The organism is Phenylobacterium ferrooxidans, assembly GCF_042714595.1.
Classification (GTDB): domain Bacteria; phylum Pseudomonadota; class Alphaproteobacteria; order Caulobacterales; family Caulobacteraceae; genus Phenylobacterium; species Phenylobacterium ferrooxidans.
This window is the reverse complement of the sequence record NZ_JAOTJD010000023.1, coordinates 1-52525: the sequence shown is the minus strand read 5'-3', so window position 1 is coordinate 52525 and position 52525 is coordinate 1. Positions and strand designations below refer to the sequence as shown.

Genomic DNA, 52525 nt, shown 5'->3' with positions numbered 1-52525 from the left:
CGCTTCCTCGGCGGGGCCAAGGGCGCCTATGAGATGATCGTCACCGCCTTCGCCGCTGGCGACCGCGACACCCTGCGCAACCTGCTGGCGCCCGGCATCCTGGCCAGCTTCGACGCCGAAATCGCCCGGCGCGAGGCCGAGGGCCGCACCGAGCTGGTGGAGTTTTCCCATCCGCCCCGCGCCGACCTGGAAAAGGCCGACGTGAACGGGGACACCGCCCAGGTCACTGTCCGCTTCCTGGCCGAGTTCCGCAGCCGCACCAAGGGCCCCGAGGGCGAGGGCGTCGATGATCGCCGCACGGCCGAACTCTGGACCTTCGAACGCAATCTTAAGAGCCGCGACCCCAACTGGACCCTCGTCCGCGTCGACGCCGCCGAGGCGTAGGACCTTATCCCGGCCCCCGGCCGTTCCAGCCCGGAGTCCGTCGTGGCCCCACTAAAAATTCTCCTGGCCAGCCTCTGCGCCCTGACCCTGGCCGCCTGCGCCACCGCCAAGCCGGGTCCCGCGCCGCGTCCGGGACCCCGCCCGACCCCAGCGCCGGCTCCCGCCCCCGTCCTGGAGCAGTTCAGCGACCTGCCGGGCTGGGCGGCCGACGATCACGCCGCCGCCTTCGAGGCCTACCGATCCACCTGCGGCGCGGCGCGGGACGCGGCCATGGGGGAGATCTGTCGCCGGGCGCGGGCGCGGCCCCTGCTCTCCGGGCCTGAGGCGCGGGCCTTCTTCGAAGACAATTTCCGCCCCGAGGCCGTGCCGGGCGAAGGCGTCCTGACCGCCTATTACGCGCCGGAATATGAGGCGCGCGCGCGCGCCGACGCCGAATTCTCCGCGCCCGTACGGCCCAAGCCCGTCGACCTGGTGTCCAGCGGCCAGGGCGGCCGCGACGCCCAGCAGCGGGGGCCGGACGGCAAGCTCGGCCCCTATCCCGACCGCACGGCCATCGAAACCTCGCCCCCGACCCAGGTGCTGGCCTGGATGCGGCCCGAGGAGCTGTTCTTCCTGCAGGTCCAGGGCTCGGGCGTGGTCACCTATCCGGACGGCCGGCGGGTCAAGGTGCTGTTTGCGGCCACCAATGGCCGGACCTTCACCGGCATCGCCAATCCCATGCGCGACCGCGGGCTGCTGGCCGCCAACAACACCTCAGGCGAGGCGATCCGCCAGTGGCTGGCCGATCATCGTGGGCCCGAGGCCGACGCGATCATGCGGCTGAACCCGCGCTACGTCTTCTTCACCACCGCCCCGGACGACGGACGCCCGCCCGTGGGCTCGGCGGGGATCCCCCTGCCCACCGGCCGCGCCATCGCGGTGGACCCGAGCCGGCACGCCAGCGGCGAACTGTTCTGGATCGACGGAGTCGCCCCGATCCTCAACGGCGCCTTCCCTACCTACCGGCGGCTGGTGACGGCGCTTGACGTCGGAGGGGCGATCAAGGGTCTCGTGCGCGCCGACCTCTATCTGGGCCAGGGCCAGCGCGCCGGGACCGAGGCCGGCCGCGTGCGCCATACCCTGCGGATGCACCGCCTGGTCCCCAGGGTCGGTCCGGGCCGGTGAAACGGCCGATCCGGCCCGACGAGCAAAGGCTGTGGTCCATGGTGGCGGCCACGGTCCACCCCATGCCGGGCCGTACGGTCTCCAAGGCCGAGCGCGACGCCCTGGCCGCGCAGATCGACCGCAATGCGCCGGCCGCACGCATCCCCATCCCCGAAAAGCCCGCGCCCAAGCGGCCGCCACATCCGTGGCTGGGACCTGAAGACATCGAGCCGCGCCGCAGGCATCGCATCGCCCGGGAGCGCGAGGAGATCGGCGGCCGCATCGACCTGCACGGCATGGACCAGATGCAGGCGAAATCGGCGCTCGAGGGCTTCGTGCTCGGCGCCTGGAACCGCGGCGACCGCGCCGTCCTGGTGATCACCGGCAAGGGCGCGCGGGGGGACGGGGTGTTGCGCCGCATGACCCCGGAATGGCTGTCGAGCCCGGCCCTGCGCGAGGTTGTCGCCGGCATCTCCGAGGCCCACCGCAATCACGGCGGCGAGGGCGCGCTCTATGTGGCCCTGAAGCGCAAGAGCCGAGGCTAGACCCCCGCCGACAGCGGCAGCTCCTCCTCGGCGTCCTCCTCCAGACTCCATTCCGCCGCCACGGTGGTGACGGCCACGTCGGCGGTGACGTTGCCGATGGTGCGGGAGATGTCGGGCAGGGTCTCGACCGCCAGCAGCAGGGGCAGGAGCTCCATCGGCACCCCCATGGCCATGGAGATGGGGCCAAGCGTGGTGAAGAAGGTCACGGCGCTGGCGATGCCGACGGCGGCCAGGCTGACCGTGGCGGCCACCAGCACGCCCACCAGCATCACCAGGGGGCTCAGGGGCACGCCGTAGATGTGGGCCACATAGATCACCACGGCCATGTTGCCCGCCGGGCTGGTCATGCGGAAAAGGGCCACGGCCATGGGCAGGACCACGCCGCGCACCTTGTCGGGGACCCCCAGCTTCTGGGCGGTCTCCAGCATGGCCGGCAGGGAGGCCAGGGACGACTGGGTGGAAATGGCGACGGCCTCCACCGGGATCATGGCGCGGACAAAGGCCATCAGGGGGACCTTGCCGAACACCACCGCCAGGATGACGGCGATGACCGCCATGCTGAGGCACATGATCGAGACGATGACGACGTAGTGGCCGAGCACACCGACGGCTCCCAGGCCCGTGCGGGCGCCGGTGACCAGGGCCAGGGCGAAGACTCCGAAGGGCGCGGCCCACAGCACCCAGTGCACCAGGGTCATCATGGTGTCCCGCACCGCGTCGAAGAACCCGAACAGCGAGGCGCGCTTGGCCGCCGCGATCCGGGTGGCGGCCATGCCGAACACCAGGGCGAAGACCACCAAGGGGGCCATGGCCCCGTCGGCGGCCACCTTCACCGGATTGGTGGGGATGAAGCTCTTGACCATTTCCTGGATGGTGGGGGTCGGGGGGATCTCGCCGTTGGCGGCGTCGGCCGAGGCGCGCAGGGCCTGGGCGGCCTCCACCGGCGCGGGCCAGAGCGCCAGCAGGGCCGGGGTGGCGATGGCTGCGAAGCTGGCCGACAGCACCAGCAGCACCGCGAAAAGTCCCAGGGTCTTGGCGGCGTCGCCGCCGGCCCGGGCGGTGTCGGCGGCCTGGGCCACCCCCGTCACCAGCAGGGCGAAGACCAGGGGGATGATGGTCATCCGCAGGGCGTCGAGCCAGACCCCGCCGGCCGGCTCGGCCACCGCGATGATCTGCGGCGCGGAGTCGGGGAGGTAGGCCGCCACGGCGGCGCCGGCGCCGAGGCCGGCCACGAGGCCGAGGAGTACGCGGGTCGTCAGGGTCATGGGGCAGGTTCACCGGGCCAGCGCGTCCGCGCCAGCAAAAAAACCGCCGTGGGCCCGCCGGTTCCCTAGTCGGGCAGGGCGAAGGCGACGATCTGGTCGCCGCGCCTGGTGTCGGACTTCGAATGGCCGCCGGCGGCGATCACCACATACTGGCGGCCCTTCCAGACATAGGTCATGGGGGTGGCCTGGCCCCCGGCCGGCAGGCGGCCCTTCCACAGCTCCTTGCCTGTGCCGGCGTCGAAGGCGCGCAGGTAATTGTCCATGGCCGCGCCGATGAAGACCAGGCCGCCGCCGGTGACGATGGGGCCGCCGAAATTGGGGGTGCCGGTCCCCCGCATCAGGACCTGAGAGCCGGGCGCCAGGTCCCGCGTGGTCCCCAGGGGCACGCGCCAGAGCACCCGGCCGTCGTGCATGTCGATGGCCGAGAGCTCGCCCCAGGGCGGGGGGTTGCAGGGCAGGCCGAGCGGCGAGCGCAGCAGCTCGCGCTTCATGCCGTAGCGGGCCCCGGCGTTGGGGCTGATCTCCACATCGGGCTGGGCCTTGCGGGCGGCCTTCACCGTCTGCGCCGGGATCAGGGTCACCTTGTGCAGGGCGCTGGAAGTGTTGGCGTAGACGATCTGGCGAGCGGGATCGAAGGCGACGCCGCCCCAGTTCGAACCGCCGCCGGTGAAGGGATAGATGATGGTCCCCCGGGTGGTGGGCGGCGTGTAGAGCCCCTCGTTGCGGGCGCCCTCGAGCAAGCGACGACAGGCGGCGCGGTCCCAGGGGGTGAGGCCGAAGGCGTCCTGCGGGCCGATCTTGTCGGGCGCCAGGGACTTGGGCGCGATCGGAAAGGGCTGGGTCGGGGACAGGGTTTCCCCCAGCGCGCCGCCCTGGGGCACGGGGCGCTCCACCACCGGGATGACGGGGGCGCCGGTGTCGCGGTTCAGCGTGAAGAGCAGGCCCTGTTTGGTGGTCTGGATCACGGCGGGCGAGGTGACGCCGCGATAGGTGAGGGTGGCCAGGGTCGGCTGGGCCGGGACGTCATAGTCCCAGACGTCGTGATGGGTGGTCTGGAAGCCCCAGGCCAGCTCGCCGGTGGCGGCCTTCAGCGCCACCACGGAATTGGCGTGCCCGCCATTCCCCGGCCGGGCGGCGCCGTAGAAGTCCGGGCTGGCGCTGGAGGTGGGCAGAAAGACCAGGCCCCGGGCCTCGTCCACCGACATCGGCGCCCAGACATTGGCGGCGCCGGCGCGGACCTGCGGCCGGACGCTGTCGAGCGGATCAAACCGCCACGTCAGCTGGCCGGTCACCGCGTCGAAGGCGTGGACCGCGCCGGAGGTCTCGTCGACCTTCTGGTTGTCGTCGATGGAGGAGCCGGTGATCACCAGCCCCCGCGTCACCACCGGCGGCGAGGTGATCTGGGCGCCGCCGGGGCGGGTCAGCGTCACGCCGGGGATGGCGGGGACCCAGCCCCCCGTTCCGAACCCGGCGCAGGCCCGGCCGGTGGCGGCGTCCAGGGCGAACAGCCGCCGGTCGTTGGTGTTCATGAAGATGCGCTCGGCGCAGGGCGCGCCCTGGGGCGCGGCGGGGTTCCTCCAATAGGCCAGGCCCCGGCAGGTATAGTCGTTGGGGTAGTCGACACCGGTGGCGATCTTCGGGTCGAAGCGCCATAGCGGCGCGCCGGTGGCCGGATCGATGGCGCTGGCCGCGTTGAAGGGCGAGCAGAGATAAAGCCGGCCGGCCGCCAGGATCGGGGTGACCTGGAAGGAGGCGCGCTCCATGGCGCCACCCTTGGTCTCCATGTCACCGGTGGAGAAGCTCCAGGCCGGTTTCAGCCGCTTGACGTTCTGCGGCGTGATCTGGGCGGCGGTGGAATAGCGTTGGCCCCCGGCGTCGCCGCCATAGTGGGCCCACCCGGCGTCGGGCGCCGGGGCGACCTGGGGTGCGGAACAGGCGGCGAGGCTGGCGGCGGCGAGCAGGGGCAGGGTGTATCCGGTCATGCGCCCAGAGGAGCGTCAGAAACCGCTGCGGTAAAGGTGGGTTGGGACGAGTGGCGGACCTGCCGGGACGAACGGCTCTACCTCTTTGGATTGGAGCCGAAAAGGCTCACCGCCAGGCTTGGCCGGCGACGTAGGCGGCGGGCTCGCGGGTCAGGGCCCGGACCGACTGGTCGTCCAGGCGGCAGGCGGCGACGGGCAGGCCGCCGGCCACATCGACGATCCTGCAGGTGATGTTCTGGGCGAAGACCACGGCCATCAGCGAGCCGCGGCTGGCCGGATGGGCGGCGGTCTTCTGCAGGGGCTCCGGCGCGAGCGCGACCTCGACCCACTGGTCAGGGGTGGCGCCGAGCGCCACACACAGGCGTTCGGAGTCCAGCACCTGCAGGACAGGGCCGTGGATTTCCGCGCCGACGTCGGGGGCGGAACCCTGGCAGACCGTCTCGGCGTGGGCGGCGCCTGCGAAGCTGAGCAGGGCTATCGCCCCGATGAGTCCGCTGAGTTTCTGAGGTGTAGACGCCACGACGGCCCCGCCCGGATTAGGATTCTGTTAAAACAATCCACAGGGAGTCGCTTTGTTCCGGGCTGGACCCCAAATGCGTTGCAGGCGTTACTGGGGCGACAAGAGGACCACATGAGCAAGCCGATCACCATCACCATCCCCCACGACCTGGGCGCCGCCGTCGCGCGGCAGCGGATCGAGGAGGGCTTCGGCAAGATCAGCCAGCAGTTCGGCGAGGCCGCCTCCAAGGCCCTGACCAAGACCTGGACCGGCGACCGCATGGACTTCTCGGTGGCCGCCATGGGCCAGCACATCACCGGCCACCTGGACGTTCAGGAGGCCGCGGTGCTGATGACCATCAACCTGCCCAACGTGCTCGCCCTGCTGGCCGGCAAGATCAAGGGCCGGGTCCAGAAGGAAGGCCAGCTGCTTCTGAAGTAGGGCGGCTTAGGCCTCGGCCAGGGCCGCCAGGGTCCGCCGCCGGTAGAGCCACTCGACGCAGGCCAGGATCACCACGGCCAGGACCAGTTCGAAGCCCAGTTCGCTGAGCTTGATGGCGGTCGGCGCGGAGGTGGGCAACAGCACCTCTCCAAACATCGCCACCCCCAGGTTCTGGGTGGCGTGGGCCCCGATCCCGAACTCCAGGCCGCCGAGGCGCAGGGTCGCCCAGGCGAACACCATGCCCAGCAGCGCCCGCGCCGCCAGGGCGCCGGGATCGAACTCCAGGTGGAAGAGGGCGAAGATCACGCCGTTGATCAGTAGCACCAGCCAGACCCGGCGGGTGAAGACGCCCACCTGCTGCAGCAGATAGCCCCGGAACACCACCTCCTCGGCCCACGAGGCGATCAGGAAACCCAGGCTGACGGCGGCCATGTAGATCAGGCGCTGTTTCAGGGGCTCGCCCGCGTCGAGGATCGGCGCCTCGCCGCTCTGCGGCATGAGCACCGAGATCAGGCTCAACGCCAGGATGGCCACTACGCCCGCCGCCGCGCCCCAGGCCAGGACCTGCCAGCGGAAGCGGGGCGCCACGGTGATCCAGCTGTGGAAGGGCCGGCGGAAGATCAGCCGCGCCGCCAGCAGCAGGCCCGCCGCCGCGGCGGCCAGGCCGATCCCCACCTCGACGATATAGACGCTGGACTTCAGCAGGCGTGGCAGGTCGCCCAGCTCGCCGCCGACGACATTGTGCGGCACGCCCAGGGCCCGACCCGCGCCGAACACCGCCAGGATCACCGCGAAGCTCGCAGCGATGGCGGCCACGGGGCCGGCCAGCGCCATCAGGGCCACCCGGCGCCCGTCTCGGTCGCGGGGCGTCGTCTGCGCGAGGAAGGGCGGCGTCGCGCGGCCGGCGAGCACGTCGAGGGCGGGGATCATCAAGGGCCAGGTTAGCGCGGCCCGCGCACCTCGACTATGGTGGCGCCATGCGCGCCGCTGCTTTCGCCGTCACCGTCACTCTTTTGTTCGCCTCCCTGTCTCTGGGCGCCGCCCAGGCCGCCGACCGCGGCGTCATGCAGGACAAGGACACCTTCCGCGACGCGGCCATGGCCCCGCTGGAGGACCTGAATCTCAAGCAGAAGGGCATTCCCGATGTCCTGCTGCGGGCCCGCGCCGATCCCTATGACCTGGAGGGCCTCTCCCGCTGCGAGCCCATCGCCGGCGAGATCGGCCGGCTGGATGCGGCCCTGGGCCCCGATCTCGACGAGGCGCCGCCCCCCGACACCCGGACCCGCGCCGAGAAGGTGGGCGGGGCGATCAAGGACGCCGGCATCTCCGAACTGCGCAGCGAGAGCCGCAGCCTGCTGCCGTTCCGGGGTTGGGTGCGCAAGCTCACCGGCGCCGCCCGCCACGACAAGAAGGTCCAGGCCGCGATCCGCGCCGGCGAGGTGCGCCGGGGCTATCTGAAGGGCGTGGGCATGCGCATGAACTGCGCCCCGCCCGCCGCCCCCAGCTGGTTCGTCCCGACCCCGCCGCAGAGCGTGGTGGAGAAGGTGATGGGCCAGTCTTTCGACGGCCTCTGGGCCCGGATCACCGCCTGGTTCTGGAGCTGGTGGCCGTTCTGACCGCTCTTCCTCTTCCGCAAGCGGGAGAGGAGAAGAGGTCAGGTCTCCGACTTCCGTCGCCAGGCCTTTTCTTCCAGACCCGAGCGGCCTTCGCGGCTTTCCAGCCAGGCGGCGACGTCGTCCAGGCTGACGCCGGCGGCGGCCAGGACCACCAGGAAGTGGTACATCAGGTCGGCGCTCTCGGCGGCCAGGCCGTCCCTGTCCTTCTGGACCGCGGCGATCACCACCTCGACGGCCTCCTCGCCCAGCTTCTTGGCGGCGCGCTCCACGCCTTCCGACAGCAGCTTGGCGGTATAGGAGCTCTCGGGGCTGGAGCCCTTGCGCTGTTCGATGGTGGCGGCGAGGCGGTCGAGGGTCTCGGAAAAGCGGCTCATGCGAAGGCCTCCGTCAGGCGGACTGGAATGTGGGCGGCGGCCATGGCGCGCTTGACCTCGCCGATGGACACTTCCCCGAAATGGAAGATCGAGGCGGCCAGGACGGCGTCGGCGCCGCCCTTGGTGACGGCCTCGACCATGTGGGCCGCGCTGCCGGCGCCGCCCGAGGCGATCACCGGCACGTTCACCGCCGCGGTCATGGCGGCCAGAAGCTCGATGTCATAGCCGGTCTTGGCGCCGTCGCGGTCCATGGAGGTCAGCAGGATCTCGCCCGCGCCGCGCTTCACCGCGTCGATGGCGTAGTCCACCACGTCCAACCCCGTCGCGGTGCGGCCGCCATAGGTATAGACCTCCCAGCCGTCGTTGCGTCCGCCGGAGCCGTTGCGCGCCGTGCCGTGCTTGGCGTCGATGGCCACCACCACGGCCTGGGAGCCGAAGGCGTCAGCGCAGGCGCTGATCAGGTCGCGGTTCTCCACGGCGGCGGTGTTGACGCTGATCTTGTCGGCCCCGGCCAGCAGCAGACGCCGGGCGTCCTCCACCTGGCGGATGCCGCCCCCCACCGACAGCGGCATGAAGCAGACATCGGCGGTGCGGGCGATGACGTCGAGGATGGCGCCGCGCCGCTCGTGACTGGCGGTGATGTCCAGGAACATCAGCTCGTCGGCGCCGGCGGCGTCATAGGCCCGCGCCTGTTCGACGGGATCGCCGGCGTCGCGCAGGGCCACGAAGTTCACGCCCTTCACCACGCGGCCGTCCTTGACGTCCAGGCAGGGGATGACGCGAACCTTCAGCATCAGGCGGCGACCTGGAGGGCCTCAGCCGGGTTGATGGCGCCGTTGTAGAGCGCCCGGCCCAGCACGGCGCCCGCGATCGGCACGCCCTTGCGCGCCCGCAGACGCACGATGTCGTCGACGCTGGCCAGGCCGCCGGCGGCGATCACCGGGATGTTCACCGCGTCGGCGATGGCCCCGAAAGCTTCGACATTGAAGCCCATCACCGTGCCGTCGCGGTCGATGTCGGTGATGATCAGGGCGCCCACGCCGGCGTCCTCGAAGCGCTTGGAGACGGTGACGGCGTCGAGGTCGGAGCTTTCGGTCCAGCCCTGCGTCGCCACCTTGCCGGCCCGCACGTCGACGCTGACGGCGATCTGCTCGGGCCATTCGCGGGCGCAGGCCTTGACGATCTCCGGCTCGGTGACGGCGATGGTGCCCAGGATCACCCGGGAGACGCCGGCCTCGATCCAGCGCTCGACGTCCTTCATGGAGCGGATGCCGCCCCCCAGCTGGACGGGGATCGAGACGCTTTCGAGGATCGCCTCGACGGCCTTCTCATTGATCGCCCGGCCCTGGACGGCGCCGTTCAGGTCGACGACGTGGACCCAGTGGAACCCACTCTCCACGAACTGCCGGGCCTGATCGGCGGGGGAGGAGTTGAAGACGGTGGCGGTGGTCAGGTCGCCGTGCAGCACGCGCACGCACTGGCCGTCCTTCAGATCGATCGCGGGATAGAGGATCACGGACGCCACTCCAGGAATCGCGCCAGGAAGGCAAGCCCGGCGCTCTGCGACTTTTCAGGGTGAAACTGTACGCCCGCGACATTGCCCTTGGCGACAGCCGCTGGGAAACGGCCGCCGTGGTCGACCCAGGCGGCGACGTCTCTCTCGTCGTCCGGGTAGAAGGCGAAGGAGTGGGTGAAATACATCGGCGCGTCACCGATCCCGGCGATCAGGTCGGGGCCGTGGGGCGAAACCAGGGTGTTCCAGCCCATGTGCGGGATCTTGGCGGCGGCGTCGGTGGGCTCGACCCGCCGCACATCGCCGCCGATCCAGTCCAGCCCGCGGGTCTCGCCGAACTCCAGGCCGCGTGAGGCCAGCAGCTGCATGCCGACGCAGATGCCCAGGAAGGGTTGTCCCTTGGTGCGGACGGCCTGGGTCATCGCCTCGATCAGGCCAGGACGCTCGGAAAGCGCGGTCATGCAGGCCGAGAAGGCCCCCACGCCGGGCAGGACGATGCGGTCGGCGTTGGCTACCGTCTCGGGGTCACAGGTGACCACGACCTCGCTTTGGCCATCGGCGGCCTTCACCAAGGCCTTTTCGGCCGAGCGAAGGTTGCCCGACCCGTAGTCGATCAGGGCGACATTCTGCATGGATCAGATCCTACAGGACGCCCTTGGTCGACGGAGCGTGACCATGGGTCTTGGGGTCGAGTTCGACCGCGGTGCGCAGGGCGCGGGCCAGGGCCTTGAAGCCGCTCTCGGCGATGTGGTGGCTGTTGTCGCCGTATAGGGTTTCCAGGTGCACGCAGGCGCCCAGGTTCATGGCGAAGGCGTGGTGGAATTCCTTGAACAGCTCGGTGTCGAACTCGCCGATCTTCGGGGTCTTGAACGCGACCTTCCAGATCAGGTACGGGCGATTGCAGAGGTCGAGGGCGCAGCGAGTCAGGGTTTCGTCCATTGGCACATAGGCGTGGCCGAAGCGGTAGATGCCCTTGAAGCCGTCCAGCGCCTGCCTGATCGCCTGACCGATGACGATCCCGGTGTCTTCCACCGTGTGGTGAAAGTCGATGTGCAGGTCGCCCTTGGTGCGGACGTAGAGGTCGATCCCGCTGAATCGCGCCAGACCGTCCAGCATGTGGTCAAAGAAGCCGATGCCGGTCTCGACATCGGACACGCCGGAGCCGTCCAGATCCACGCGGACCGTGATCTGGGTTTCCTTGGTGTTGCGGACGACTTCGGCCGTGCGGGCCATGGGCTTAGAGTCCTTTCGACGCCGCCAGGTCTTTCAGATTGACCAGGGGGCGCGGGCCGTAGTGCGAGATCACTTCCGACGCCGCCAGCGATCCGAGCTGGCCGCAGACGTTCAGCGGCCGGCCCTTGGCGAGACCGAACATGAAACCGGCTGCGTATTGGTCGCCCGCGCCGGTCGTGTCCACGACTTTTTCCACAGGGTAGGCCGAAACGTCCAAGGTCTGCCCGGCCGCGCAGATGGTGGAGCCGGCCGCGCCGCGGGTGACGGCGGCGATCTTCACCTTGCCGCGCATCTGGGCCATGGCGTCATTGAAGTCGGTGGTCTGGAACATCGCCATCAGTTCGGTGTCGTTGGCGAAGACTAGGTCGACCTGGCTCTCGATGAAGCCCAGCAGGGCCTCGCGGTGGCGTTCCACCACAAAGCCGTCCGACAGGGTGATGGCCATCATCCGGCCGGCGCCCCGGGCCAGGCCCGCGGCCTTTGCGAAGGCGCGGCGCGCGGCCTCGGCGTCGAACAGGTAGCCCTCGAGATAGACGATCTTGGCGCCCTCGATGATCGCGGCGTCCACATCATCGGCCGCGAACTCGGTCGAGGCGCCCAGATAGGTGCACATGGTGCGCTCGCCATCCGGGGTGACGTTGATCAGCGACCGCGCCGTGGCGGGGCCGTCGGTCAGCGGCGGGGTGTCGAAATGGGCGCCGATGGCCCGCATGTCGTGTGCGAAGACGTCCCCCAGCTGGTCCTTGGCCACCTTGCCCATATAGGCCGCGCGACCGCCGAAGCTGGCGACCCCGGCGATGGTGTTGCCGGCCGAGCCGCCCGAGGCCTCGATGCCTGAGGCCATCTTGCCGTAGAGCTCCACGCCGCGCGCTTCGTCGATCAGCATCATGGCGCCCTTGTCCAGCCCATTGGCCGAAAGGAAGTCATCAGTGGCCGGGGCGATCACATCGACGATGGCGTTGCCGATGGCGGCGACGTCGTACAGTTCGGTCATAAGGGCTTTCCGGGGAAACGTAGGCGGGCTGACTACAGGGAAAGACCAGCTTGATCAACGTGAGCGGGGCTTTGCACAGGATAGGGCATGCGGCTTTTTCATTTCAGCGACGATCCGGGCATCGAATGCTTTGTCCCCAGGCCGGTTCGGGTCCCCTCGATGCGGCCGCCGGGGCGCGACTGGCTGAACGGCCCGCTGGTGTGGGCCATCGATGAGGTGACGCAGCCGCTATACTTCTTCCCCCGCGACTGCCCCCGCATTGTGCTGTGGGAAGCGCCGACCACCACGGAAGAGGACCGGGCGCGGTGGTTCGGGTCCAGCGACGCGCGGATGATCGCCCATGTGGAGTGGGCCTGGTTCGAGCGCCTGCGTTCCGAACCCCTCTACCGCTACGAACTTCCCGTCGAGGGCTTCGAGGATCTGGCCGACGCCGGCATGTGGGTGGCGCGCCACGCCGTCAGGCCCCTGTGCGTCGAGACCCTCGATGACCTGCCGGCCATGATGGCGGCGCACGGTGTGGAGTTGCGGCTCATGGCCAGCCTGGTTCCGCTTCGGGACGTCTGGTCCACCAGCCTGCACGCCAGCGGGGTGCGGCTGCGACATGCTCAAGGTTGGGCGGCAACTCCTGACGCCTCCACACGTTAGGTGGCCAAGGCGGACCATCCGCCAAAGCGTTTGGAGGACCTGCACATGGGCATTCTCAATCAAGACAAGTCCAAGGACGACAAGCTCTCGGTCCAGGAAAAACGGGCTATCAGGGACGCGGAGGTGCCGCACGCCCGCAAGGTCGAGCCGCTGGAGGCGGGCGAATTGCCCGACCAGTTGGCGGACAAGGAGCAGGATGCCGAAGATCGGCAGGAAGCCCTGCTGGACGAGGGTCTGGAAGAAAGCTTCCCGGGCAGCGACCCGGTGAGCGTCAAGCGCATCACCTGATCGCGTTTCCGAGTTAAGGCCGATCTTCCCGAAAGATCAGCTTGGCGAGGGGCGGTGGAGAAGCTTCACTGGATCGCATGATCCGCAAGCTCTCCGCCGCCCTTTTCGCGTTTGGCCTGCTGGGCGCCGCCCCAGCCCCCGATTGGCGTCCCCTTAACCCCGAATCCCTGCTGGTGATCGACACCACCAGGGGGCGGATCATTGTGGAGATGGCGCCCGACATGGCCCCGCAGAGCGTGGCCCGGGTAAAGCTGCTGGCCCGGGAAGGCGTCTATGACGGCCTGAAGTTCCACCGGGTGATCGAGGGCTTCGTCAACCAGACCGGCAACCCCGACAACAAGGACGGCGGGGTTTCCCGCCACCCCGACCTGCCGCTGGAGGCGACCTTCAAGCTGAAAATCGCCGGCTATCGGGCCGTAGCCGCGCCGAGCGACGGGACGGTGGGCTTCCTGGGGTCGGTTCCCATCGCCACGGTGTCGGGCCAGGAGGCGCTGCGGTCCACCGACGGCGCGATCCGCGCCTGGGGCGCCTATTGCCAGGGCGTCGCCGGCATGGGGCGGCAGGAGGCGCGCGACACCGGCAACAGTGAGATCTTCTTCATGCGCGGCGCCAGCCGCCGCCTGGACCGCGACTACACGGTCTGGGGACGCATCGTGGTGGGGCGCGACATCAACAGCCTGCTATCGGTGGGCGAACCCCCGGCCGCCCCTGACCGGATGCTGAAGGTGCGGGTGGCGGCCGACATGCCGGCCGCCGATCGGCCACGGCTCTCGATCCTGCGGGACGACAGTCCCGCGTTCCGCGCCCTGGTCCGCCGGACGCGGATCGCCAAGGGGGCGGACTTCTCCATCTGCGACCTGGAGGTTCCGGTCCGCGTCGACCCCTAGGCGCGGCTCACGCCCCCACGAACAGGATCTTCGACGGGCACAGATCGGCGATGGGGCATTCCTCGCAGCGGGGCCGCCGCGCCACGCAGGTGTAGCGCCCGTGCAGGATCAGCCAGTGATGGGCGCGGGTGAGGTAGGGCTCGGGCACCAGCGCCATCAGGTCGGCCTCCACCTGGTCCGGCGTCTTGCCTGCCGACAGCTTCAGGCGGTGGGAGACCCGGAAGACGTGGGTGTCCACGGCGATGGCCGGCTCGATGCGCAGCTCGTTCAGCACCACGCTGGCGGTCTTCCGCCCCACGCCGGGCAGGGCCATCAGGGCCTCGCGCTCCAGGGGCACCTCGCCGCCATGCTGCTCCATCAGGATGCGGGCGGTGGCGATGACGTTCCTGGCCTTGGTGCGGAAGAGGCCGATGGAGGCGATCAACGGGATGAGGCCCTCTTCGCCGAGGTGCAGCATCTTGGCCGGGGTGTCGGCCACGGCGAACAGGGCGGTGGTGGCCTTGTTCACCGAGACGTCGGTGGCCTGGGCCGACAGGGCCACGGCGGTCACCAGCTCATAGGGGCTGGCATAGTTCAGCTCGGTGCGCGGATCGTCGCTGAGCGACAGGAAACGGTGAAAGATTTCCTCCACCCGCGCCTGTTCGGCGGGACTGACGCGCGTCTTCTTCCTCGCCGGGGGTCGGGGGGCTTTGGCCATGGCCGACCATTGTACGCCGCGGGCTGCTTCGCCAAGGCCCCACGCACATGGCGCCTGTTTGGACGTCCGCAAATCGCCTAACCTGGCGGGGTCATGGATGATCTGGTCTTCATGGACGCCGAGATCCGGCCCAACCGCAGCCTGTCGCGGCGTGGGTTCGTGGTGCTGATCACGGTGCTGACGGTGCTCAACTGCGCCTCGGCCGCGGTCTTCCTCTCCATGGGCGCGGTCTTCGTGCCGATGTTCCTGGGGCTGGATCTGGTGGCGGTGGTGGTGGCCTTCCTGGTCAGCTTCGCCGCGGCCAAGCAGATCGAGCGCGTCCGGGTCACCGACCGCCAGGTGCAGGTGTTTCAGGAGACCCCGACCTGGAAGAAGCTGATGTGGGAAAGCCCCACGGCCTTCACCCGCGTCACCCTGCTGACCGAGGACGACCACGCGATCGACCTGCGCCTGGCCCTGTCGGGCAAGGAGGCCCCGGTGGCCCGGGCGCTCAGCCCCGCCGAGCGGGCCGAATTCGCCAAGGCCCTCGAGGGCGCGATCTACTCGGCCCGGCGGGCGCGGTTCTAGCGCCCTACAGGATGAACCGCGAGAGGTCGGCGTCCTTGGCCAGGTCGCCGACATGGGCCTGCACATAGTCAGCGTCGATGCTGATGGTCTCGCCCGAACGGTCCGAGGCGGTGAAGCTGATCTCCTCCAGCACCTTTTCCAGGATGGTCTGCAGCCGGCGCGCGCCGATGTTCTCCACCGAACTGTTCACCGCCACGGCCGCGTCGGCCAAGGCGTCGACGGCTTCGCCGGTGAAGGTCAGGGTCACGCCCTCGGTGGCCAGCAGGGCCTGGTGCTGGCGGATGAGGTTGGCCTCGGGCTCGGTGAGAATGCGGCGCATGTCGTCGCGGCTGAGCGGCTTCAGCTCCACCCGGATCGGCAGGCGGCCTTGCAGTTCCGGCAACAGGTCCGAGGGCTTGGCCACGTGGAAGGCGCCCGAGGCGATGAACAGCACGTGGTCGGTCTTCACCGGCCCGTGCTTGGTGGAGACGGTGGTGCCCTCGATCAGGGGCAGCAGGTCGCGCTGGACCCCCTCGCGGGAGACATCGGCGCCGCCTGAGCGTTCGCGGCTGGTGGCCACCTTGTCGATCTCGTCGAGGAAGACGATGCCCTGGTTCTCGGCCAGCTCTATGGCCTCCTGGGTCAGGGCCTCCTGGTCCAACAGCTTGTCGCTTTCCTCGGCGATGAGCGGGGCGTGAGCCGCGGCGACCGTGGTCTTGTGCGTCTTGGTGCGGCCGCCGAAGGCCTTGCCCATCATCTCGCCGAGATTGAGCATGCCCATCTGGGAGCCCGGCTGGCCCGGAATGTCGAACATCGGCAGGCCGCCGCCAGTGTCGGCCAGGGTCAGCTCCACCTCCTTGTCGTCCAGCTCGCCGGTCCGCAGCTTCTTGCGGAAGCTCTCGCGGGCGGCGGTGGAGCCGGGGCCGGTCAGGGCGTCGAGGATGCGCTCCTCGGCGGCGGCCTCGGCCTTGGCGCGGACGGCGGCCCGGCGCTTTTCGCGCACCATGGACAGCGAGATCTCCACCAGGTCGCGCACGATCTGGTCCACGTCGCGGCCGACATAGCCGACCTCGGTGAACTTGGTGGCCTCCACCTTCAGGAACGGGGCCTGGGCCAGGCGCGCCAGGCGCCGTGCGATCTCGGTCTTGCCGACCCCGGTGGGGCCGATCAGCAGGATGTTCTTGGGCGTCACCTCGTCGCGCATGGCCTCAGGCACCCGGCGGCGGCGCCAGCGGTTGCGCAGGGCGACGGCGACAGCCTTCTTGGCCTCGGCATGGCCGACGATGAAGCGGTCGAGTTCGGAGACGATTTCGCGCGGTGAGAATTCGGTCATAGCGCCGTTAAATAGGTACGATCTGGGCGGTTCAAGCCGAAGCGGCGGGCCTGAGTCGGAATCCGCCGGCCCGATGCGTCCTTGGGCCAGGATCCAGAGCTGGAGAGAGCCCATGCCGGCGCCCGCCGACACCGACGCCTATCTCGCCACCCTGCCGGCGGCGCAGCGCGAGGCCCTGGAGACGCTGCGCCGCCAGATCCTGGTCGCCGCGCCGGGGGCTGTCGAATGCATCAGCTACGGCATGCCGGCCGTACGCCTTCAGGGGGTGCTGGTCTGGTTCGCCGCCGGCAAGGCCCACTGCGCCCTCTATCCCGGTGGCCAGGTGGAGGCTTTCGCTGATCGGCTGACCGGCTACCAGACCAGCAAGGGCGCTATCCGCTTCCAGCCGGAGAAACCTCTGCCGCCCCAGCTGATCGCCGACATCGTGGCGCGCCGGATTGAACAGGACCAGGCCGCCGCCGCGGCGCGGGCGGCGAAGAAGAAGCGCTAGGCCTTCAGCGGCGAGGCCAGGATCATGTCGTAGGCCAGGCCCCAGCCCTTGGGGCCAAGCTGCCAGACTCGGACATAGTGACCCTGCCGGGCCTGGCCGTCCCGCACCCAGGCGGCGTCGCCATAGGTCCACGCCAAGTCGCCAGCCAGGGAGACCTCCCCGCCCAGGGCGGCGAAGTCGATGGTTCTGGTCCGAGTGGCCAATTCCGTGGCTTGGGCGTCGGGCGTGTCGCCAGGCGCTGCGCGGGAGCCGGCGACCCGGGCGCCGGAAATCAAGACGGCTTTGTAGGCGGCGGCGACCTCGACCCTGGCGGCGGCGGCCAGGGCGGCCTCAGCCTTGCGGACGTCGGCGAGGGCCGATTCCGGGTGCTTGCCCTTGGTGGTCGAGACCGGAAGATAGGCTGGCTGCGAGCCCTGGGGCGCGGCGCTCGAGGCGTCGGAGGGCGGCCCGCCGTCATAGACCCATTTCCACCTGCCATCGGCCTGCTTCTTCCAGACGGTGAAATAATAGCCGCGCAGTTGGCCGTCATAGCTGTAGGGGCCGGTGGTGAAGCCCAGGTCGCCGGACCGCGCGATCCCGGCCCACAGCGGCCACCAGACCAGGGGCGGGCCACCCTTGTCGGGATCCTGCTTCGGGAAGGTCTCGTGCACCTTCTGCACATCGGGCTGGAAGACGATGGCGTCCGGCGCCGAGTGCTTGAGGAAGGCGTCGCGGACGCCCAACGCCAGGCCATCGGCCGCGAAGGCCCGCTCGGCGGCCACCACAGGGGCGGGGTCGACAGGCGCCGCGAAGGCCGGGGCGGCCGCGAAGGCCAGGAGGGCGAAGAGGGCGGCTTTAGGCATGGACGACAGCTCCCCAGCTTATCGCCGCCTAGCTAGGCCCACCGCGAGCCCGCCTCAAGTGAAGGATTGGACAGGTCGCTAGAGGACTTCCACCGTCAAATTGCCGTTGGTGTAGACGCAGATCTTGGCGGCGATGGCCATGGCGTCCCGGGCGACCGCCTCGGCGTCCTTGTCGGTCTCCATGAAGGCCAGGGCGGCGGCGAGCGCATAGTTGCCCCCCGAGCCGATGGCCGCGACGCCGGTTTCCGGCTCCAGCACGTCGCCCACCCCGGTGACGGTGAAGATTTTCTCCCTGTCGGCCACCAGCAGCATGGCCTCCAGCTTGCGCAGGTAGCGGTCGGTGCGCCAGTCCTTGGCCAGGTCCACGCAGGCCCGGGCCAGCTGGTCGGGATACTGCTCCAGCTTGGCTTCAAGGCGCTCGATCAGGGTCAGGGCGTCGGCGGTGGCGCCCGCGAACCCGGCGATCACCTTGCCGCCGGCCAGGGTGCGGACCTTGCGGGCGTTGCCCTTGACGATGGTCTGGCCCATCGACACCTGGCCGTCGCCGGCGATGACGGTATGGCCGTCCTTGCGCACGGCCAGGATGGTGGTGCCGTGCCAGTCGGGAAAGTTGCTAGGATTGCTCATGTGAGCCGATGTGAGCAGGCGAGGGGTCTAGGTCAAGGACGATGAGTTTTTCCGACGATGAGGTCGAACGCTATGCCCGCCACCTGGTGCTGCGCGAGGTCGGCGGCCCGGGGCAGCAGCGGCTGAAGGCCGCCCGGGTGCTGATCGTGGGGGCCGGAGGCCTGGGCGCGCCCGCCGCCCTCTATCTCGCCGCCGCCGGGGTCGGGACCCTGGTGCTGGTCGATGCCGACACGGTCGACGTCTCCAACCTGCAGCGCCAGGTGATCTACACCGAGGGCGACGTGGGCCGCTGCAAGGTGGAGGCCGCCGCCGACCGGCTGAAGGCGCTCAACCCCCACGTCAACATCGAGCGCGTTCCGGTCCATCTGGAAGAGGCTAATGCGCGGGGCCTGGTGCGGGGCTGCGACCTGGTGCTGGACGGCACCGACGACTTCACCACCCGCTTCACCGTCAACGCCGCCTGCGTGGCCGAGCACGTGACCCTGGTGTCGGGCGCCATCGGCCGCTGGACCGGCCAGGTGGGCGTCTTCCGCCGCGCCCCCTGCTACCGCTGCCTGGTGCCCGAGGTTCCGCCGGACGCCGAGACCTGCTCGGCCGTCGGCGTGGTGGGGGCGCTGGCCGGGGTGGTCGGGTCGATGATGGCGCTGGAGGCCGTCAAGGTCCTGACCGGCGCGGGCGATCCGCTGACCGGCCGCCTGCTGATCTATGACGGCCTGTCCGGCGAGACCCGCACGGTAAGGATCGGCTCCGACCCCGAATGCGAGGTCTGCGGCGGGCGCCCTTGACCGCCCCTGGGGGCAGGCGCCGTTCCCTCCAGAAGACAGGGAGGCTGATGATGGAGGCGTTGCAGCACCGCGGGGCCATCGGCCCCTGCTCGACGCCTGCGCCGCTGGCGCCCTGAAGATGGTGCTGACGCCCTAGGGCCGTTGCGCCCGTCACACCTCGAGCCTAGCTGTGAGCCTGCTGAAGGAGCGCGCCCATGAAGTACAACCAGCTTGGCCGGACCGGCCTGTTCGTCTCGGAAATCTGCCTGGGGACCATGACCTTCGGCGGCGACAACGACGCCGGCATCTGGAAAATGATCGGCGCCCTGGACCAGGGCGAGGTGGACGGGATCGTCGGCAAGGCGCTCGCCGCCGGGGTCAACTTCATCGACACCGCCGACGTCTATGCCTACGGCCAGTCGGAGACGCTGCTGGGCCAGTCGCTGAAGAACCTCGGCGTGGCCCGCAAGGATGTGGTCCTGGCCACCAAGGTGTTTGGCGAGATGGGGGCCGGCCCCAACGACAAGGGCGCCAGCCGCGGCCACATCATGGATTCGGTGCAGGGCAGCCTGGAGCGCCTGCAGACCGACCACATCGATCTCTACCAGATCCACGGCAATGACACGGTCACCCCCATCGAGGAGACCCTGCGCGCCCTGGACGACCTGACCCGCCAGGGCCTGGTGCGCTATGTCGGCGTCTCCAACTGGACGGCGTGGAAGATCGCCAAGGCCCTGGGGATCAGCGCGGCGAAGGATTATGCGCGGTTCGAGACCCTGCAGGCCTACTACTCCATCGCCGGCCGCGACCTGGAGCGCGAGCTGGTCCCCATGCTGACCGAGGAGAAGCTCGGACTGATGGTCTGGTCGCCCCTGGCCGGCGGACTCCTCTCGGGCAAGTTCGGCCCCGGCGCCCCGCCGGTGAATGGCGCGCGGCGCACCAATTTCGACTTCCCGCCGGTCAATACCGACCGCGCCTGGCCGGTGGTGGCCGCCATGCGCGAGATCGGCGAGGCCCAAGGCGTGTCCGTCGCCCGCGTGGCCCTGGCCTGGCTGCTCTCCAAGCCGCACGTCATGAGCGTGATCATCGGCGCCAAGACTATCGAGCAGCTGGACGATAACCTGGCCGCCGTGGACTTGGCCCTGACGGCCGACGAGATCGCCAGGCTCGACGAGATCAGCGCCCTGCCGTCCGAATATCCCGGCTGGATGCTGGAACGCCAGGGCGGCGCGCGCCGGCCGAAACCTTTTGCGGCCAAGTAGGCGACGCGCTCAGATATACTTGCTGATGAACTTGGCCGACTGGGTCACCACGGTGGTCCAGGTCGAGTCCTGCCAGCCGGTATGCCCTTCGCCCTTCAGCAGGACGTGCTCGCACCCCTTGCCGGCCGCGAACATGGCGTCCGCCATGGTCTTGGACTGGCTGGGCCGCACGGTGCTGTCCTCCGTGCCATGCATCAGCAGAACGGGCGTCGTGATCTCGCCGGCCCGCCGGGCCGGGGAGCCGCGAATGAGTAGGGCCTCGTCGGCCCTGGGGTCGCCGATGGTCTTCAGCCAATAGGCGTAGGATAGCGAGTCCGCCCCCTCCTCCCGGCGAACGGTGGCCATCAGGGTCAGAAGGTCCGAGGGCCCTGCGATGGAGACCGCGGCCTTGTAGAGGTCTGGCTTGCGCACCGCTCCCATCAGCGCGGCGTAGCCGCCATAGCTGGAGCCGAGAATGGCCAGCCGCTTGGGATCGGCGCGGCCGAGGGCGACGACATGGGCCACCGCGTCCTCGACGTCCTCCTGCATCAGATCGGCCCACCGCTTGCGCCCGGCGTCGGCGAAGGCGCGGCCCAGGCCGCCGGAGCCGCGGAAGTTGGGCTGCAGCACCAACCAGCCCTGGGCCGCGAAGGCCTGGACCATGAAGTCGTAGTCGTACTTGTCGCGTAACTCCGGCCCGCCGTGCGGCATGACCAGCATCGGCAGGGGGCCCTTTGCGGCCTTGATCGGGGTCGAGAGGTAGGCGCTGAGAGCCGTGCCATCGCGGGCCTTGAGCTTCAGCGCCTCCATGCCGGCCAAGCGCTCGGGCGGCAGCCAGGGGAAGCGATCGCCGATGGCCTCCACCGCGCGCTTGCCGGTGTCATACATGTAGAAGGCGCCGGCGTCCTTCGGCCCCGTGACGTTGAAGATGAACCGGGTGTGGGCCAGGTTCATGTCGTACAGCCGGACATTGCAGGTGTTGCCGAAATAGCTGTTCACCCCCCGGAAGTGGGCCGCCAGCTTGGGGTCGACAAACTGATATTCCAGGCGGTCCTCCCGGTAGGCGGTGGCCAGCAGCTTCAGGTCCTCGTCGATGATCGCCTCTTCGATGTCCCGCGACGGACGCTGGGCCACCACCTCGCCGAATTGCAGGGTCGCGATGTCGAAGGTGCGCAGAACCCGCGCGTCCTCGCCCTCGCGGGCCTGGGCGACCAGGAAGACGCCCGGCGCCGGGGTCGGGCCCGCGACATCGAAGTCCGGAAGCTTGTCGAGTTCGTCGCGACGGGCCTTGCGGATCAGCTTCCATGCGGTCTCGCCGGGCGCACGGCCCTGGATGCTCACCGTGCCGCGGGTGGTGGAGTCGAACCTCATCATGGGGACCCCACGCTGGGTCATCCAGAAGTCGGTGGAGGTCGTCCCGAGTTCCATCTGCTCGGACTTGCCGGTGTGCACATCGACCTTCTGCAGAGACCAGGCCTCATGCCGCCCACTCCAGATCTGCATCAGGATGTGCTGGGGATCGTCCCACATGTAGTCGACGACACGGGACAGATCGAACTGTGACTTCAGAACCTTGGCCTGGTCGGCGAACAACATCAGGGGATTGGAGCCGTCCACGCCAATGGCGATGATCCGGCGCAACGGATAGGGCAGGAAGAAGCCGTAGAAGCTGAAGCCGTAGGGCTCCCCCGACGCCGACTTCCACATGCTGATGGTCACCAGCAGGCGCTCGTTGCTGGCCCATTCCACGGTCTTCACATCGTGATCGCCTATGACCACCCGCACCGGCGCCGCCGAGCCGTCGGCCTTGGTCAGGACCACGATGGCCTTACGTTTTCCGCCCTCGGTCTGTTCCCGCAGGATGGCGACCCGTTCCCCGTCGGGGGACAGGGCGGCGTCCGACACGCTGGCGCTCCGCAGAAGTTCCTCGACGGTGGGGGGTGTCGGTTCGGCCGCCTGGGCCAGGGTCACGCTAAGCCAGGGCAAGCCGGCGCCCGCCGCTAGCGCACTGCGTCTTGTGATCACGGAAATCCCCCGAACAACCCTGGATAGGGTTCAGGTCCGGGGCGGGTCCGTCAAGCCCTACAGCATCGACGTCAGGACCCGGTCCGGGGGCTTATGCCCGTCCATCCAGGTCTTGATGTTGATGATCACCTTCTCGCCCATCTCGGTGCGGGCCTCCACCGTGGCTGAGCCCAGGTGGGGCAGGAGGACGGCGTTGGGGAGTTTCAGCAGGCGGGGATTGATGGCCGGCTCGAACTCGAAGACGTCGAGGCCCGCGCCGCCGATCTCGCCCTTGGTCAGCTGGTCGGCCAGGGCGCCCTCGTCGATGATCTCGCCGCGGGCGGTGTTCACCAGGATGGCGTGGGACTGCATCAGCTTCAGCCGCCTGGCCGAGAGCAGGTGGTAGGTGGCGGGCGTGTGGGGGCAGTTGACCGAGATGATGTCCATCCGGGCCAGCATCTGGTCGAGGCTCTCCCAATAGGTGGCCTCCAGGTCCTCGGCGATGCGGGGGCTGACCGGCTTGCGGTTGTGATAGTGGATCTGCATGCCGAAGGCCTTGGCCCGGCGCGCCACGGCCTGGCCGATACGGCCCATGCCGATGATCCCCAGCCGCTTGCCCGAAATCCGCCGCCCCATCATCCAGGTGGGCGCCCAGCCGGTGAAGCCGCCAGCCTGGGCCACATTGGCGCCCTCCACGATCCGGCGCGACACCGCCATCATCAGGGCCAGCGTCAGGTCGGCGGTGTCCTCGGTCAATACGCCCGGCGTGTTGGTGACGCTGATGCCGCGCGCATTGGCGGCGGCCACGTCGATATGGTCCACGCCCGCCCCGAAATTGGCGATCAGCTTCAGCTGGTCCCCAGCGTGGCTGAGCAGGTCGGCGTCGATCTTGTCGGTGATGGTGGGGACCAGGACGTCGGCGATCTGCACGGCGGCGACCAGGGCTGCGCGGTCCAGGGGCTCGTCATTGAGATTGAGCTGAGTGTCGAACAGTTCGCGCATCCGGGTTTCCACGGGATCGGGGAGCCTGCGCGTGACGATGACTTTGGGCTTTCGGGCGGGCATGGGCGGTTTGCGGAACTCGAAAAAGGGCGTGCGGTGCGCGGGACTATGGCGCGTCGTGAGATGAACCTCTAGCAAAGGGCATATGTGCGGCCAAGGCGAGGCGGAAACGGCGATGAGCGCGCGGGCGTGGGCGCCGATCTTTATGGCGGCCCTGTTCTGGGGCCTCGGCGCGGCGCAGGGCGCGGCCGCGGCCGAGCGCCCGACCCCATCGGGCCTGCCGGTTCCCCGCTATGTCGCCCTGAAATTCGACGAGGTGAACGCCCGCGCCGGCCCCGGCGACGATCACCGGCTGCTGTGGGTCTATCGGGTCAAGGGCCTGCCGGTGCAGGTGGTGGCGGAAAACACCGAGTGGCGGCGCATCTGCGACCCTGAGCGTGGCCTGGCCTGGGTGCACCGGCGCACCACCGACGGTCGCCGCATGGTGATGCGCACCCAAGCAGCCCCCCTGCCTCTGCGCAGCGCAGCCAAGCCCGACGCCCCCGTGCACGCCATTTTGAACGCTCGCTCCCTGGCCGCGTTGGTTCGCTGTGACAGCAAGGCTTGGTGCAAGCTCCGGGTGGACGGCGTCTCGGGTTGGGCCCAGGCGTCAGACCTCTGGGGAACCGACGACAAGCCCCAATGCCGTTGAGCGACGCGGCCGGCTCTGATAGGCCCTGACCCTCTTTGAAAGCCGGAAGGCCACCTGAATGACCATGGGCGTGAAAGCCAAGGACAATTACAGCTACGAAGATCTCATGGCGTGCGCGCGCGGTGAGATGTTCGGGCCGGGCAACGCCCAGTTGCCGGCGCCGCCGATGCTGCTGTTCGACCGCATGACCAAGATCACCGACGAGGGCGGCGAGCACGGCAAGGGCTATATCGAGGCTGAGTTCGACATCAATCCCAGCCTCTGGTTCTTCGACTGCCACTTCATCAACGACCCCGTCATGCCCGGCAGCCTGGGCCTCGACGCTCTCTGGCAGCTGGTGGGCTTCTACCTGGGTTGGATCGGCGGCAAGGGCCGCGGTCGCGCGCTCGGCTGCGGCGAGGTCAAGTTCGGCGGTGAAGTGACCCCGAACATCAAGAAGGTCACGTATAAGGTCCAGATGAAGCGGGTCATCAACCGCCGCCTGGTCATGGGCATCGGCGACGGGATCCTCGAAGCCGATGGCGAGCCCATCTACTGGGCTCAAGACCTCCGCGTCGGTCTCTATCAACGATAAACGGCCGTTCGGATCTGGGAGCAAACATGCGCCGCGTCGTCGTCTCGGGTATTGGTATCGTCTCCTCCATTGGCGTGAACGCCGATGAGGTCCTCGCCTCGCTGCAAGAGGCCAAGTCGGGTATCCGGGCCGCCCCGGAATATACCGAGCTGGGCTTCCGCAGCCAGGTGGAGGCCCGCCCCCAGCTGGACTGGGAATCGCTTGTGGACCGCCGGGCGGCCCGCTTCCTGGCCCAGGGCACGGGCTTCGCCCATATCGCCATGGAGCAGGCGATCGCCGACTCCGGGCTGGAAGAGGCCGAGGTCTCCAATGTCCGCACCGGCCTGATCGTCGGTTCGGGCGGCCCCTCCACCAGGGCCATCATCGAGGCGGCCGAGACGGCCAGGACCCGCGGCCCCAAGCGCGTGGGCCCCTTCGCGGTGCCCAAGGCCATGAGCTCGGGACCCTCGGCGACCCTAGCCACCTGGTTCAGGATCAAGGGCCTGAACTTCTCCATCTCCTCGGCCTGCGCCACCTCCACCCACTGCATCGGGGTCGGCTACGAGCAGATCCTGATGGGCAAGCAGGACGTGGTGTTCGCCGGCGGCACCGAGGAGCTCGACTGGACCCTCAGCGTGCTGTTCGACGCCATGGGCGCCATGAGCTCCAACTTCAACGACACCCCGGCCGTGGCCAGCCGCGCCTATGACGCCGCCCGCGACGGCTTCGTCATCGCCGGCGGCGCCGGCCTGGTGGTGCTGGAGGAGTACGAGCACGCCAAGGCGCGCGGGGCCAAGATCTACGGCGAGATCGTCGGCTACGCCGCCAATTCCGACGGCTTCGACATGGTCGCCCCCTCGGGCGAGGGCGCGGCCCGCTGCATGAACCTGGCCATGGCCGACCTGGGCGGGCGCAAGATCGACTACCTGAACCCACACGGCACCTCGACCCCGGTGGGAGACATCAAGGAGATGGAGGCCGTGCGTTCGGTCTTCGGGGACAAGGCGCCCTACATCTCGTCCACCAAGTCGCTGACCGGCCACAGCCTGGGGGCGGCCGGCGCCCAGGAGGCGATCTATTCCCTGCTGATGCTCAACAACGGCTTCCTGGCCGAGAGCGCCCACATCGAGAACCTCGACCCCGCCTTCGCCGACCTGCCGATCCTGCGCAAGCGCCTGGACCAGCAGGTGGAGACGGTGATGTCCAACAGCTTCGGCTTCGGCGGCACCAACGGCTGCCTGGTGATGGCCCGGGTCTAGGGGCTTGGCGGCGCCGGTCTTCCGTCCCGCGCGCCGCGAGGACGTGGCGCGGATCGTCGAACTGCTGGCCGACGATCCGCTCGGCTCAGGCCGGGAACGCTTCGAAGACCCGCTGCCCGAGACCTACTACGCCGCCTTTGACCGCATCGAGGCCAGCGACGGTAATAGTCTTACCGTTGCAGAGCTTGAGGGGGCGGTGGTGGGTTGCCTGCAGATGACTTTCATCCCCGGCCTGTCGAACCAGGGCGCGGACCTGGCCCTCATCGAGGGGGTCCGCGTGGACACCGCCTTGCGCAGCCAGGGCCTGGGCGCCCAACTCATCGCCCACGCCCTGGAGGTGGCCCGCGCCCGTGGCTGCCAGGCGGTGGAGCTCTTCACCCACAAGTCCCGCACCGACGCCCACCGCTTCTATGACCGGCTCGGTTTCGAGCAGAGCCACGTGGGTTACCGCATCAAACCTTAGGAGATCCGCCGTGGCTGAGGACTATGACCTGCCCAGGGGCGACCTGATGAAGGGCAAGAAGGGCGTCGTGATCGGCGTCGCCAACCACCAGTCCATCGCCTGGGGCATCTCGGCCCAGCTGGCGGCCCAGGGGGCGGAGCTGGCCTTCCTGCACCTGCCGGGGATGGAGCGCCGGGTGCAGCCCCTGGCCGACAGCATCGGGGTCAAGACCGTGGTGGCGGTGGACGCCACCGACGACGCTCAGATGGACGCGGCCTTCGCGACGATCGAGGCCGATCTGGGGAGCCTCGACTTCTTCGTCCACTCCATCGCCTACGCGCCTCGGGACGAGATCAAGGGCTCCTTCGTGGAGAACACCACCCGGGCGGGGTTCCTCCAGGCCATGGACATCTCGGTGTTCAGCTTCGTCGACTGCGCCAAACGGGCGGCGCGGCTGATGCCGAACGGCGGCTCGATCATCTGCATGACCTATCTCGGCTCGGAGCGGGTGATCCCCAACTACAACACCATGGGGGTGGCCAAGGCGGGCCTCGAGGCCGCCACCCGCTACGCCGCCCGCGACCTGGGCCCGGCGAAGATCCGGGTCAACGCCATCTCGGCCGGGGCCATGCGCACCCTGTCGCTGGCGGGCATCGCCGGGGGCCGGGAAAAGCTGTCCCAGGGCCGGGCCATGTCGGCCCTGAAGGAGGACACCTCGATGGAGGGGGTGGCCGGCGCGGCGCTCTGGCTGCTGTCGGACCTCGGTCGCTCCACCACCGGCGAGGTGGTGCATGTGGACGCCGGCTTCCACATGATCGGCCTGCCCGACGACTTCGGGGCCGAGGCTTAAAGGCTGTAGGCCCGCAGGAAGCGGCGGGCGGCCTCCAGGGCGATCACCTCGATCTGAGGGTGGGTCAGGCCTAGGTCCACCCCGAGGAAGCCGGCCAGCTGGTAGGTGCCCACCACCATGCCGCCGAAGAACTCCGCCGCCATGGCCGGATCGTCCACGGCCAGGCGGCCGTCGGCGTGTTCCCGGGCGAGGAAGTCGGCGAGGCGGCCCCGCGAGGCCTTGGGCCCGGCCTCGAACACCGCCAGGGCCACGTCGGGCGCCTCGGTGGCGCCGGAGATGTAGACCCGCATCATGGTGTTGGCGCGGGGATTGATCAGGGCGTGCAGCATCTCGCGGGCGAAGGCCGTTAGGGCCTGCTCGGGATGTTCGTCGGCGCCCGGCATCTCCAGGGGCGCGGTGATGCCCGCGACGCGGCGGTGGACCAGGGCGCGGACCAGCTCGGCCTTGGATCCGTAGTGGTTGTAGATCGTCTGCTTGGAGACCCCGGCGCGGCGGGCGATCTCCTCCATGGAGGCGGCCAGCCCCCGTTCCCCGAGCACCTGTACGGCGGCGTCGAGAATGGCCTCCCCCTTGGCGAGATCGATCTGTCCGGCCAGGCGGGGCATCAGCGGCTTCCCGGCGGCTGGGCCGGAGCGGCCGGGGCGGGGCGGGCCAGGAGAGCCAGGACCACGGCCGCGGCGCACCCGATGGTCAGGAACATGAAGACGTCGGCGAAGGCCATCACCAGGGCCTTCCGCTGCAGCATCATGCCCATCATCTTGTACATGCCGCCCTGGGGGTCCAGCGCGCCTGCGGCCTGCATCATCGCCGCCAGCCGGGTCATCATTTCCTGGGCCTCGAGGCTGCCGCTGTTCAAGGAGGCCGACAATGTTCCCATGTGGACCGCGCTCATCCGCGACAGGATGGTGGTCACCATGGCCAGGCCCACCGCCCCGCCAACATTGCGGATCAGGTTCAGCAGTCCAGAGCCGTCCTTCATCATGCTGAGCGGCAGGGTGGAGATGCTCATCTGGGAGGCGGCGATCATGGCGATCATGGCGCCCAGGCCCCGGCAGACCTGCAGCACCAGGAACTCGTTGAAGCCCCAGTCGTCGCCGACGTGGATGCCCTGGCCCAGTCCGATCCCCACCAGGGAAAAGCCCAGCACCATGCCGATCCGCAGGTCCATGGCGCGGATCACCCGGCCTGCGATGGGGGCGGCCAGGAACATGGCCAGGCCCGAGACCAGCATGGTGGTCCCCACCTGGCCCGGGGAATAGTCCCGCACCTGGGCCAGATAGAGGGGCAGGACGAAGGTCCCGGAATAGAGGCTCATGCCGGAGACGAAGTTCATCACCGTGCCGATGACGAAGTTCCGGTCGCTGAAGGGGGCCAGGGAGACGATGGGCTGTCGATAGGTGAGCTGTCGCCAGACGAAGGCCGCCCCGGCCAGGGCCGCCAGCACCGAGAGCCAGAGGATCGCGTCGTCCTTCAGCCAGCCTTCGCCGGAGCCCTCCTCCAGCACGTACTGCATGCTGAGCAGGAAGACCGCCATGAAGGCCAGGCCCGTCCAGTCGATGCCCTTGGCCAGGCTGGGGTCGCCCTTGTCGAAGTCGGCGTACCGCGCCACCAGGAACAGCGACAGCAGGCCGGGGATCACGTTGATGTAGAACAGCCACCGCCAGCCGAAGGCGTCGGTGAGATGCCCCCCCACCGTGGGGCCGATGGTGGGCGCCAGGGTGACGATGAGGCCCACCACCACATTGGCGGTGATCCGGCGCTCCAGTGGGAAGACCGTCATCGCCGCGGCGAACACCTGGGGGATCATGGCGCCCCCGGCCAGGCCCTGTATGGCGCGGGTGACGATCATCATCTCGAAGGAGGTGGCCATGCCGGTGAGGATCGAGGCGGCGATGAACACCACCGTGGCGGCCATGAAGAAGGGCCGGGTGCCCCACATCTTGGAGAAGTAGGCGGCCAGCGGAATCATCACCACCTCGGCCAGCAGGTAGATGGTCTGCACCCAGCTGATCTGGTCGGCGCTGGCGCCCACGCCGGCCTGGATCTGGGCCAGGGAGGAGGCGACGATCTGGACGTCGAGCACGGCCATGAACTGGCCGATGACCATGCCCCCGAAGCCGAGGAACACCTTGGTCCAGTCGACCGCCCCGCTGGCGGTGACGTGACCTCCGGGCGCGCCTGGTTGGGCGGGGGCTATGACGGCGGCGTCAGCCACGGCGGGTCAGCGCGAGACGCCGCGGCGGACGAGTTCGGTGGGGGGCGTGGCGTCGGCGAAGCCCAGGCCGGCGGCCTTGCGCACGTCGACCTTCACCTCCACCGACAGGCCGGGCCGCAGAGCCCCGGCCAGGGGCTCCGTGGGATCGACGGCGATCTTCACCGGCAGGCGCTGGGCGATCTTGGTGAAGTTGCCGACGGCGTTCTCCACGGGGATCAGGGCGAATTCCGAGCCGGTGGCCGGCGCGAAGCTGTCGATATGGCCGCGGATGACCTGCTTGCCGAAGGCGTCGGCGCGGATCTCCACCGGCTGTCCGATCCGCAGGCGCGAGACCTGGGTCTCCTTGAAGTTGGCCACCACATAGGCCTGGCCCAGGGGCACGATGCTCATGAGGTTGGAGCCCGGTCGGACATACTGTCCCGGCCGCACGGCCTTGGCGCCCACAACCCCGGCCACCGGCGCGCGGATCTCTGTGCGGGAGACATCGATGCGGGCCGAGTCGACGGCGGCGTGGGCCGCCTGGGCCTGGGCGAAGGTCTGGTCTCGCGCCGAACCCAAGGATTCGGCGGCTCGGCGCTCGGCCGCCAGGGCGGCCTGGGCCTGGGCGACACCGGCGGCCGCCGTGCTGGCGGCGGCCTTGGCCGACTGGGCCCGCTGCGACGAGACCCAGCCCTGCTTGGCCAAGGCCCCGTACCGGTTCAGCTCGGCGGTCGCCATCTGGGCCTGGGCGTGGGCGGAATCCAAGCCCGCCGCCTTCTGGGCGATCATGGCGGTCTCCAGGGCCGACTTGTCGTCGACCCCGCGCACGGCGGCGTCGAGGGCGGCGGCGTTGGCGACCGCCTGGGCGAGCTTGGCCTGCAGGCTGGCGGCGTCCAGCCGCGCCACCACCTGGCCCGCGGCGACCCTCTGGTTGTCCTCCACCAGCACCTGGGCGACATAGCCGTCGACCTGCGGGGCCACCGACACCTTGTCGGCGGCGATGAAGGCGTTGTCGGTGGACTCGTACTTCTGCTTGTTGGCCCACCAGAGTCCGCCGCCCACCGCCAGGGCGAGAGCCACCAGGGCGACCACGGCGAGCGTCATCCGTCGAGTCTTCAGCATGCCCGCCATACGCCTATCCCCAACTGCCGGCCGCTAAAACTGGACCGCTCAGTCCAGGAAACATTCAGGTGACCTCTCGGCAATGGATAATTGGACGCAGGCGTCCAACAATCGGGTGATCCCGGGGCTGGACGCCCACACCCGTTCGTCGGCATATCGGGCCATGAGCGAGACCTTCGACGCCGACGTGATCATAGCCGGGGCCGGCATGGCCGGGGCGACCCTGGCGCTGGCCCTGAAGCAGGGCGGCCTGACGCCGCTGCTGATTGACCCCATCGTCTTCGACGCGCAGCTGGCGCCGACCTTCGACGGGCGGTCCTCGGCCATCGCCTTCGCCAGCTTCCGCCAGTGGCGCGCCCTGGGTCTGGCGCAGGATATCGAGCCCCACGCCCAGCGGATCGAACAGATCCTGGTGACGGACGGCCGCAGCCCGGGGGCCTCGGCGGGAAACCCTTCACCGTTCTACCTGCGTTTCGACTCCGCAGAGATCGCTGACCGCTCCGATGGCGAGCCGCTCGGCTACCTGCTGGAGAACCGCCGCTCTCGCGCCGCCCTGGCCAAGGCCGTTGAAAAGGCGGGCATCACCGTGCTCGCCCCGGCCCGGGTCGCCTCCGTGGCGTTCGAGAGCGCCTGCGCCCGGGTGACCCTGGAGGACGGTCGGGTGCTGACCGCGCCGCTGGTGGTGGGGGCCGAGGGCCGCAATTCGGTGGTCCGCGCGGCGGCGAAGATCAACGCCATCGGCTGGGACTATCCGCAGACCGGGGTGGTGGCGACGGTGAAACTTTCACGGCCTCACGAGGGCGTGGCCCACGAATTCTTCCTGCCCGGCGGCCCCTTCGCCATCCTGCCCCTGACCGACGACCGCGCCAGCCTGGTCTGGACAGAGCCCAGGGCCAAGGCCGCCGCCCTGAAAGCCGCGCGGCCGGAGATTTTCCACGCCCATCTGCGGCGCCGGTTCGGGCCCCTCCTGGGCGAGGCCACGGTGGAGGGCCCGGTCTTCACCTATCCGCTTTCCCTGCAATTGGCCGAGCGGCTGTGCGCCCCCCGCGCCGCCCTGCTGGGGGACGCGGCCCACGGCGTCCATCCGATCGCCGGCCAGGGCCTGAACCTGGGGCTGAAGGGCGCCGCGGCCCTGGCTCAGGTGCTGGTGGAGGCCGCGCGCCTGGGGGAGGACATCGGCTCGGAGCTGGTGCTGGAGCGCTACGCTCGCTGGCGCAGCTTCGACAACATCATGCTGGCGGCGGCGACCGACGTCTTCGTGCGGCTGTTCTCCAACGACAATCCCCTGCTGCGCCTGGCGCGGGGGGCCGGCATGTCGGTGGTCAACCGGATCGGCCCCGCCCGCCGCTTCTTCATGCACGACGCGGGCGGAGCCTCCGGCGATCTGCCCCGGCTGCTGCGGGGCGAGGCGCTCTAAAAGGCCCCATGGTGGCCATCCCCCGGGGGGCGCCGGTACCTGAGGGGCCAGGGAGAGTGGGCATGGCCGCGCAGCGCATCCATATCGTCGGAGCCTCGGGCTCCGGGACCACGACCCTGGGCGCCGCCCTGGCTCAGGCCATGGACGTGCCCCACCAGGACAGCGACCACTTCTTCTGGCTGCCCACCGAGCCGCCCTTCACCACCCAGCGGCCGCAGGAGGACCGACTGCCGATGCTGAAGGCCGCCCTGCCGGCCGACGGCCCCTGGGTGATCTCCGGCTCCCTGCTGTCTTGGGGGCTGGAGGTGGTTGATCGCTTCGACCTGGTGGTCTTCCTGTATCTGGACCCCGAGATCCGCATGGCTCGAAGCCTCGCCCGGGAACGCGGACGCTACGGGCCCCGCATCGGGCCGGGCGGCGACATGCACGAGACCCACCAGAAATTCATGACCTGGTCGGGGGGCTATGACGACGGTTCCAACGGTGGCCGCAGCCTGGCCAGCCACAGGTCCTGGCTCTCAGGCCTGACCTGCCCCGTTCTTGAAATCACCGACGCGCCCACCGTCGAGGAGAGCGTGCGCCGGGTGCTCGCCTTCTAGTCGGTCAGTTCCCGGGCCTCTTCCGGCAGCATGATCGGCACACCGTCACGGATCGGATAGGCCAGCTTGGCGGACTTGGAGACCAGTTCGGCCTTGTCGCGGTCATAGGTCAGCGGGCCGTGGGTCACCGGGCAGACCAGGATTTCCAGCAGGCGCGGATCGATGTCCACGGTGAGGGCGGGGAGGGGCTGCGTCATGGGCGCCTTCCTACTGCATGGAGTGGCCGGCGTCATCGCCGTCTTCCAGGGCGTCGATCTCCAGCAGGGTGGTCAGGGCGTCAACGCGCTCGACGAGGGTCGGCGCCTCCAGAAGGGCCTGCTTTTCCAGGGGCTCGAAGGGCAGGCCCATGGCCAGGCTGGTGACCAGGCTTTCCAGGGGCGCGGTCTCGGCGGTGTCCCAGTCGATGTCGAGCTCGCGGCGGTTCAGGTACTTCTTCAGCGCGACAGCGAAGCGCTTGCGGTCGAACTCGTCGGTATCGACCTCCTCGTCGGCCAGGTCGCCGAAGAAGGGGGCGAAGGTCGTGCGCACCTGCCGATAGGGAGTCTTCACCGCCAGTTCCTCGCCGGCCTCGAAGCGACAGACGCCGGTCAGGGTGATCAGATAGGCGCCGTCGGAGGTCTCGTTGAAGCTGGTGATGCGGCCAGCGCAGCCGACATGGGCGAGGTTGGGCCGGGTCCGCTCGCCGCCGGCCCTCGTCTGGACCATGCCGATCATGCGGTCGCCGGCCATGACGTCGTCCACCAGGTTCAGGTAGCGGGGCTCGAAGATCCGCAGGGGCAGTTCGCCGCCGGGCAGCAGCAGGGCGCCGTCCAGGGGAAAGACCGGGATCACCTGCGGCAGATCCGAACGGCTCTGATAGCCGCCCGGTATGGCTCGCTCACCCTTCATGAGAACAGGATCGCCGACAGCCGCCGCCGGCCGGAGCGCGCAATGTCCGAGCCTGGCCCGGCGGCCTCGAAAATGGTGATCAGCTGCTTGCGGGCGGCCTCGTCGTTCCAGGTCCGGTCGGCCTCGATGATCTTCAGCAGGTGATCGGAAGCCGCCTCCCAGGCCCCACGGCCGGCGAGCGCCGTGGCCAGTTCGTAGCGGGCCTCATGGTCATCGGGATCGGCGGCGATGCGCTTTTCCAGGTCCGAGGTCTCCTCCGGCGCGGCGTCGGCCAGGGTGAGCGCCGCGCGCACGCTGTCCAGATCGGGGTCCTTGGCGCCTTCCGGGGCCATGTCGGCGATCTCCCGGGCCTTCTCGGCGTCGCCGCCCTGCAGGTAGACGCGGGCGAGCCCGCCGATGGCCTTCAGGTTCGCCGGATCGGCCTGCAGCACCTGGGCGAAGGCCTGGGCCGCGCCGCCCAGGTCGCCCAGGTCCAGGGACTCCTTGGCCATGGCCAGCAGCTCGTCGGCCTCGTTGGCCGGGGCCTGGCCGGCGATGCGGTCGACGAACTGTTTCACCTGGCTGTCGGGCAGGGCGCCCATGAAGCCGTCGATGGGCCGACCGCCGGAGAAGGCGAAGACCGCCGGGATCGACTGCACGCGCAGCTGGCCGGCGAATTGCGGATGCTTGTCGATGTCGATCTTCACCAGCTTGACCTTGCCCTTGGCCGCCAGCACCGCCTTTTCGATGGAGGGGCCGAGCTGCTTGCACGGGCCGCACCAGGGCGCCCAGAAGTCGACGATCACCGGAACGGCGTTGGAGGCTTCGATCACATCGGCCATGAAGCCGGCGTCGCTGCCGTCGATGATGAGATCGCCACCGGCGTTGGGGGCGGTTTCGCCGATCAAGGTCATGGCTCTGGTCTTTCCCGTCTAAGGGGTTTGAACGTCGTGGCGGCTAAAATGGTCCCAAGCGGCGCGGTCTTCAACGGACGAAACCATCCTCCACCACCGACAGGGTGGTGAAATCCACCACGAGGGGCGAAATCCCAAGCCCCGCAAAGAATTTTCGCAACCCCGCCTGGCTCACCGTGGTGGTGGCGGTGTTGGTCAGGGGATGAAAATTTACCTGTTCGGCCTGGGCCAGCGCCCGGTCCAGCACGAAGGTCACCCGCCGGTCGGTGTCGTTGATCATGGCGAAGGCGGTGACCGACCCCGGCGTCACCCCGAGCGCGTCGGCCATCAGGTCGGCGCTGCCGAAGGAGAGCCTGGCCGAACCGATCACCGGGTGCAGGCGCTTGAGGTCGATCACCGTGCTGTCCTGGGCCGAGATCAGCCACAGCCGGCCCTTGGCGTCCTTCAGGAACAGGTTCTTGGTGTGGGCGCCGGCTATGCCGTGCTTGATCTCCTCGCCTTCCCCCACCCGGAACACAGCCTCGTGCTCGGTGGTGGCGTGGTCGATCCCTTGGGCGTCGAGGAAGGCGATCAGGTCAGGGCGTGTCTTCATGCCGGGATGATTAGCGAACTGGACGCGGGCGGGACAGGCTGGCTAGACCTGAGGTTCGTCACAGTCTGAGGCCCGACCATGGAACTTGAGTGCTATCCCACCGCCGAGCGCCCGCCGGAGATCGTGCCGGGCCGGCCGCAGCGCGCCTGGATGGACCATTTCGCCGAGCGCCATCCCTATCGCTGCCTGCCGCTCTCCATGGCCAACACCACCGGCTGGGAAATCCTCTGCCCCATGGCCTTCACCGCCGAGTGGACCGGGGGGACGCACCAGGACGACATCAAGCTGAAGACCGACTACCCGCACCCCGACTTCCACAACTTCGTCAAAAGCCACTTCAGCCACGGCGTCGTGACCTTCCACCCCGGCTACCTGTTCCGCACCCCGCCGGGCTGGTCGATGATCGTCCAGGGCCCGCCCAATCACGTCAAGGACGGCATCCAGCCCCTGGCCGGCCTGGTGGAGACCGACTGGCTGCCCTTCCCCTTCACGATGAACTGGATCTTCACCCGGCCGGGCAAGGTCCGCTTCGAGAAGGGCGAGCCCTTCTGCTTCATCACCCTGACCCAGGACAAGCAGCTCGCCCAGGTGCAGCCGGTGATCAAGTCCATGAGCCGTAACCCCGAACTGCGCGACCAGTACGACGTCTGGGAGAAGCATCGGGCGGAGTTCAACGCCAGGATCTTCCGCCTCGATCCCGAGGCCACCAAGGAGGCCTGGCAGCGCTATTATTTCAAGGGCGAGTTCCCGCCGGAGATCGAAAACGAGGCCCCGAAGGACCACGTCAATAAGCGCCGCCTCAAGGCCCCGCGCTTCATGGGCTGAGAAATACGACAATAGAGACCAGCCCTGCTTGCCAAGCCCCGGACCCTCTGCCATAAGCCCGCTCTCGAATTTCGGGGCCAATCCTCACGGGGATCGGTTTCACGGAGTGCGGGCGTAGCTCAGTGGTAGAGCACAACCTTGCCAAGGTTGGGGTCGAGAGTTCGAATCTCTTCGCCCGCTCCAGAAATTCGATCGACCCGCAGGCCCGGCGTACCTCCCCATCCGGGGGAGGGGACGGCGAACGGGAACCGGGCCCTGACTAGGAACCTTAAGACCGCATGTTCGAACCTAAAGGCATGAAGCACGCCGACCGCCAGGCGACCTCCGCCGCGGCCAAGAAGGCGCTGCTGGAACGCTTCAAGCCCAAGCCCACCGTCACCGACCCCAATATCGAAGCCCGCAAGGCCGCCGAGGCCGCCGAGCTCGAGAAGGTCCGCGCCGAGCGCAACGCCGAGCGCGAAGCCAAGCGCGCCGTCGCCGCCGAGGCCGAGCGCCTGCGCATCGAGGACGAGGCCATCACCCAGGAAGCCCGTGACCTGGATCTGCGCGCCAAGCAGAAAGAAGCCCGCGACCTGCGCTACGCCGCCCGCAAGCAGAAGCGGAAGTAGGGGCCAAGCCTCACCGCCAAGACCATCAGACGCCCGCCTCCGCAAGGACGCGGGCGTTTCTGATTCAGGCTTCAAGCTTGTTGTAGGGATACTGGTCGCGAATCTCGTAGGCGAAGAACCGGCCCTTGGAGTCGGCCTCGACGAAGCTGCGATGCACCTCGCCCGGAACGCCCACGTAGACGTACTCGTCGCCATCGTGGAACCGCACGAACAGCTTGGCGCGGTCATGGTCGTAGCGAATGGCGCTGATAGCGGCGGATTCGACCTGCATCGGAACCTCCAGACGTTTCCGTCGACGGACTGAAACACCACGAGACGGGGAGAAGGTTCCCGCGGGCCTCGACGCGTGCCACCTTGGCCGCAACCGGCCGCCGAGGCGCCGGAGGGAAATCGGGGGAAGACATGCAACCGCACTACGAAGTCGCCATCGTCACCATCGTGGCCCTGCTCGTCTATGTCTGGATGGGCCTGCGGGTGGGCGGCGCGCGTAAAGTTTCCGGCATCGACGCGCCGGCCATGCACGGCGACCCCCACCTAGAGCGCAATATCCGGGTCCACTACAACACCCTGGAGTGGCTGCCGATCTTCCTGGCGGGCCTGTGGCTGTTCGCCATCTACTGGGACGACCGCGTCGCCGCGGCCCTGGGGGTGGTGTGGATCATCGGGCGCATCATCTATGCGCTGGGCTATGTGGCCGATCCCGGCAAGCGGGAGGCCGGCTTCGTGATCCAGATGCTGGCCGCCGCCATCCTGCTGTTCGGGGCCCTGGGCCGCGTGATCTGGGCCATGGTCCAGACCGCCACGGTCTAGACGAACAGCATCCAGGCCTGCCAGGCGGCGAGGCCGGTCACCAGGACGCCCACCAGCCAGGTCAGGGCGCGGTGCGGCAGCACCTTGGTGGCCCAGCCGGCGACCGGCGCGGCCACGACGCCGCCGGCGATCAGCCCCACCACCGACCACAGATGGTCGGTCAGGCCCGTGGTCTCCCAGTGGCCGGTGAGCAGCGCGGTGATGAAGGCCGCCGAGACCGCCACCGACATGAAGAACTCGGCGGTGTTGGTGGTGCCGATCGCCTGGCGCGGGTCGGCGCCGCTGCCCAGCAGGGTCGAGGTCACCACCGGGCCCCAGCCGCCGCCGCCGACCGCGTCGAAGAAGCCGCCGGTCAGGCCCAGCGGGAAGGGCAGCCGCCAGGAGAACAGCTTGGGCCGGGCCTGGCGCCAGGCCCGGTAGAGGATCACCAGGCCCATGAGGCCCAGCCAGCCCACGACATAGGGCTTGATCACCTCGCCATCGATGGAGGTCAGCAGGTAGGTCCCGACGATCCCGCCCAGCACCCCGCCGAGGGCCAGCAACAGCAGCAACCGCCAGCCGACATTGCGGTGATAGATGTGGCTGATGGCCGAGGCCGCGCCGGTGAACACCTTGGCGGCATGCACGCTGGCCGAGGCGTTGGCCGGGCTCACCCCCAGGGCCAGCAGGACCGTGGAGCAGATCACCCCATAGGCCATGCCCAACGCCCCATCGACGAGCTGGGCGGCGAAGCCCACGGCCACGAATAACCAGAATTCAGAGCTCATGAGTCCCCACTTCCGATTTCCGTTTCGCGGACCTTTCCCAGCGGCGCAATAGGGATTAACTCGGGGCTACCGCAGCTTTTCTCTCCTTAGCGCTCCAGGCCCACAATGCTCCCGGTCGACCCCGCCCGCTATGCGACCTTCCTGGGCGTCATGGCGGTGATGGCCGTCACCCCCGGTCCGGCCAACGTCTTCGCCATCGCCATCGGGGCCGAGCGCGGCAAGCGGGCCGCCCTGATCGCCGTCGCCGGCATGAACAGCGCGACCCTGGTCTGGTTCGGCGTGGCCGCCATGGGGCTGGGCGCCGCGGTCCTGGCCTTTCCCCAGGTCTTCCACCTGATCGCCTACGCCGGGGCCGCCTATGTCGCCTGGCTGGGCCTCAAGAGCCTGCTGGCCGCGCGCATCGAGACCATGGGCGAACTCAAACCCGCCTCCATCCAGCCCGGGGCCCACGCCTGGCGCGACGGCTTCACGGTGCAGATCTCCAATCCCAAGGCGATCCTGTTCTTCACCGCCGTCCTGCCGCCCTTCCTGGATCCGGACCGTCCCCTGCCCTTGCAGCTGGCCAGCTTCGCCTGCGGCACCATCGTCTTCGACGTGATCGCGATGAGCGCCTATGGCCTGGGCGGCGCGGCCCTGGCCCGCCGGATGACAGAACCCCGGTTCCGGCGCGGATTCCAGGCCGTCGTCGGCCTGCTTCTGATCAGCGCCGCCTGCCTGATGGCCCTTCGCCACTAGGTCGGGCGAGAATCTGCGGCCGCAAGTTCCCAACCTTGTCCGCCAGGCCGTCCTGGCCATGGGCGAAATCGAGAAGTCCCCCACCCAGATCATCGGGGTGATCGACGAGATCGCCTCCGAGGTCCGGGCGCTCGCCCAGCGCTCGGCCGAGGCGGCCAAGGAGATCAAGGCCCTGATCAGCACGTCGTTGACCCAGGTGGGTTCCGGCGTGCAGCTGGTGGGAAAGACCGGCCAGGCCCTGGAGATGCTGGTGGCCCAGGTCGACGAGATCGACGGCCTGGTGGGCGAGATCGCGGCCGCGGCCAAGGAACAGGCGGTCGGCCTCAACGAGGTCAACGCCGCCGTCAACAAGATGCACGAGGTGACCCAGCAGAATGCCGCCATGGTGGAGCAATCCACCGCGGCGGCCCACGCCCTGACCGGCGAGGCCGTCGAACTGCGCCGTCTGATGGGCGACTTCCGCGCCGGCGCGGCCGCCCAGCCAAAGACCCAGGATTGGGAGGAATTCTGATCCTGGCCTGACGAGATCCTGTCCCGGCGCTCCCCAGCGTCGGGCGGGCTTCCTCCCCCGAAGACAAACCTGGGGCGCGCCCGATTTCAAGGTGGGCGCGCCCCGACTTCTGTCATTTCGACTTTGACATCAAATGCTTGGCGGCAACCAAAATTACGCCCATGTGTTCGGTTGTTATATTCCAGACGTTCAACCCAGGCGCCCATCATGACCCGCCGACTTGCCGCCCTCGCCGCCAGCGCCGTGCTCGCGGCCACCCTCGGGGCCTGCGCCACCGCAACCCCTTACCAGCCCAATATCCGCGGCCAGGCCACCTCTGGCGGCTTCTCGGAGGTGCGGCTCGACGCCGACCGCTTCCGGGTCAATTTCGCCGGCAACAGCATGACCTCGCGCGAGACCGTGGAGGGCTATCTGCTCTACCGCGCCGCCGAGCTGACTGTCGCCCAGGGCTATGACTGGTTCTCGGTGGTGGATCGCCAGACCGACCGCAACGCGCGGACCTATATCGAACCCGATCCCTTCTACCGGCCCTGGTACGGCCCCGGATACAACTACTGGCGTCCGTCCTGGCGCTACTACGGCGGCGGCTACGGCTGGCGCTCGTGGGACCCCTTCTTCGGCGACCCCTTCTGGGCCGACCGGATGGATGTCCGCACGGTGGAGAGGTTCGAGGCCAGCGCCGAGATCGTCATGCATCGCGGCCGCAAGCCGGAGGGTGACACCCGCGCCTTCGACGCCCGCGCCGTGATGGACAATATCGGCCCCCGGGTCCTGCGCCCGGCCCCTTAATCTCTTCTCAAACAGAAGCGCCCGCCTCCAGATCCGGAGGCGGGCGTTTTGCTGTCTGCCGAAGGGGCTGTGGTCAGCCCTTGACGCGCTTGTCCCGCTTGGCGGCCACGCGCAGGCGCAGGGCGTTCAGCTTGATGAAGCCCGACGCGTCGTTGTGGTCATAGGCCACCTTGCCCTCCTCGAAGGTGACCAGGTCCTGGTCGTAGAGGGAGTAGGGGCTGGTGCGGCCGATGACGGTGACATTGCCCTTGTAGAGCTTCACCGTCACCTGGCCGCAGACCATGGCCTGGCTGTGGTCGATGGCGGCCTGCAGCATCTCGCGCTCCGGGGTGAACCAGAAGCCGTTGTAGATGAGCTCCGCATAGCGCGGCATCAGCTCGTCCTTCAGGTGCATGGAGCCACGATCCAGGGTGATGGACTCGATGCCCCGGTGGGCGGCCAGCAGGATGGTCCCGCCCGGCGTCTCGTAGACGCCACGGGACTTCATCCCGACATAGCGGTTCTCCACCAGGTCCAGCCGGCCGACGCCGTTGGCGTGGCCCAGCTCGTTCAGCCGGGTGAGCAGGGTGGCCGGGCTCATGGTCACGCTGTCAATGGCGATCGGGTCGCCCTTCTCGAAGTCCATCGTGAAGACGGTGGCCTTATCGGGCGCGTCCTCCGGGGCGATGGTGCGCATATAGACGAACTCGGGCGCCTCGACCGCGGGGTCCTCCAGGACCTTGCCCTCGGAGGACGAGTGCAGGAGGTTGGCGTCGACGCTGAAGGGCGCCTCGCCGCGCTTGTCCTTGGCGATCTGGATCTGGTGCTTCTCGGCGAAGTCCAGCAGGGCCTCGCGGCTCTTGAAGTCCCACTCCCGCCAGGGCGCGATCACGTGGATGTCCGGCTCCAGGGCGTAGTAGGCCACCTCATAGCGGACCTGGTCGTTGCCCTTGCCGGTGGAGCCATGGCTGACGGCGTCGGCGCCCATCTTGCGGGCGATCTCGATCTGGCGCTTGGCGATCAGCGGCCGGGCGATGGAGGTGCCCAGCAGGTACTGGCCTTCATAGACCGTGTTGGCGCGGAACATCGGGAAGACGAAGTCGCGGACGAACTCCTCGCGCACATCCTCGATGAAGATGTTCTCGGGCTTCACCCCGGCGGCCAGGGCCTTGGCGCGGGCGGGTTCCAGCTCCTCGCCCTGACCCAGGTCAGCGGTGAAGGTGATGACCTCCGCCCCATACTCGGTCTGCAGCCACTTCAGGATGATCGAGGTGTCGAGCCCGCCGGAATAGGCCAGGACGACTTTCTTGATCGCGGGCTTGGACATGGGCATGCGGACTTTCGGCAGGAAGTGGACGTCGCGGGCGTATAGGGGCCAAAGGCCCGGCGTATCAAGGCTTGAGCGCGCCTTCGCTCTGCAACTGGTCCAGGGCGGCCTTCAGCCAGCGCAGGTGGCCGACCGCGATAAGGGCCGCCGCGGTGGCCCGCACGCCAAACAGGATCACCGAGTGCTCCAGGCTGGCGGCGGCGTTGCGGTTGAACGCCACCAGGGCCAGCCCCAGGAAGAAGGCTGCGGTCGGGATGGCCAGGAGGGCGAGATTCCGCTTCACCCGGAAGGTCGGCTTGCCGCTCAGGGCGAACTGCAGGGGCACCTTGGTTTCCGGATCGATCCGGCCCCAGGCCGCCCGCGTTGTGGACGCCATGATTGAGAGCGAGATGATCCACAGGGCGTCGCCCAGGAGGGCCAGCAGCATCAGACAGTCACCTGGGTGCCGAGCTCGACCACGCGGCCGGGCGGGATCTTGTAGAAGTCGGTCGGATTGGCGGCGTTGCGCATCAGGAAGATGAACAGCTTGTCCTGCCACAGCGGCATGCCCGACTGAGCTGAGGCCACCACCGAGCGGCGGCCCAGGAAGAAGCTGGTGGCCATGATGTCGAACTTCAGGCCCAGCTTGCGGCAGAGACCGAGCGCCTTGGGCAGGTTCGGGCTCTCCATGAAGCCGTAGTTGATGATCACCTTCTTGAAGTCGTCGTTGATCGGCTCGATCGTCACCCGGTTGTCCTCCTTCACCCGCGGGGTCTCGGCGGTGTGGACGGTCAGGATGATGTTCTTCTCGTGCAGGACCTTGTTGTGCTTGAGGTTATGCATGAGGGCCACGGGCGCCACCTCCGGATCGGAGGTCAGGAAGATGGCCGTGCCCGGCGCCCGGTGCGGGGCACGAGCCTTGAGGATTTCCGACAGTTCCAGCAGGGGCACGGAATCGCGCCGCGTCTTGTCGGAGAGGATCTGGGCGCCGCGGGTCCAGGTCCACATGATCACCACCAGGACCAGCCCCAACACCAGGGGCAGCCAGGCTCCCTCCGGGATCTTCAGCAGGTTCGAGGAGATGAAGGTCACGTCCAGGGCGCCGAAGCCAAGCGCCGCCAGCCAGGCCTGCCAGGTGGGCCGCTTCCACATGTGCTTGATGATCACGAAAAACAGCAGGGTGTCGATGAACATCGATCCGGTGACCGCGATACCGTAGGCGGCCGCCAGGTTGGAGGAGCTGCGGAAGGTGAACAGCAGCACCAGCACCCCGATCATCAGGATGGTGTTGACCTGGGGCACATAGATCTGGCCGGCCTGGGTCTCGCTGGTGCGGCGGATGTCGATGCGGGGGAACAGGCCCAGCTGCACCGCCTGCTGGGTCATGGAGAAGGCGCCGGTGATCACGGCCTGGGAGGCGATCACCGTGGCCGCCGTGGCCAGCAGCAGCACCGGCCAATAGATGACCTCCGGGATCATCTCGAAGAAGGGGTTGGAGCGGGCCGCCGGGTTCGACAGCACCAGGGCGCCCTGGCCCAGATAGTTCAGCAGCAGGGACGGCAGGACCAGGATCAGCCAGGCCGCCTGGATCGGCTTCTTCCCGAAATGGCCCATGTCGGCATAGAGGGCCTCGGCCCCGGTCACCGCCAGGAAGACGCTGCCCAGGATGATGAAGCCCAGCAGGCCGTTGTCCCAGAGGAAGATCACTCCGTAGTGGGGCAGGAGGGCGCGGAGGACCGAGATGTCGTCGGCGATGTGGTAGGCGCCCAGCCCCGCCAGGACCAGGAACCACACGGCGGTGATAGGCCCGAAGAACCGGGCGATGCTGGTGGTACCCTTGGCCTGGACCATGAACAGGGCCACCAGGATGGCCGCCGAGATCGGCACCACGAACGGGCCCATCCGGTGGCCGATGCCCGGCGCGTCCTTAAGGCCCTCGATGGCCGAGAGCACCGAGACGGCCGGGGTGATGATGCCGTCGCCGTAGAACAGCGCGGCCCCCACGGCGCCCAGGAAGAACACCGCCGTCGACCGCCGTCCGAGGGAACGCTGCGCCAGGGCCATCAGGGCCAGGGTGCCGCCCTCGCCCTTGTTGTCGGCGCGCATCAGGAAGACGACGTACTTGATGGTGACGATCAGGATCAGCGCCCAGGTCACCAGGGACACCACGCCCAGCACCGCGAGCTCGTTGGAGACCGTGTCCTTGGTATGATGCAGCGCCTCGCGCATGGCGTAGAGCGGGCTGGTGCCGATATCGCCGAACACCACGCCGATCGCCCCGAGCGCAAGGGCGCGGAAGCTGTCCTTATGGGGGGCGTGCAGCGAATCCTCCGCCGCCTCGGGGGCGCCGCTGGCCGGATCAGCCATTCAAAGTCTCCGGGGCCGAAAGGGCGGCGCCACAGACCATTTTCCGCCGAAGTGGTAGCCGGTTCGGCGTCCGAAAATGGTCTTGCATCAAAAGTCCTCTGAAGGTTTGCGGTCCAAGGGGACCGAAAGCCTTTCGGGGTCGGCAGGATGCCGTTGTGCGGCGGGCGCGATACACCCTTTCCCACCGCCGTTCAATCGCAGCTTGGCCCCGTCATGCGGCGGCTGGTCGCGCTCCAAGCGTCGGCGGAGCGCCGATGGCGCGCCAAAGCTTGCGCATTGCCTGTTCTAGCGCCACATCTGGCCCATGTTTATCCAGACCGAACCGACGCCCAATCCCGAGGTCCTGAAGTTCCTGCCCGGACAGACGGTCCTGGCGGAAGGCTCGCGAGATTTCCGCAGCCCCCTGGAAGCCGAGGCCTCGCCCCTGGCCGCTGACCTCTTCGAGATCGACGGCGTCGACCGGGTTTTCTTCGGCCTCGACTTCGTCACCGTGGGCAAGCACCCGGACCATGACTGGCCCCACCTGAAGGCGCCGGTCCTGGCCGCCATCATGGATCACTTCGCCTCGGGCCGGCCGTTGTTCACCACGGCCGCCGACGGTGAGAGCGGCCATGACGACGACGCCGTCTACGACGCCGACACCGCCCAGGTGGTGGCCGAGATCAAGGACCTGCTGGACACCCGCATCCGTCCGGCCGTGGCTCAGGACGGCGGAGATATCCTCTTCAATCGCTTCGAGCCCGACACCGGCGTGGTGTGGCTGCACATGCGCGGCGCCTGCTCAGGCTGCCCGTCCTCCTCGGCGACCCTGAAGGCCGGCGTCGAGAACATGCTCAAGCACTATGTGCCCGAAGTGACCCGGGTCGAGCAGACCCTCTGATCCTTCTCGCGATAGACACCTGCCTGGGCGCCTGCTCGGCCGCCGTCCTCGACGGTGGGCGAGTGCTGGCCTCACGCGTCGAGCCCATGGCCCGCGGCCACCAGGAGCGCCTCGCCCCCCTCGTGGCGCAGGTGATGACACAGGCCGGCGTCGCCTTCGACCAGCTCGATCGGGTCGGCGTCACCATCGGCCCCGGCTCCTTCACCGGCCTGCGGGTGGGGCTGGCCTTCGCCAAGGGCCTGGGGGCGGCGCTGTCGATCCCCGTCGTTGGGGTCGGCGTGCTGGAGGCCCTGGCCCAGCCGCTGTCGGGAACCGTGTTCGCCGTGCTCGACGCCAAGCGTGACCAGGTCTACCTGCAGGCCTTCGCCGACGGCGTCGCAGTCAGCGCGCCCGACGCCCTGCCGCCGGGGACGGCCGCCGCGCGCCTGGCCGAGCTGGCCGGGGCGGGGAATGTCACCCTGGTGGGCTCCGGCGCGTCCCTGCTGGCGGGCGCCCTGCCCCACGCCACCGTGGTCGCGGCCGACCACGCCGATCCCGTGGCGGTGGCCCAGATCGCCGCCGTCCGCCTGCCGGTCCCGCCCCGCCCGCTCTATCTCCGCGCCCCCGACGCCAAGCTGCCGGGCGGCCGCAACCTGCCCGCATGAACCTGCGCCCCGCCGCCGAGGCCGACCTCGACGCCCTGTCGCAGGTGCACCGCCGCGCCTTCACCCCGGGCTGGGGACCTGAAGAGATCGCCGACCTGGCCAGCGGCCCGGGCGCCTTTGGCCTGCTCGTGGAGGACGGGGCGCCGCTGGGCATGATCCTCTGCCGGGCCCTGGCCGGCGAGGCCGAGGTCCTGACCCTGGCGGTGGATCCCGACGCCCGGCGTCGAGGCGTCGCCCGCGCCCTGGTGGCGGCCGCGGCCATGACGGCCAGGTCGGCGGGGGCGCAGGCCATGTTCCTGGAGGTGGCTGTGGACAACCATCCCGCCCTCGCCCTCTACGAAGCCCACGGTTTTGTTCGCGCCGGCCGCCGGCCCAGCTATTATGACCGCGGCGGCGGCATCTATGTGGACGCCGTTGTCATGCGTCTCGACCTCGGCGACGGGTCCCTCTAGACCTGTGACGCTCGCTATACGATGTCGGAGCCCTCGGGCTCCGTCGGCATTTGGAAATCAGGAGTCGGTTCGTGGACCGGATCGAAAATCTCTGTGTCGAAAAGGGCATGCGCATGACCGAGCAGCGCCGCGTGATCGCGCGCGTGCTGTCGGCGGCTCATGATCATCCCGACGTGGAAGAGCTGTACCGACGCTCCCACCAGGTGGATCCGCACATCTCCATCGCCACGGTCTACCGCACGGTGCGGCTGTTCGAGGAAGCCGGCATCATCGCGCGCCACGACTTCCGTGACGGCCGCTCGCGCTATGAGGAAGCCACCGAGGTCCACCACGACCACCTCATCGACATGAAGTCGGGCAAGGTCATCGAGTTCGTCGACAACGAGATCGAGGCCCTGCAGGAGGCCATCGCCCGCAAGCTCGGCTACAAGCTGGTGGATCACCGTCTGGAGCTCTACGGCGTCCCGATGGAGGAGTAGGCTGGCCGGTCGGCTTGCTTGCGCCTGTCCACAGCCGCATAAACCCCGCCATGTCCGACCCCGCGCCCACCCGGCGTCTCTTCATCAAGACCTACGGCTGTCAGATGAATGTCTACGACAGCGAGCGGATGGCTGACGTGCTCAGCCCCCTGGGCTACGCCATGGCCGAGCGCCCCGAGGACGCCGACCTGGTGGTGCTCAACACCTGCCACATCCGGGAGAAGGCCACCGAGAAGGTCTATTCCGAGCTCGGCTACATCAAGCAGATGAAGCTGGCCCGCCAGGCGGCCGGCCAGTCCATGACCATCGCCGTGGCCGGCTGCGTCGCCCAGGCCGAGGGCAAGGAAATCATGCACCGCCAGCCGGCGGTGGACCTGGTCATCGGGCCCCAGGCCTATCACCAGCTGCCCGAACTGATCGCCCGCACCCACCGCGCCAAGGGCGAGCGCCTGTCGGCCGACTTCGCCGCGGAGGCCAAGTTCGATCGCCTGGGGTCGGACCGCAAGCCGTCCGGGGTCACGGCATTCCTGACCATCCAGGAGGGCTGCGACAAGTTCTGCACCTTCTGCGTGGTGCCCTACACGCGAGGGGCGGAATTCTCCCGGCCCGTGGAGGCCATCCTGGCCGAGGCCCGCAGCCTGGCCGCGCAGGGGGTGCGCGAGGTCACCCTGCTGGGCCAGAACGTCAACGCCTATTCCGGGGCGGGCGGCCTGGCGGGCCTGGCCCGCAAGCTCTCGCAGATCGAGGGCCTGGACCGCATCCGCTACACCACCAGCCACCCCGCCGACATGGACGACGCCCTGATCGAGGCGCACGGCGAGGTCGAGGCCCTGATGCCCTACCTGCACCTGCCGGTTCAGGCCGGCTCCGACAAGATCCTGCGGGCCATGAACCGCGCCCACACCGCGCAGAGCTACCTGCGGCTGGTGGAGAAGATCCGCAAGGCCCGGCCCGACATGGCCATGGCCGGCGACTTCATCGTCGGCTTCCCGGGCGAGCGCGAGAGCGACTTCGAAGCCACCCTGCAGCTGGTGGCCGAGGTCGGCTATGCCGCGGCCTTCTCCTTCAAATACTCCCGCCGCCCCGGCACGCCCGCCGCCGCCATGCCGGGCCAGGTGGCCGAAGAGGTGAAGGAAGAGCGGCTGGCCCGCCTCAACGCCCTGCTGGACGAACAGCAGGCAGCCTTCAACGAGAGCCAGGCGGGCAAGACCCTGCCGGTGCTGTTCGAGCGCGCCGGACGCCATCCGGGTCAACTTTCCGGCCGCAGCCCCTATCTGCAGGCGGTGCATGTGAGCGGTCCGGATCATCTGATCGGCCAGATCGTTCCGGTTCACATCGAGAGCGCGGCCAAGATGAGCCTCGCCGGGTCCCTGGCATTGGAGTTCGTTTGAGTAAGGCGCCTGAATTCATCCCCCTCTCCGACATCGCCGTCCGCGCGGTGGGCGGGGCGGCCGGCCGGCACGCGGCCCTTATCGAGGACGCCTTCGACGTCTTCATCGAAACCCCGGGCGGCGGGGTGTCGATCAATGGCGACTCCAAGGGCCGCGCCAACGCCAAGCGGGTGGTGGAGCAGATCGCCGAGCGCGCCGACCAGGGCCTGGAGATCACCGAGGCCGACGTCCGCGTGGCCATCGGACAGGTGCGGGTGGGCCGCGGCAGCGCGCCAGGCAGCCTGCCCTCGGGCCGTCGGGGCCAGGTGGCGCCAAAGACGCCGGGCCAGGCCCGCTATCTCCAGGCGCTGGCCGCCTGCGAACTGGTGTTCGGCCTGGGCCCCGCCGGCACGGGCAAGACCTTCCTGGCCGTGGCCCACGGCGCGGGCATGCTGCTGCGCGGCGAGGTGGAGCGCCTGATCGTCAGCCGTCCGGCGGTGGAGGCGGGCGAACGCCTCGGCTTCCTGCCCGGCGACCTGTCGGAAAAGGTCGACCCCTATATGGCGCCGGTCTGGGAGGCGCTGACCGACATCCTGGGCGCCGACCAGTTCAAGCGGCGGCGTGAGAAGGGCGAGATCGAGGTGGCGCCCATCGCCTTCCTGCGCGGCCGCACCCTGAACCACGCTTTCGTCATCGTCGACGAGGCCCAGAACACCACCCGCCTGCAGATGAAGATGGTGCTGACCCGCCTGGGCGAGGGTTCGCGCATGGCGGTGACCGGCGATCCCAGCCAGATCGACCTGGTGAATTCCGCCGACTCGGGCCTGGCGCACGCCGTCGGCCTGCTGGAGGGCGTCAAGGGCGTGGGGGTCAACCGCTTCACCGTCGAGGACGTGGTCCGCCATCCGATGGTGGAGCGCATCGTGCGGGCCTATGACGCCGACGCCGCCAAGCGCGGACGCTCCATTTGATCGACGTCGAGATCGAGGACGAAGCCTGGGCGCGGGACCTTCCAGACGCCGAGGCCCTGGTGGTGGCCGCCGCGCGAGCCGCCCTGGCCGGCGCCCAGCGGGCCGGCGCGGTGGTGGTCCTGCTGACCGACGACACCGGTGTCCAGGACCTCAACAGCCGTTTCCGGGGCAAGGACACGGCGACCAATGTGCTGTCCTTCCCGGCCCCGCCGAATCCCGAGGATCACCTGGGGGACGTGGCCCTGGCGCACGGGGTCTGCGTCCGCGAGGCCGCCGAGCAGGGCAAGACCCTGGCCCACCATCTGCAACACCTTGTGGCGCACGGGGTGCTGCATCTTGTAGGGTACGACCACGAAACCGACGACGACGCCGAGGACATGGAAGGTCTGGAGCGCGTGGTCATGGCCGGTCTGGGGGCCCCTGATCCCTACGGCGCCGAACAGGGAGACGATGGCTAGTTCCGAAGACCCGCCCGCAGCCGCGCGCAAGAGCCGCGGCATACGGGCCTTCCTGAGACGGCTGCGCGGCGCGGGCGGCATGGAGCCGCCGCCGACCCCGGTGGACCTGGTGGGCGACCGCATGGTCGACCAGGCCCAGGCCTTCCAGACCCTGAGGGTCGATGACGTCATGACCCCACGCGCCGACATTGTCGCCGTGGAGCTCACCACCCCCTTCTCCGGCCTCGTGGAGCGGTTCGTTGAAGCCGAGCACAGCCGCATGCCGATCTATCGCGAGACCCTCGATGATCCGGTCGGCGTGGTGCACGTGAAGGACATCTTCAAGCTGATGGCTGGCCCCAAGCCCAAGGGCGGCAAGCCACCCGGGCCTGACGACGCCATCCTGCAGAAGGTGCGCCGCGACGCCCTCTATGTGCCGGCCTCCATGCGCGCCGCCGACCTGCTGCTGCGCATGCAGACGAGCCGGATCCACATGGCCCTGGTGATCGACGAGTTCGGCGGCACCGATGGCCTGGTGACCCTGGAGGACCTGGTGGAGGCGGTGGTCGGCGAGATCGACGACGAACACGACGACGCCCAGGCGGCCGGCGTCGTCGCTCGCCCAGGCGGGGTGTTCGAGGTTGACGCCCGCGCGCCCCTGGAGGAGCTGGAGGTCGCCGTCGGCGCCGAACTGGCCCCGCCGGACCTTGAGGAAGAAATCGACACCGTGGCGGGGCTGGTGACGGCCCTGGCCGGCCGGGTGCCGCAGCGGGGCGAGGTGATCAGCCACCCGGCGGGCTTTGAGTTCCAAGTGACCGACGCCGACCCGCGCCGGGTCAAGCGGGTGCGGGTGCGCCGGCTGCCCGAGCCGGACGTCATCATTTGAAGCTTCCCCTGACGCCGGCCTGGCGCGCGCGCATCCTGGCGGTCGTCGCTGGGGTCGGCGCGGGCCTGGCCCACCCGCCCTTGGGCCTGATCATCGGCATCGCGGCCTATGGCCTGCTGATGTGGCTGGCCGAGACGGGTGGCCCGCGACCCCTTCGCTCGGCCTTCTTCCGGGGCTGGCTGGCCGGGGTCGGCTATTTCACGGTCGGCACCCACTGGATCACCGAGCCGTTCATGGTGGACGCCGCCAACCAGGGCTGGATGGCGCCCATCGCCCTGCTGGCGATGTCCGGGGGCCTGGCGCTGTTCTGGGGCCTGGCGGCCCTGATCTACCGCCTCGCCGACGTGAAGGGCGCCTGGCGGGTGCTGGTCTTCGCCGGCGCATTGGCGCTCTGCGAGTGGTTGCGGGGCCACGTGCTCACCGGGTTCCCCTGGAACCTGCCCGGCGAGGCCTGGCGCGCAGGCTCGGCCCCGTCCCAGATGGCCTCGGTGGTGGGCGCCTACGGCCTGTCCTGGATCACCATCGCGCTCGGGGCCGCGACCGCCCTGCTGTGGACTCCGGGCCGGACCCGGCTGGCCGCCGGCGCGGCCATCGTCGCCGCCCTGGCGGGGCTCTACGGCTTCGGCGCCCTGCGGCTGGCCACAGCCAAGGCGACCGCCGCCGACGCCCCCATGGTGCGGCTGGTCCAGGCCAATATTGACCAGAAGGACAAGTGGAAGCCGGAGAACCTGGACATGGTGTTCTCCACCTATGTCGGCTTGACCACCCAGGCGTCCCAGGTCCGTCCCGACATCGTCATCTGGCCGGAGGGCGCCTTGCCTGCGGTGATCGACGACCTGCTGGCGCCCGGCAGCCCCTATGTCGTCCGGCTCACCGAGGCGCTGGCGCCCGGCCAGACCTTGATGATGGGCGCCAACCGGGTGGGTCCCGGCGCCAAGGGCGGCGTGGACTATTTCAACAGCCTGGTGGTGCTGCGCCGCGAGGCGCCCGGCCTGCGGGTGACCGGGTTCTACGACAAGCACCGGCTGGTGCCCTTCGGGGAGTTCCTGCCGCTGGGAGACCTGGCCACCAGGCTCGGCATCCGCAGCCTGGTGCACATGCCCGAGGACTTCACCGCGGGCCCGCCGCCCCGGCCCATCCACCCGCAGGGTGTGCCGGCCCTGCAGCCGCTGATCTGCTACGAGGCCCTGTTCCCGGGCTTCGCGTCGGCCGCCGCCAAGCGGGGGGGGCAACGGGCGCAGTGGTTGCTGAACGTGTCCAACGACGCCTGGTTCGGGGCCAGCAGCGGTCCCTGGCAACACCTCAACATCGCGGCCTACCGTGCGATCGAGGAGGGCCTGCCGATCGCGCGGGCCACCCCGACGGGGGTGTCGACGATGATCGACGCCTATGGGGGTCCCATTTTGGGCGCCCGCCTAACCCTTGGAGAGCAAGGGATCATCGACGTTCGGCTGCCGCCGGCGCTCGCCCGTACGGTGTATTCACGTTTCGGGGACGGGGGACTCGCCATCATGTTGCTATTATCCGCGTCCATCGCGGTGGCGGGACGTATTCGACGAGCACATTGAGTTGACGCAGGCGTCATCATTTTGACGGCGGCGATCGACCTCGTCTATTGGGAAGCACATGGCCAAGGAATTCGACGTCGACCGATCCCCCAATCCGGTCGACCTTCACGTGGGACTGCGTATCCGGCTCCGGCGCAAGGAGCTGGGCGTGAGCCAGGAAAAACTGGCCGATTCGATCGGCCTGACCTTCCAGCAGGTCCAGAAATATGAGCGCGCCGCCAACCGGGTGAGCGCCTCCAAGCTGTGGGACATGGCCCGCGCGCTGCAGACCTCCATCTCCTATTTCTTCGATGGTCTGCCGGACGCCGAGCTCAACGCCCCGGCCTCCAGCGACGGCCCCTCGCCGGCCCACGCCTTCCTGATGACGCCAGAGGGCATGGAACTGGCCGCCGTCTTCCCGAAGGTGCGCCGCGCCCGCGTGCGCCGCCGCATCCTCGACCTGGTCCGCGCCATGGTCGACGAGGATGACGGAGAGCCGGAACCGGCCGCGCCCCGCGAGCCCGCCAAAGTTTCCTGAGGATGAGGCCGCGGATCGCCGTCCTGCTGGATGAGAACACCAGCAGCGGCGCGACGCGCTACGAAGCCCACAAGGGCTATTTCCTGGGGCTGCGCGACGCAGGCGCCGCGCCCTTCGGGCTGCCCTATTTCGCCGAGATGATCCCGGGCGTCGTCGCCGACTTCGACGGCCTGCTCAGCGTCGGCGGGCGCTTCGCCTATCCGCCGGCCTGGTACCTGGACGGCCAGGCCTCCTTCGCCCCGGACTCGCCGCGCCTGGAGGTGGAGCAGGCCCTGATGTCGGGCTTCCTGGCGGCGGGAAAGCCGGTGCTGGGGATCTGCGCCGGCATGCAGATGCTGGCCTGCCTGCACGGGTCCAGGCTCACCGCCGATGTGCGGACCCTGGGCGATGTCCTCGACCACGACAACCGGGACCAGAGGCACAAGATTTCGATCCTGCCCGGGTCGCAGCTGGCCAGCTTGATCGGGGCGCCGACCCTGGAGGTCAACAGCTTCCATCGCGAGGCCATCGCGCAACCGGGGTCCCGGGTGCGCGCCGTCGCCCATGCGCCCGACGGCGTCATTGAGGCTGTCGAGCTGGACGGGCCTGGCTTCGCCCTCGGCATCCAATGGCATCAGGAGTTGTTGGCCGGCGCCGACCACCCGGGCGACGCGATCTTCCGCGGCTTCGTCGCCGCCTGCGCCCCCCGATAACCCGCTAGAGCGGGCCGCGTTTTGACGGAATCGGGATTCCCAAATCAGGGCTGATCTGATTCATCCTCTCTGCTGGA

At 69.0% G+C, this 52525-nt stretch carries 63 protein-coding genes, 1 tRNA gene and 1 pseudogene (1 of these 65 cut by a window edge); 37 read left to right on the top strand and 28 right to left on the bottom strand.

All coding sequences use genetic code 11. The annotated features are described in order from the left end of the window. The 3 genes in view from timA to OCL97_RS13050 are tightly spaced (at most 42 nt apart) and all read left to right on the top strand, a layout consistent with a single transcriptional unit that may run on beyond the window. On the top strand, positions 1 to 384 hold the 3' portion of the coding sequence (gene timA / locus OCL97_RS13060; protein WP_377370433.1) for a TIM44-related membrane protein TimA. It extends 237 nt beyond the left edge of the window; only the last 384 of its 621 coding nucleotides appear in the window; its start codon lies off the left edge, out of view; its stop codon occupies positions 382 to 384. A gap of 42 nt (positions 385 to 426) precedes the next feature. Further along, on the top strand, positions 427 to 1548 hold the full coding sequence (locus OCL97_RS13055; protein ID WP_305337315.1) for an MltA domain-containing protein: 1122 nt from the start codon (positions 427 to 429) through the stop codon (positions 1546 to 1548). Then, on the top strand, positions 1545 to 2072 hold the full coding sequence (locus tag OCL97_RS13050) for a Smr/MutS family protein (RefSeq protein ID WP_377370415.1): 528 nt from the start codon (positions 1545 to 1547) through the stop codon (positions 2070 to 2072). The genes OCL97_RS13055 and OCL97_RS13050 overlap by 4 nt, the downstream gene beginning before the upstream one ends. Here OCL97_RS13050 and OCL97_RS13045 read toward each other — a convergent pair. The 3 genes from OCL97_RS13045 to OCL97_RS13035 all read right to left on the bottom strand — a co-directional run bounded on the left by OCL97_RS13045 (position 2069) and on the right by OCL97_RS13035 (position 5839). Then, entirely contained in the window at positions 2069 to 3337 is a 1269-nt protein-coding gene (locus OCL97_RS13045; protein ID WP_305761904.1) for a dicarboxylate/amino acid:cation symporter, read from the bottom strand. The genes OCL97_RS13050 and OCL97_RS13045 overlap by 4 nt on opposite strands. A 65-nt stretch (positions 3338 to 3402) precedes the next feature. Next, positions 3403 to 5319, bottom strand: coding sequence for a pyrroloquinoline quinone-dependent dehydrogenase (locus OCL97_RS13040; RefSeq protein ID WP_377370414.1), 1917 nt, complete (start codon positions 5317 to 5319; stop codon positions 3403 to 3405). 106 nt (positions 5320 to 5425) lie between these two features. Then, the gene (locus OCL97_RS13035; RefSeq protein ID WP_377370413.1) at positions 5426 to 5839 is read right to left on the bottom strand and encodes a hypothetical protein; all 414 of its coding nucleotides are present in this window, start codon (positions 5837 to 5839) and stop codon (positions 5426 to 5428) included. A 111-nt stretch (positions 5840 to 5950) separates the two neighbouring features. Here OCL97_RS13035 and OCL97_RS13030 point away from each other — a divergent pair, with 111 nt between their 5' ends. Next, entirely contained in the window at positions 5951 to 6259 is a 309-nt protein-coding gene (locus tag OCL97_RS13030) for a polyhydroxyalkanoic acid system family protein (protein ID WP_304780492.1), read from the top strand. A 6-nt stretch (positions 6260 to 6265) separates the two neighbouring features. Here OCL97_RS13030 and OCL97_RS13025 read toward each other — a convergent pair whose 3' ends face one another. Beyond that, positions 6266 to 7189, bottom strand: a complete 924-nt coding sequence (locus OCL97_RS13025; RefSeq protein WP_377370412.1) for a CPBP family intramembrane glutamic endopeptidase — start codon at positions 7187 to 7189, stop codon at positions 6266 to 6268. Positions 7190 to 7236: 47 nt separating this feature from the next. Here OCL97_RS13025 and OCL97_RS13020 point away from each other — a divergent pair, with 47 nt between their 5' ends. Continuing rightward, positions 7237 to 7875 carry a hypothetical protein gene (locus tag OCL97_RS13020; protein WP_377370411.1) on the top strand — a complete coding sequence of 213 codons (639 nt, stop codon included), beginning with the start codon at positions 7237 to 7239 and terminating at the stop codon, positions 7873 to 7875. A gap of 38 nt (positions 7876 to 7913) precedes the next feature. Here the strand turns inward: OCL97_RS13020 and OCL97_RS13015 are convergent, their stop codons facing one another. The 6 genes from OCL97_RS13015 to OCL97_RS12990 are packed head-to-tail and all read right to left on the bottom strand — an operon-like array spanning position 7914 to position 11989. Then, positions 7914 to 8249, bottom strand: coding sequence for a phosphoribosyl-ATP diphosphatase (locus tag OCL97_RS13015; RefSeq protein WP_377370410.1), 336 nt, complete (start codon positions 8247 to 8249; stop codon positions 7914 to 7916). Continuing rightward, the gene (gene hisF / locus OCL97_RS13010) at positions 8246 to 9043 is read right to left on the bottom strand and encodes an imidazole glycerol phosphate synthase subunit HisF (RefSeq protein WP_377370409.1); all 798 of its coding nucleotides are present in this window, start codon (positions 9041 to 9043) and stop codon (positions 8246 to 8248) included. The genes OCL97_RS13015 and hisF overlap by 4 nt, the downstream gene beginning before the upstream one ends. Then, positions 9043 to 9765 carry a 1-(5-phosphoribosyl)-5-[(5-phosphoribosylamino)methylideneamino]imidazole-4-carboxamide isomerase gene (gene hisA / locus OCL97_RS13005; RefSeq protein WP_377370408.1) on the bottom strand — a complete coding sequence of 241 codons (723 nt, stop codon included), beginning with the start codon at positions 9763 to 9765 and terminating at the stop codon, positions 9043 to 9045. The genes hisF and hisA overlap by 1 nt, the downstream gene beginning before the upstream one ends. Continuing rightward, positions 9762 to 10394: an imidazole glycerol phosphate synthase subunit HisH gene (gene hisH / locus OCL97_RS13000; RefSeq protein ID WP_377370407.1), complete on the bottom strand. Its 633-nt coding sequence runs from the start codon at positions 10392 to 10394 to the stop codon at positions 9762 to 9764. Before hisH ends, hisA begins: the two co-directional genes overlap by 4 nt. Before the next feature lie 10 nt (positions 10395 to 10404). Continuing rightward, positions 10405 to 10995, bottom strand: coding sequence for an imidazoleglycerol-phosphate dehydratase HisB (gene hisB, locus OCL97_RS12995; protein WP_304780471.1), 591 nt, complete (start codon positions 10993 to 10995; stop codon positions 10405 to 10407). Positions 10996 to 10999: 4 nt separating this feature from the next. Continuing rightward, positions 11000 to 11989 (bottom strand): adenosine kinase, encoded by a 990-nt coding sequence (locus tag OCL97_RS12990; RefSeq protein ID WP_304780468.1) that lies wholly within the window; start codon positions 11987 to 11989, stop codon positions 11000 to 11002. 87 nt (positions 11990 to 12076) lie between these two features. Between OCL97_RS12990 and OCL97_RS12985 the strand changes: the two genes are divergently transcribed. The 3 genes from OCL97_RS12985 (at position 12077) to OCL97_RS12975 (ending at position 13809) form a co-directional block, all read left to right on the top strand. After that, positions 12077 to 12634 (top strand): DUF6886 family protein, encoded by a 558-nt coding sequence (locus tag OCL97_RS12985; protein WP_377370406.1) that lies wholly within the window; start codon positions 12077 to 12079, stop codon positions 12632 to 12634. Positions 12635 to 12679: 45 nt separating this feature from the next. Continuing rightward, positions 12680 to 12922 (top strand): hypothetical protein, encoded by a 243-nt coding sequence (locus OCL97_RS12980; protein WP_377370405.1) that lies wholly within the window; start codon positions 12680 to 12682, stop codon positions 12920 to 12922. A gap of 77 nt (positions 12923 to 12999) precedes the next feature. Beyond that, positions 13000 to 13809 (top strand): peptidylprolyl isomerase, encoded by an 810-nt coding sequence (locus OCL97_RS12975; protein WP_377370404.1) that lies wholly within the window; start codon positions 13000 to 13002, stop codon positions 13807 to 13809. A 7-nt stretch (positions 13810 to 13816) separates the two neighbouring features. Here OCL97_RS12975 and nth read toward each other — a convergent pair whose 3' ends face one another. Further along, positions 13817 to 14506 (bottom strand): endonuclease III, encoded by a 690-nt coding sequence (gene nth, locus OCL97_RS12970; RefSeq protein WP_377370403.1) that lies wholly within the window; start codon positions 14504 to 14506, stop codon positions 13817 to 13819. A gap of 93 nt (positions 14507 to 14599) precedes the next feature. On the opposite strand from nth, the gene OCL97_RS12965 reads away from it, so the two are divergent. Continuing rightward, a complete protein-coding gene (locus tag OCL97_RS12965; protein ID WP_304780454.1) occupies positions 14600 to 15073 on the top strand; it encodes a DUF2244 domain-containing protein in 474 nt (157 codons plus the stop codon). A 4-nt stretch (positions 15074 to 15077) separates the two neighbouring features. Here OCL97_RS12965 and hslU read toward each other — a convergent pair whose 3' ends face one another. Beyond that, positions 15078 to 16385: an ATP-dependent protease ATPase subunit HslU gene (gene hslU / locus OCL97_RS12960; protein WP_377370402.1), complete on the bottom strand. Its 1308-nt coding sequence runs from the start codon at positions 16383 to 16385 to the stop codon at positions 15078 to 15080. A 112-nt stretch (positions 16386 to 16497) separates the two neighbouring features. Here hslU and OCL97_RS12955 point away from each other — a divergent pair, with 112 nt between their 5' ends. Further along, positions 16498 to 16875 (top strand): iron chaperone, encoded by a 378-nt coding sequence (locus OCL97_RS12955; RefSeq protein WP_377370401.1) that lies wholly within the window; start codon positions 16498 to 16500, stop codon positions 16873 to 16875. Here the strand turns inward: OCL97_RS12955 and OCL97_RS12950 are convergent. Together OCL97_RS12950 and hslV are read right to left on the bottom strand one after the other, a co-directional pair. Further along, positions 16872 to 17717, bottom strand: a complete 846-nt coding sequence (locus tag OCL97_RS12950; RefSeq protein ID WP_377370400.1) for a Cif family virulence factor — start codon at positions 17715 to 17717, stop codon at positions 16872 to 16874. The two genes, OCL97_RS12955 and OCL97_RS12950, sit on opposite strands and share 4 nt — an antisense overlap. Positions 17718 to 17795: 78 nt before the next feature. Next, complete coding sequence (gene hslV / locus OCL97_RS12945; protein WP_305338790.1) at positions 17796 to 18344, bottom strand: ATP-dependent protease subunit HslV; 549 nt, start codon at positions 18342 to 18344, stop codon at positions 17796 to 17798. A gap of 41 nt (positions 18345 to 18385) precedes the next feature. Here hslV and OCL97_RS12940 point away from each other — a divergent pair, with 41 nt between their 5' ends. Next, complete coding sequence (locus OCL97_RS12940; RefSeq protein WP_377370399.1) at positions 18386 to 19129, top strand: HesA/MoeB/ThiF family protein; 744 nt, start codon at positions 18386 to 18388, stop codon at positions 19127 to 19129. 194 nt (positions 19130 to 19323) lie between these two features. Continuing rightward, positions 19324 to 20370: an aldo/keto reductase gene (locus tag OCL97_RS12935; RefSeq protein WP_377370398.1), complete on the top strand. Its 1047-nt coding sequence runs from the start codon at positions 19324 to 19326 to the stop codon at positions 20368 to 20370. A gap of 9 nt (positions 20371 to 20379) precedes the next feature. Here OCL97_RS12935 and OCL97_RS12930 read toward each other — a convergent pair whose 3' ends face one another. Then, a complete protein-coding gene (locus OCL97_RS12930) occupies positions 20380 to 22335 on the bottom strand; it encodes a S9 family peptidase (protein WP_377370397.1) in 1956 nt (651 codons plus the stop codon). A gap of 96 nt (positions 22336 to 22431) precedes the next feature. Beyond that, complete coding sequence (locus OCL97_RS12925) at positions 22432 to 23418, bottom strand: 2-hydroxyacid dehydrogenase (RefSeq protein WP_304780420.1); 987 nt, start codon at positions 23416 to 23418, stop codon at positions 22432 to 22434. 112 nt (positions 23419 to 23530) lie between these two features. Between OCL97_RS12925 and OCL97_RS12920 the strand changes: the two genes are divergently transcribed. The 5 genes from OCL97_RS12920 (at position 23531) to OCL97_RS12900 (ending at position 27150) form a co-directional block, all read left to right on the top strand. Then, positions 23531 to 24046, top strand: coding sequence for an SH3 domain-containing protein (locus OCL97_RS12920; protein ID WP_370690221.1), 516 nt, complete (start codon positions 23531 to 23533; stop codon positions 24044 to 24046). A 64-nt stretch (positions 24047 to 24110) separates the two neighbouring features. After that, entirely contained in the window at positions 24111 to 24620 is a 510-nt protein-coding gene (fabA, locus tag OCL97_RS12915) for a 3-hydroxyacyl-[acyl-carrier-protein] dehydratase FabA (RefSeq protein ID WP_304780761.1), read from the top strand. 26 nt (positions 24621 to 24646) lie between these two features. After that, positions 24647 to 25858 carry a beta-ketoacyl-ACP synthase I gene (gene fabB, locus OCL97_RS12910; RefSeq protein ID WP_377370396.1) on the top strand — a complete coding sequence of 404 codons (1212 nt, stop codon included), beginning with the start codon at positions 24647 to 24649 and terminating at the stop codon, positions 25856 to 25858. A gap of 4 nt (positions 25859 to 25862) precedes the next feature. Next, positions 25863 to 26321 (top strand): GNAT family N-acetyltransferase, encoded by a 459-nt coding sequence (locus tag OCL97_RS12905; RefSeq protein WP_377370395.1) that lies wholly within the window; start codon positions 25863 to 25865, stop codon positions 26319 to 26321. A 10-nt stretch (positions 26322 to 26331) separates the two neighbouring features. Then, on the top strand, positions 26332 to 27150 hold the full coding sequence (locus OCL97_RS12900) for an enoyl-ACP reductase FabI (protein ID WP_304780411.1): 819 nt from the start codon (positions 26332 to 26334) through the stop codon (positions 27148 to 27150). On the opposite strand, the gene OCL97_RS12895 is transcribed toward OCL97_RS12900, so the two are convergent. The 3 genes from OCL97_RS12895 to OCL97_RS12885 are packed head-to-tail and all read right to left on the bottom strand — an operon-like array spanning position 27147 to position 30475. After that, on the bottom strand, positions 27147 to 27755 hold the full coding sequence (locus OCL97_RS12895) for a TetR/AcrR family transcriptional regulator (protein ID WP_304780408.1): 609 nt from the start codon (positions 27753 to 27755) through the stop codon (positions 27147 to 27149). The two genes, OCL97_RS12900 and OCL97_RS12895, sit on opposite strands and share 4 nt — an antisense overlap. Further along, positions 27755 to 29365 carry a DHA2 family efflux MFS transporter permease subunit gene (locus OCL97_RS12890; protein WP_377370394.1) on the bottom strand — a complete coding sequence of 537 codons (1611 nt, stop codon included), beginning with the start codon at positions 29363 to 29365 and terminating at the stop codon, positions 27755 to 27757. The genes OCL97_RS12895 and OCL97_RS12890 overlap by 1 nt, the downstream gene beginning before the upstream one ends. 6 nt (positions 29366 to 29371) lie before the next feature. After that, entirely contained in the window at positions 29372 to 30475 is a 1104-nt protein-coding gene (locus OCL97_RS12885) for an HlyD family secretion protein (RefSeq protein WP_377370393.1), read from the bottom strand. 154 nt (positions 30476 to 30629) lie between these two features. On the opposite strand from OCL97_RS12885, the gene OCL97_RS12880 reads away from it, so the two are divergent. Next, a complete protein-coding gene (locus tag OCL97_RS12880; RefSeq protein ID WP_377370432.1) occupies positions 30630 to 31883 on the top strand; it encodes a UbiH/UbiF/VisC/COQ6 family ubiquinone biosynthesis hydroxylase in 1254 nt (417 codons plus the stop codon). 62 nt (positions 31884 to 31945) lie between these two features. Continuing rightward, positions 31946 to 32482 carry an AAA family ATPase gene (locus OCL97_RS12875; RefSeq protein WP_377370392.1) on the top strand — a complete coding sequence of 179 codons (537 nt, stop codon included), beginning with the start codon at positions 31946 to 31948 and terminating at the stop codon, positions 32480 to 32482. Here the strand turns inward: OCL97_RS12875 and OCL97_RS12870 are convergent. From OCL97_RS12870 to OCL97_RS12855, 4 genes are all read right to left on the bottom strand, one after another. Continuing rightward, positions 32479 to 32679: a Trm112 family protein gene (locus tag OCL97_RS12870; protein ID WP_304780397.1), complete on the bottom strand. Its 201-nt coding sequence runs from the start codon at positions 32677 to 32679 to the stop codon at positions 32479 to 32481. The two genes, OCL97_RS12875 and OCL97_RS12870, sit on opposite strands and share 4 nt — an antisense overlap. A 10-nt stretch (positions 32680 to 32689) precedes the next feature. Beyond that, positions 32690 to 33352, bottom strand: a complete 663-nt coding sequence (locus OCL97_RS12865; RefSeq protein ID WP_377370431.1) for an LON peptidase substrate-binding domain-containing protein — start codon at positions 33350 to 33352, stop codon at positions 32690 to 32692. A gap of 14 nt (positions 33353 to 33366) precedes the next feature. After that, on the bottom strand, positions 33367 to 34263 hold the full coding sequence (locus tag OCL97_RS12860; protein ID WP_304780392.1) for a thioredoxin family protein: 897 nt from the start codon (positions 34261 to 34263) through the stop codon (positions 33367 to 33369). A gap of 70 nt (positions 34264 to 34333) precedes the next feature. Then, entirely contained in the window at positions 34334 to 34855 is a 522-nt protein-coding gene (locus tag OCL97_RS12855) for a prolyl-tRNA synthetase associated domain-containing protein (RefSeq protein ID WP_377370391.1), read from the bottom strand. A gap of 78 nt (positions 34856 to 34933) precedes the next feature. Between OCL97_RS12855 and OCL97_RS12850 the strand changes: the two genes are divergently transcribed. From OCL97_RS12850 to OCL97_RS12840, 3 genes are all read left to right on the top strand, one after another. Beyond that, positions 34934 to 35680: a DUF6065 family protein gene (locus tag OCL97_RS12850; protein ID WP_304780386.1), complete on the top strand. Its 747-nt coding sequence runs from the start codon at positions 34934 to 34936 to the stop codon at positions 35678 to 35680. Between the two features lie 108 nt (positions 35681 to 35788). Next, positions 35789 to 35863, top strand: a tRNA-Gly gene (locus tag OCL97_RS12845). 95 nt (positions 35864 to 35958) lie between these two features. Further along, complete coding sequence (locus OCL97_RS12840; protein WP_304780383.1) at positions 35959 to 36288, top strand: DUF6481 family protein; 330 nt, start codon at positions 35959 to 35961, stop codon at positions 36286 to 36288. A 64-nt stretch (positions 36289 to 36352) separates the two neighbouring features. Here OCL97_RS12840 and OCL97_RS12835 read toward each other — a convergent pair whose 3' ends face one another. Beyond that, positions 36353 to 36559 (bottom strand): KTSC domain-containing protein, encoded by a 207-nt coding sequence (locus OCL97_RS12835; RefSeq protein ID WP_377370390.1) that lies wholly within the window; start codon positions 36557 to 36559, stop codon positions 36353 to 36355. 131 nt (positions 36560 to 36690) lie between these two features. On the opposite strand from OCL97_RS12835, the gene OCL97_RS12830 reads away from it, so the two are divergent. Further along, positions 36691 to 37098: an MAPEG family protein gene (locus OCL97_RS12830; RefSeq protein WP_304780379.1), complete on the top strand. Its 408-nt coding sequence runs from the start codon at positions 36691 to 36693 to the stop codon at positions 37096 to 37098. Here the strand turns inward: OCL97_RS12830 and OCL97_RS12825 are convergent. Next, the gene (locus OCL97_RS12825; RefSeq protein ID WP_377370389.1) at positions 37095 to 37865 is read right to left on the bottom strand and encodes a sulfite exporter TauE/SafE family protein; all 771 of its coding nucleotides are present in this window, start codon (positions 37863 to 37865) and stop codon (positions 37095 to 37097) included. The genes OCL97_RS12830 and OCL97_RS12825 overlap by 4 nt on opposite strands. Positions 37866 to 37970: 105 nt before the next feature. Here OCL97_RS12825 and OCL97_RS12820 point away from each other — a divergent pair, with 105 nt between their 5' ends. The 3 genes and pseudogenes from OCL97_RS12820 (at position 37971) to OCL97_RS12810 (ending at position 39900) form a co-directional block, all read left to right on the top strand. Continuing rightward, the gene (locus OCL97_RS12820; RefSeq protein ID WP_377370388.1) at positions 37971 to 38600 is read left to right on the top strand and encodes a LysE family translocator; all 630 of its coding nucleotides are present in this window, start codon (positions 37971 to 37973) and stop codon (positions 38598 to 38600) included. Further along, positions 38593 to 39238: pseudogene (locus OCL97_RS12815) on the top strand (methyl-accepting chemotaxis protein); the annotation flags it as partial. The gene OCL97_RS12820 and the pseudogene OCL97_RS12815, both read left to right, overlap by 8 nt. 80 nt (positions 39239 to 39318) lie before the next feature. Further along, the gene (locus OCL97_RS12810) at positions 39319 to 39900 is read left to right on the top strand and encodes a CC0125/CC1285 family lipoprotein (protein ID WP_304780373.1); all 582 of its coding nucleotides are present in this window, start codon (positions 39319 to 39321) and stop codon (positions 39898 to 39900) included. Between the two features lie 73 nt (positions 39901 to 39973). Here the strand turns inward: OCL97_RS12810 and OCL97_RS12805 are convergent, their stop codons facing one another. From OCL97_RS12805 to OCL97_RS12795, 3 genes are all read right to left on the bottom strand, one after another. Beyond that, on the bottom strand, positions 39974 to 41206 hold the full coding sequence (locus OCL97_RS12805) for an argininosuccinate synthase (RefSeq protein WP_377370387.1): 1233 nt from the start codon (positions 41204 to 41206) through the stop codon (positions 39974 to 39976). Positions 41207 to 41270: 64 nt separating this feature from the next. After that, positions 41271 to 41633, bottom strand: coding sequence for a hypothetical protein (locus tag OCL97_RS12800; protein ID WP_304780368.1), 363 nt, complete (start codon positions 41631 to 41633; stop codon positions 41271 to 41273). Further along, positions 41633 to 43552, bottom strand: a complete 1920-nt coding sequence (locus OCL97_RS12795) for a potassium transporter Kup (protein ID WP_377370386.1) — start codon at positions 43550 to 43552, stop codon at positions 41633 to 41635. The genes OCL97_RS12800 and OCL97_RS12795 overlap by 1 nt, the downstream gene beginning before the upstream one ends. 304 nt (positions 43553 to 43856) lie before the next feature. Between OCL97_RS12795 and OCL97_RS12790 the strand changes: the two genes are divergently transcribed. From OCL97_RS12790 to OCL97_RS12740, 11 genes are all read left to right on the top strand, one after another. Further along, a complete protein-coding gene (locus tag OCL97_RS12790) occupies positions 43857 to 44432 on the top strand; it encodes a NifU family protein (RefSeq protein WP_310539443.1) in 576 nt (191 codons plus the stop codon). After that, complete coding sequence (gene tsaB, locus OCL97_RS12785; RefSeq protein ID WP_377370430.1) at positions 44432 to 45076, top strand: tRNA (adenosine(37)-N6)-threonylcarbamoyltransferase complex dimerization subunit type 1 TsaB; 645 nt, start codon at positions 44432 to 44434, stop codon at positions 45074 to 45076. The genes OCL97_RS12790 and tsaB overlap by 1 nt, the downstream gene beginning before the upstream one ends. Further along, the gene (locus tag OCL97_RS12780; protein WP_377370385.1) at positions 45073 to 45528 is read left to right on the top strand and encodes a GNAT family N-acetyltransferase; all 456 of its coding nucleotides are present in this window, start codon (positions 45073 to 45075) and stop codon (positions 45526 to 45528) included. The genes tsaB and OCL97_RS12780 overlap by 4 nt, the downstream gene beginning before the upstream one ends. A gap of 71 nt (positions 45529 to 45599) precedes the next feature. Beyond that, positions 45600 to 46007, top strand: coding sequence for a Fur family transcriptional regulator (locus tag OCL97_RS12775; RefSeq protein WP_377370384.1), 408 nt, complete (start codon positions 45600 to 45602; stop codon positions 46005 to 46007). Between the two features lie 50 nt (positions 46008 to 46057). Beyond that, positions 46058 to 47398 carry a tRNA (N6-isopentenyl adenosine(37)-C2)-methylthiotransferase MiaB gene (gene miaB / locus OCL97_RS12770; RefSeq protein WP_377370383.1) on the top strand — a complete coding sequence of 447 codons (1341 nt, stop codon included), beginning with the start codon at positions 46058 to 46060 and terminating at the stop codon, positions 47396 to 47398. Next, positions 47395 to 48348 (top strand): PhoH family protein, encoded by a 954-nt coding sequence (locus OCL97_RS12765; protein ID WP_304780353.1) that lies wholly within the window; start codon positions 47395 to 47397, stop codon positions 48346 to 48348. The genes miaB and OCL97_RS12765 overlap by 4 nt, the downstream gene beginning before the upstream one ends. Then, positions 48345 to 48806 (top strand): rRNA maturation RNase YbeY, encoded by a 462-nt coding sequence (gene ybeY / locus OCL97_RS12760; RefSeq protein ID WP_377370382.1) that lies wholly within the window; start codon positions 48345 to 48347, stop codon positions 48804 to 48806. Before OCL97_RS12765 ends, ybeY begins: the two co-directional genes overlap by 4 nt. Further along, positions 48799 to 49671, top strand: a complete 873-nt coding sequence (locus OCL97_RS12755) for a hemolysin family protein (protein WP_304780347.1) — start codon at positions 48799 to 48801, stop codon at positions 49669 to 49671. The genes ybeY and OCL97_RS12755 overlap by 8 nt, the downstream gene beginning before the upstream one ends. After that, positions 49668 to 51239, top strand: a complete 1572-nt coding sequence (gene lnt, locus OCL97_RS12750) for an apolipoprotein N-acyltransferase (protein ID WP_377370381.1) — start codon at positions 49668 to 49670, stop codon at positions 51237 to 51239. The genes OCL97_RS12755 and lnt overlap by 4 nt, the downstream gene beginning before the upstream one ends. Positions 51240 to 51297: 58 nt before the next feature. Continuing rightward, on the top strand, positions 51298 to 51756 hold the full coding sequence (locus tag OCL97_RS12745) for a helix-turn-helix domain-containing protein (protein ID WP_377370380.1): 459 nt from the start codon (positions 51298 to 51300) through the stop codon (positions 51754 to 51756). 2 nt (positions 51757 to 51758) lie between these two features. Further along, on the top strand, positions 51759 to 52448 hold the full coding sequence (locus OCL97_RS12740; protein ID WP_377370379.1) for a gamma-glutamyl-gamma-aminobutyrate hydrolase family protein: 690 nt from the start codon (positions 51759 to 51761) through the stop codon (positions 52446 to 52448). The last annotated feature ends 77 nt before the right edge of the window (positions 52449 to 52525 follow it).

What these genes read in the sequence shown, in the direction of transcription:
- OCL97_RS12920 (WP_370690221.1), top strand. Translation starts at nt 23,531, where the DNA reads ATGAGCGCGCGGGCGTGGGCGCCGATCTTTATGGCGGCCCTGTTCTGG.
- OCL97_RS12955 (WP_377370401.1), top strand. Translation starts at nt 16,498, where the DNA reads ATGCCGGCGCCCGCCGACACCGACGCCTATCTCGCCACCCTGCCGGCG.
- OCL97_RS12745 (WP_377370380.1), top strand. Translation starts at nt 51,298, where the DNA reads ATGGCCAAGGAATTCGACGTCGACCGATCCCCCAATCCGGTCGACCTT.
- OCL97_RS13025 (WP_377370412.1), bottom strand. Translation starts at nt 7,189, where the DNA reads ATGATCCCCGCCCTCGACGTGCTCGCCGGCCGCGCGACGCCGCCCTTC.
- fabB (WP_377370396.1), top strand. Translation starts at nt 24,647, where the DNA reads ATGCGCCGCGTCGTCGTCTCGGGTATTGGTATCGTCTCCTCCATTGGC.
- OCL97_RS12840 (WP_304780383.1), top strand. Translation starts at nt 35,959, where the DNA reads ATGTTCGAACCTAAAGGCATGAAGCACGCCGACCGCCAGGCGACCTCC.
- OCL97_RS13015 (WP_377370410.1), bottom strand. Translation starts at nt 8,249, where the DNA reads ATGAGCCGCTTTTCCGAGACCCTCGACCGCCTCGCCGCCACCATCGAA.
- OCL97_RS13030 (WP_304780492.1), top strand. Translation starts at nt 5,951, where the DNA reads ATGAGCAAGCCGATCACCATCACCATCCCCCACGACCTGGGCGCCGCC.
- hisF (WP_377370409.1), bottom strand. Translation starts at nt 9,043, where the DNA reads ATGCTGAAGGTTCGCGTCATCCCCTGCCTGGACGTCAAGGACGGCCGC.
- nth (WP_377370403.1), bottom strand. Translation starts at nt 14,506, where the DNA reads ATGGCCAAAGCCCCCCGACCCCCGGCGAGGAAGAAGACGCGCGTCAGT.
- OCL97_RS12875 (WP_377370392.1), top strand. Translation starts at nt 31,946, where the DNA reads ATGGCCGCGCAGCGCATCCATATCGTCGGAGCCTCGGGCTCCGGGACC.
- OCL97_RS13045 (WP_305761904.1), bottom strand. Translation starts at nt 3,337, where the DNA reads ATGACCCTGACGACCCGCGTACTCCTCGGCCTCGTGGCCGGCCTCGGC.
- miaB (WP_377370383.1), top strand. Translation starts at nt 46,058, where the DNA reads ATGTCCGACCCCGCGCCCACCCGGCGTCTCTTCATCAAGACCTACGGC.
- OCL97_RS12880 (WP_377370432.1), top strand. Translation starts at nt 30,630, where the DNA reads ATGAGCGAGACCTTCGACGCCGACGTGATCATAGCCGGGGCCGGCATG.
- OCL97_RS12810 (WP_304780373.1), top strand. Translation starts at nt 39,319, where the DNA reads ATGACCCGCCGACTTGCCGCCCTCGCCGCCAGCGCCGTGCTCGCGGCC.
- hisH (WP_377370407.1), bottom strand. Translation starts at nt 10,394, where the DNA reads ATGCAGAATGTCGCCCTGATCGACTACGGGTCGGGCAACCTTCGCTCG.
- OCL97_RS12830 (WP_304780379.1), top strand. Translation starts at nt 36,691, where the DNA reads ATGCAACCGCACTACGAAGTCGCCATCGTCACCATCGTGGCCCTGCTC.
- OCL97_RS12870 (WP_304780397.1), bottom strand. Translation starts at nt 32,679, where the DNA reads ATGACGCAGCCCCTCCCCGCCCTCACCGTGGACATCGATCCGCGCCTG.
- OCL97_RS12805 (WP_377370387.1), bottom strand. Translation starts at nt 41,206, where the DNA reads ATGTCCAAGCCCGCGATCAAGAAAGTCGTCCTGGCCTATTCCGGCGGG.
- OCL97_RS12790 (WP_310539443.1), top strand. Translation starts at nt 43,857, where the DNA reads ATGTTTATCCAGACCGAACCGACGCCCAATCCCGAGGTCCTGAAGTTC.
- OCL97_RS12860 (WP_304780392.1), bottom strand. Translation starts at nt 34,263, where the DNA reads ATGACCTTGATCGGCGAAACCGCCCCCAACGCCGGTGGCGATCTCATC.
- hslV (WP_305338790.1), bottom strand. Translation starts at nt 18,344, where the DNA reads ATGAGCAATCCTAGCAACTTTCCCGACTGGCACGGCACCACCATCCTG.
- OCL97_RS12940 (WP_377370399.1), top strand. Translation starts at nt 18,386, where the DNA reads ATGAGTTTTTCCGACGATGAGGTCGAACGCTATGCCCGCCACCTGGTG.
- OCL97_RS12935 (WP_377370398.1), top strand. Translation starts at nt 19,324, where the DNA reads ATGAAGTACAACCAGCTTGGCCGGACCGGCCTGTTCGTCTCGGAAATC.
- OCL97_RS12980 (WP_377370405.1), top strand. Translation starts at nt 12,680, where the DNA reads ATGGGCATTCTCAATCAAGACAAGTCCAAGGACGACAAGCTCTCGGTC.
- hslU (WP_377370402.1), bottom strand. Translation starts at nt 16,385, where the DNA reads ATGACCGAATTCTCACCGCGCGAAATCGTCTCCGAACTCGACCGCTTC.
- OCL97_RS12925 (WP_304780420.1), bottom strand. Translation starts at nt 23,418, where the DNA reads ATGCCCGCCCGAAAGCCCAAAGTCATCGTCACGCGCAGGCTCCCCGAT.
- OCL97_RS12780 (WP_377370385.1), top strand. Translation starts at nt 45,073, where the DNA reads ATGAACCTGCGCCCCGCCGCCGAGGCCGACCTCGACGCCCTGTCGCAG.
- OCL97_RS12740 (WP_377370379.1), top strand. Translation starts at nt 51,759, where the DNA reads ATGAGGCCGCGGATCGCCGTCCTGCTGGATGAGAACACCAGCAGCGGC.
- OCL97_RS12985 (WP_377370406.1), top strand. Translation starts at nt 12,077, where the DNA reads ATGCGGCTTTTTCATTTCAGCGACGATCCGGGCATCGAATGCTTTGTC.
- OCL97_RS12885 (WP_377370393.1), bottom strand. Translation starts at nt 30,475, where the DNA reads ATGGCGGGCATGCTGAAGACTCGACGGATGACGCTCGCCGTGGTCGCC.
- OCL97_RS13020 (WP_377370411.1), top strand. Translation starts at nt 7,237, where the DNA reads ATGCGCGCCGCTGCTTTCGCCGTCACCGTCACTCTTTTGTTCGCCTCC.
- OCL97_RS12755 (WP_304780347.1), top strand. Translation starts at nt 48,799, where the DNA reads ATGGCTAGTTCCGAAGACCCGCCCGCAGCCGCGCGCAAGAGCCGCGGC.
- OCL97_RS12835 (WP_377370390.1), bottom strand. Translation starts at nt 36,559, where the DNA reads ATGCAGGTCGAATCCGCCGCTATCAGCGCCATTCGCTACGACCATGAC.
- OCL97_RS12855 (WP_377370391.1), bottom strand. Translation starts at nt 34,855, where the DNA reads ATGAAGACACGCCCTGACCTGATCGCCTTCCTCGACGCCCAAGGGATC.
- fabA (WP_304780761.1), top strand. Translation starts at nt 24,111, where the DNA reads ATGGGCGTGAAAGCCAAGGACAATTACAGCTACGAAGATCTCATGGCG.
- OCL97_RS12965 (WP_304780454.1), top strand. Translation starts at nt 14,600, where the DNA reads ATGGATGATCTGGTCTTCATGGACGCCGAGATCCGGCCCAACCGCAGC.
- OCL97_RS12795 (WP_377370386.1), bottom strand. Translation starts at nt 43,552, where the DNA reads ATGGCTGATCCGGCCAGCGGCGCCCCCGAGGCGGCGGAGGATTCGCTG.
- OCL97_RS13040 (WP_377370414.1), bottom strand. Translation starts at nt 5,319, where the DNA reads ATGACCGGATACACCCTGCCCCTGCTCGCCGCCGCCAGCCTCGCCGCC.
- OCL97_RS12895 (WP_304780408.1), bottom strand. Translation starts at nt 27,755, where the DNA reads ATGCCCCGCCTGGCCGGACAGATCGATCTCGCCAAGGGGGAGGCCATT.
- hisB (WP_304780471.1), bottom strand. Translation starts at nt 10,995, where the DNA reads ATGGCCCGCACGGCCGAAGTCGTCCGCAACACCAAGGAAACCCAGATC.
- OCL97_RS12975 (WP_377370404.1), top strand. Translation starts at nt 13,000, where the DNA reads ATGATCCGCAAGCTCTCCGCCGCCCTTTTCGCGTTTGGCCTGCTGGGC.
- OCL97_RS12825 (WP_377370389.1), bottom strand. Translation starts at nt 37,865, where the DNA reads ATGAGCTCTGAATTCTGGTTATTCGTGGCCGTGGGCTTCGCCGCCCAG.
- OCL97_RS12820 (WP_377370388.1), top strand. Translation starts at nt 37,971, where the DNA reads ATGCTCCCGGTCGACCCCGCCCGCTATGCGACCTTCCTGGGCGTCATG.
- OCL97_RS12950 (WP_377370400.1), bottom strand. Translation starts at nt 17,717, where the DNA reads ATGCCTAAAGCCGCCCTCTTCGCCCTCCTGGCCTTCGCGGCCGCCCCG.
- OCL97_RS12850 (WP_304780386.1), top strand. Translation starts at nt 34,934, where the DNA reads ATGGAACTTGAGTGCTATCCCACCGCCGAGCGCCCGCCGGAGATCGTG.
- OCL97_RS12990 (WP_304780468.1), bottom strand. Translation starts at nt 11,989, where the DNA reads ATGACCGAACTGTACGACGTCGCCGCCATCGGCAACGCCATCGTCGAT.
- OCL97_RS12800 (WP_304780368.1), bottom strand. Translation starts at nt 41,633, where the DNA reads ATGCTGCTGGCCCTCCTGGGCGACGCCCTGTGGATCATCTCGCTCTCA.